This window comes from Cupriavidus sp. 86D6 (assembly GCF_057815095.1).
Genome location: NZ_JBYPSB010000010.1, coordinates 115,343 through 171,111, shown reverse-complemented (window position 1 = coordinate 171,111; position 55,769 = coordinate 115,343). Strand labels below are relative to the sequence as shown.

50 protein-coding genes and 1 pseudogene (1 of these 51 cut by a window edge) are annotated in these 55,769 nt (G+C 67.2%); 23 read left to right on the top strand and 28 right to left on the bottom strand.

Features of this window, described 5'->3' with window-relative positions:
- Positions 1–27: 27 nt before the first annotated feature.
- From AC3G88_RS21050 to AC3G88_RS21040, 3 genes are all read right to left on the bottom strand, one after another.
- On the bottom strand, positions 28–1,023 hold the full coding sequence (locus tag AC3G88_RS21050) for a Bug family tripartite tricarboxylate transporter substrate binding protein (RefSeq protein ID WP_488773754.1): 996 nt from the start codon (positions 1,021–1,023) through the stop codon (positions 28–30).
- A gap of 36 nt (positions 1,024–1,059) precedes the next feature.
- Entirely contained in the window at positions 1,060–3,201 is a 2,142-nt protein-coding gene (locus AC3G88_RS21045) for an acetate--CoA ligase family protein (protein WP_488773755.1), read from the bottom strand.
- Positions 3,202–3,277: 76 nt separating this feature from the next.
- The gene (locus AC3G88_RS21040; RefSeq protein WP_400393069.1) at positions 3,278–4,084 is read right to left on the bottom strand and encodes an IclR family transcriptional regulator; all 807 of its coding nucleotides are present in this window, start codon (positions 4,082–4,084) and stop codon (positions 3,278–3,280) included.
- A 170-nt stretch (positions 4,085–4,254) separates the two neighbouring features.
- Here AC3G88_RS21040 and AC3G88_RS21035 point away from each other — a divergent pair, with 170 nt between their 5' ends.
- From AC3G88_RS21035 to AC3G88_RS21025, 3 genes are all read left to right on the top strand, one after another.
- Positions 4,255–4,938, top strand: coding sequence for a TetR/AcrR family transcriptional regulator (locus tag AC3G88_RS21035; protein WP_488773756.1), 684 nt, complete (start codon positions 4,255–4,257; stop codon positions 4,936–4,938).
- A gap of 118 nt (positions 4,939–5,056) precedes the next feature.
- Positions 5,057–6,055 (top strand): Bug family tripartite tricarboxylate transporter substrate binding protein, encoded by a 999-nt coding sequence (locus tag AC3G88_RS21030; RefSeq protein WP_488773757.1) that lies wholly within the window; start codon positions 5,057–5,059, stop codon positions 6,053–6,055.
- 144 nt (positions 6,056–6,199) lie between these two features.
- Positions 6,200–6,874, top strand: coding sequence for a histidine phosphatase family protein (locus AC3G88_RS21025; RefSeq protein ID WP_488773758.1), 675 nt, complete (start codon positions 6,200–6,202; stop codon positions 6,872–6,874).
- Positions 6,875–6,885: 11 nt separating this feature from the next.
- On the opposite strand, the gene AC3G88_RS21020 is transcribed toward AC3G88_RS21025, so the two are convergent.
- Complete coding sequence (locus AC3G88_RS21020) at positions 6,886–7,512, bottom strand: LysE family translocator (protein WP_488893820.1); 627 nt, start codon at positions 7,510–7,512, stop codon at positions 6,886–6,888.
- 192 nt (positions 7,513–7,704) lie between these two features.
- Here AC3G88_RS21020 and AC3G88_RS21015 point away from each other — a divergent pair, with 192 nt between their 5' ends.
- Positions 7,705–9,873, top strand: a complete 2,169-nt coding sequence (locus AC3G88_RS21015; protein ID WP_488773760.1) for an alpha/beta hydrolase domain-containing protein — start codon at positions 7,705–7,707, stop codon at positions 9,871–9,873.
- Positions 9,874–9,899: 26 nt separating this feature from the next.
- On the opposite strand, the gene AC3G88_RS21010 is transcribed toward AC3G88_RS21015, so the two are convergent.
- Both AC3G88_RS21010 and AC3G88_RS21005 read right to left on the bottom strand, forming a co-directional pair.
- Positions 9,900–10,181, bottom strand: a complete 282-nt coding sequence (locus AC3G88_RS21010; RefSeq protein ID WP_092597303.1) for a DUF7696 family protein — start codon at positions 10,179–10,181, stop codon at positions 9,900–9,902.
- A 277-nt stretch (positions 10,182–10,458) separates the two neighbouring features.
- Complete coding sequence (locus AC3G88_RS21005) at positions 10,459–10,869, bottom strand: hypothetical protein (protein ID WP_400393055.1); 411 nt, start codon at positions 10,867–10,869, stop codon at positions 10,459–10,461.
- A 369-nt stretch (positions 10,870–11,238) separates the two neighbouring features.
- Here AC3G88_RS21005 and AC3G88_RS21000 point away from each other — a divergent pair, with 369 nt between their 5' ends.
- Both AC3G88_RS21000 and AC3G88_RS20995 read left to right on the top strand, forming a co-directional pair.
- A complete protein-coding gene (locus AC3G88_RS21000; RefSeq protein ID WP_488773761.1) occupies positions 11,239–13,479 on the top strand; it encodes a mechanosensitive ion channel family protein in 2,241 nt (746 codons plus the stop codon).
- Between the two features lie 386 nt (positions 13,480–13,865).
- On the top strand, positions 13,866–15,020 hold the full coding sequence (locus AC3G88_RS20995; protein WP_488773762.1) for a helix-turn-helix transcriptional regulator: 1,155 nt from the start codon (positions 13,866–13,868) through the stop codon (positions 15,018–15,020).
- Positions 15,021–15,069: 49 nt separating this feature from the next.
- Here AC3G88_RS20995 and AC3G88_RS20990 read toward each other — a convergent pair whose 3' ends face one another.
- The 4 genes from AC3G88_RS20990 to AC3G88_RS20975 all read right to left on the bottom strand — a co-directional run bounded on the left by AC3G88_RS20990 (position 15,070) and on the right by AC3G88_RS20975 (position 21,689).
- Positions 15,070–16,608 (bottom strand): SpoVR family protein, encoded by a 1,539-nt coding sequence (locus AC3G88_RS20990; RefSeq protein ID WP_488773763.1) that lies wholly within the window; start codon positions 16,606–16,608, stop codon positions 15,070–15,072.
- A 64-nt stretch (positions 16,609–16,672) separates the two neighbouring features.
- Positions 16,673–17,950 carry a YeaH/YhbH family protein gene (locus AC3G88_RS20985; RefSeq protein WP_400394709.1) on the bottom strand — a complete coding sequence of 426 codons (1,278 nt, stop codon included), beginning with the start codon at positions 17,948–17,950 and terminating at the stop codon, positions 16,673–16,675.
- A gap of 72 nt (positions 17,951–18,022) precedes the next feature.
- Positions 18,023–19,945: a PrkA family serine protein kinase gene (locus AC3G88_RS20980; protein ID WP_153947107.1), complete on the bottom strand. Its 1,923-nt coding sequence runs from the start codon at positions 19,943–19,945 to the stop codon at positions 18,023–18,025.
- An 829-nt stretch (positions 19,946–20,774) separates the two neighbouring features.
- The gene (locus AC3G88_RS20975; RefSeq protein WP_488773764.1) at positions 20,775–21,689 is read right to left on the bottom strand and encodes an SDR family NAD(P)-dependent oxidoreductase; all 915 of its coding nucleotides are present in this window, start codon (positions 21,687–21,689) and stop codon (positions 20,775–20,777) included.
- 135 nt (positions 21,690–21,824) lie between these two features.
- Here AC3G88_RS20975 and AC3G88_RS20970 point away from each other — a divergent pair, with 135 nt between their 5' ends.
- Positions 21,825–22,727, top strand: a complete 903-nt coding sequence (locus AC3G88_RS20970; protein ID WP_488893824.1) for a LysR family transcriptional regulator — start codon at positions 21,825–21,827, stop codon at positions 22,725–22,727.
- A 78-nt stretch (positions 22,728–22,805) separates the two neighbouring features.
- On the opposite strand, the gene AC3G88_RS20965 is transcribed toward AC3G88_RS20970, so the two are convergent.
- Positions 22,806–23,810, bottom strand: coding sequence for a tripartite tricarboxylate transporter substrate-binding protein (locus AC3G88_RS20965; protein WP_488773765.1), 1,005 nt, complete (start codon positions 23,808–23,810; stop codon positions 22,806–22,808).
- 265 nt (positions 23,811–24,075) lie between these two features.
- Between AC3G88_RS20965 and AC3G88_RS20960 the strand changes: the two genes are divergently transcribed.
- The 3 genes from AC3G88_RS20960 to AC3G88_RS20950 are packed head-to-tail and all read left to right on the top strand — an operon-like array spanning position 24,076 to position 27,531.
- On the top strand, positions 24,076–25,245 hold the full coding sequence (locus AC3G88_RS20960) for an acyl-CoA dehydrogenase family protein (protein WP_400394484.1): 1,170 nt from the start codon (positions 24,076–24,078) through the stop codon (positions 25,243–25,245).
- 22 nt (positions 25,246–25,267) lie between these two features.
- Positions 25,268–26,641 carry an MmgE/PrpD family protein gene (locus AC3G88_RS20955; protein ID WP_488773766.1) on the top strand — a complete coding sequence of 458 codons (1,374 nt, stop codon included), beginning with the start codon at positions 25,268–25,270 and terminating at the stop codon, positions 26,639–26,641.
- Between the two features lie 23 nt (positions 26,642–26,664).
- Positions 26,665–27,531 (top strand): HTD2 family dehydratase, encoded by an 867-nt coding sequence (locus AC3G88_RS20950; RefSeq protein WP_488773767.1) that lies wholly within the window; start codon positions 26,665–26,667, stop codon positions 27,529–27,531.
- Here AC3G88_RS20950 and AC3G88_RS20945 read toward each other — a convergent pair.
- The 7 genes from AC3G88_RS20945 to AC3G88_RS20915 form a co-directional block, all read right to left on the bottom strand.
- The gene (locus AC3G88_RS20945; RefSeq protein ID WP_488773768.1) at positions 27,528–28,934 is read right to left on the bottom strand and encodes a DUF1996 domain-containing protein; all 1,407 of its coding nucleotides are present in this window, start codon (positions 28,932–28,934) and stop codon (positions 27,528–27,530) included. The genes AC3G88_RS20950 and AC3G88_RS20945 overlap by 4 nt on opposite strands.
- Positions 28,935–29,066: 132 nt before the next feature.
- Positions 29,067–30,608, bottom strand: coding sequence for an acetolactate synthase large subunit (locus AC3G88_RS20940; RefSeq protein ID WP_488893823.1), 1,542 nt, complete (start codon positions 30,606–30,608; stop codon positions 29,067–29,069).
- A gap of 44 nt (positions 30,609–30,652) precedes the next feature.
- The gene (locus AC3G88_RS20935; protein WP_488773769.1) at positions 30,653–31,402 is read right to left on the bottom strand and encodes a GntR family transcriptional regulator; all 750 of its coding nucleotides are present in this window, start codon (positions 31,400–31,402) and stop codon (positions 30,653–30,655) included.
- A 156-nt stretch (positions 31,403–31,558) separates the two neighbouring features.
- Positions 31,559–32,515: a DUF535 family protein gene (locus AC3G88_RS20930; protein WP_488773770.1), complete on the bottom strand. Its 957-nt coding sequence runs from the start codon at positions 32,513–32,515 to the stop codon at positions 31,559–31,561.
- A gap of 400 nt (positions 32,516–32,915) precedes the next feature.
- Positions 32,916–33,119, bottom strand: coding sequence for a CsbD family protein (locus tag AC3G88_RS20925; protein WP_153947099.1), 204 nt, complete (start codon positions 33,117–33,119; stop codon positions 32,916–32,918).
- 98 nt (positions 33,120–33,217) lie between these two features.
- Positions 33,218–33,790, bottom strand: coding sequence for a hypothetical protein (locus tag AC3G88_RS20920; protein WP_249640910.1), 573 nt, complete (start codon positions 33,788–33,790; stop codon positions 33,218–33,220).
- Between the two features lie 300 nt (positions 33,791–34,090).
- On the bottom strand, positions 34,091–34,861 hold the full coding sequence (locus tag AC3G88_RS20915; RefSeq protein WP_488773864.1) for a substrate-binding domain-containing protein: 771 nt from the start codon (positions 34,859–34,861) through the stop codon (positions 34,091–34,093).
- Between the two features lie 238 nt (positions 34,862–35,099).
- On the opposite strand from AC3G88_RS20915, the gene AC3G88_RS20910 reads away from it, so the two are divergent.
- Together AC3G88_RS20910 and AC3G88_RS20905 are read left to right on the top strand one after the other, a co-directional pair.
- The gene (locus AC3G88_RS20910) at positions 35,100–35,705 is read left to right on the top strand and encodes a TetR/AcrR family transcriptional regulator (protein ID WP_488773771.1); all 606 of its coding nucleotides are present in this window, start codon (positions 35,100–35,102) and stop codon (positions 35,703–35,705) included.
- Positions 35,706–35,798: 93 nt separating this feature from the next.
- A complete protein-coding gene (locus tag AC3G88_RS20905; protein WP_488773772.1) occupies positions 35,799–37,061 on the top strand; it encodes a YbfB/YjiJ family MFS transporter in 1,263 nt (420 codons plus the stop codon).
- A 15-nt stretch (positions 37,062–37,076) separates the two neighbouring features.
- Here the strand turns inward: AC3G88_RS20905 and AC3G88_RS20900 are convergent, their stop codons facing one another.
- The 6 genes from AC3G88_RS20900 to AC3G88_RS20875 all read right to left on the bottom strand — a co-directional run bounded on the left by AC3G88_RS20900 (position 37,077) and on the right by AC3G88_RS20875 (position 41,902).
- Positions 37,077–37,517 (bottom strand): MarR family winged helix-turn-helix transcriptional regulator, encoded by a 441-nt coding sequence (locus tag AC3G88_RS20900; protein WP_249640907.1) that lies wholly within the window; start codon positions 37,515–37,517, stop codon positions 37,077–37,079.
- 114 nt (positions 37,518–37,631) lie between these two features.
- Positions 37,632–38,393: a DUF4410 domain-containing protein gene (locus AC3G88_RS20895; protein ID WP_488773773.1), complete on the bottom strand. Its 762-nt coding sequence runs from the start codon at positions 38,391–38,393 to the stop codon at positions 37,632–37,634.
- Positions 38,394–38,503: 110 nt separating this feature from the next.
- Complete coding sequence (locus tag AC3G88_RS20890) at positions 38,504–39,811, bottom strand: ATP-binding protein (RefSeq protein ID WP_488773865.1); 1,308 nt, start codon at positions 39,809–39,811, stop codon at positions 38,504–38,506.
- Positions 39,811–40,524 carry a response regulator gene (locus tag AC3G88_RS20885; RefSeq protein WP_488773774.1) on the bottom strand — a complete coding sequence of 238 codons (714 nt, stop codon included), beginning with the start codon at positions 40,522–40,524 and terminating at the stop codon, positions 39,811–39,813. Before AC3G88_RS20885 ends, AC3G88_RS20890 begins: the two co-directional genes overlap by 1 nt.
- A gap of 62 nt (positions 40,525–40,586) precedes the next feature.
- The gene (locus AC3G88_RS20880) at positions 40,587–40,886 is read right to left on the bottom strand and encodes an EF-hand domain-containing protein (protein WP_488773775.1); all 300 of its coding nucleotides are present in this window, start codon (positions 40,884–40,886) and stop codon (positions 40,587–40,589) included.
- Between the two features lie 83 nt (positions 40,887–40,969).
- Positions 40,970–41,902, bottom strand: coding sequence for a hypothetical protein (locus tag AC3G88_RS20875; RefSeq protein ID WP_488773776.1), 933 nt, complete (start codon positions 41,900–41,902; stop codon positions 40,970–40,972).
- Positions 41,903–42,138: 236 nt separating this feature from the next.
- Between AC3G88_RS20875 and AC3G88_RS20870 the strand changes: the two genes are divergently transcribed.
- A complete protein-coding gene (locus AC3G88_RS20870) occupies positions 42,139–43,065 on the top strand; it encodes a LysR family transcriptional regulator (protein ID WP_153947090.1) in 927 nt (308 codons plus the stop codon).
- Positions 43,066–43,078: 13 nt separating this feature from the next.
- Here AC3G88_RS20870 and madM read toward each other — a convergent pair whose 3' ends face one another.
- On the bottom strand, positions 43,079–43,861 hold the full coding sequence (gene madM / locus AC3G88_RS20865) for a malonate transporter subunit MadM (protein WP_175459870.1): 783 nt from the start codon (positions 43,859–43,861) through the stop codon (positions 43,079–43,081).
- 14 nt (positions 43,862–43,875) lie between these two features.
- Entirely contained in the window at positions 43,876–44,271 is a 396-nt protein-coding gene (gene madL, locus AC3G88_RS20860) for a malonate transporter subunit MadL (RefSeq protein WP_153947089.1), read from the bottom strand.
- A 261-nt stretch (positions 44,272–44,532) separates the two neighbouring features.
- Between madL and mdcA the strand changes: the two genes are divergently transcribed.
- From mdcA to mdcH, 7 genes are read left to right on the top strand one after another with little or no spacing between them, the layout of a single operon-like run.
- A complete protein-coding gene (gene mdcA / locus AC3G88_RS20855; protein WP_488773777.1) occupies positions 44,533–46,191 on the top strand; it encodes a malonate decarboxylase subunit alpha in 1,659 nt (552 codons plus the stop codon).
- The gene (locus AC3G88_RS20850; protein ID WP_488773778.1) at positions 46,191–47,105 is read left to right on the top strand and encodes a triphosphoribosyl-dephospho-CoA synthase; all 915 of its coding nucleotides are present in this window, start codon (positions 46,191–46,193) and stop codon (positions 47,103–47,105) included. Before mdcA ends, AC3G88_RS20850 begins: the two co-directional genes overlap by 1 nt.
- Entirely contained in the window at positions 47,105–47,413 is a 309-nt protein-coding gene (locus tag AC3G88_RS20845) for a malonate decarboxylase subunit delta (protein WP_488773779.1), read from the top strand. The genes AC3G88_RS20850 and AC3G88_RS20845 overlap by 1 nt, the downstream gene beginning before the upstream one ends.
- A complete protein-coding gene (locus AC3G88_RS20840; RefSeq protein WP_488773780.1) occupies positions 47,410–48,264 on the top strand; it encodes a biotin-independent malonate decarboxylase subunit beta in 855 nt (284 codons plus the stop codon). Before AC3G88_RS20845 ends, AC3G88_RS20840 begins: the two co-directional genes overlap by 4 nt.
- Complete coding sequence (gene mdcE, locus AC3G88_RS20835; protein WP_488773781.1) at positions 48,261–49,103, top strand: biotin-independent malonate decarboxylase subunit gamma; 843 nt, start codon at positions 48,261–48,263, stop codon at positions 49,101–49,103. The genes AC3G88_RS20840 and mdcE overlap by 4 nt, the downstream gene beginning before the upstream one ends.
- A gap of 1 nt (position 49,104) precedes the next feature.
- Positions 49,105–49,755 (top strand): malonate decarboxylase holo-ACP synthase, encoded by a 651-nt coding sequence (locus AC3G88_RS20830; RefSeq protein WP_488893819.1) that lies wholly within the window; start codon positions 49,105–49,107, stop codon positions 49,753–49,755.
- Entirely contained in the window at positions 49,740–50,663 is a 924-nt protein-coding gene (gene mdcH, locus AC3G88_RS20825; protein ID WP_488773783.1) for a malonate decarboxylase subunit epsilon, read from the top strand. The genes AC3G88_RS20830 and mdcH overlap by 16 nt, the downstream gene beginning before the upstream one ends.
- A gap of 202 nt (positions 50,664–50,865) precedes the next feature.
- Here mdcH and AC3G88_RS20820 read toward each other — a convergent pair whose 3' ends face one another.
- A complete protein-coding gene (locus AC3G88_RS20820) occupies positions 50,866–51,750 on the bottom strand; it encodes a LysR family transcriptional regulator (protein ID WP_488773784.1) in 885 nt (294 codons plus the stop codon).
- A gap of 140 nt (positions 51,751–51,890) precedes the next feature.
- On the opposite strand from AC3G88_RS20820, the gene AC3G88_RS20815 reads away from it, so the two are divergent.
- The 3 genes and pseudogenes from AC3G88_RS20815 to AC3G88_RS20805 form a co-directional block, all read left to right on the top strand.
- On the top strand, positions 51,891–53,024 hold the full coding sequence (locus AC3G88_RS20815) for a TauD/TfdA family dioxygenase (protein ID WP_488773785.1): 1,134 nt from the start codon (positions 51,891–51,893) through the stop codon (positions 53,022–53,024).
- A 107-nt stretch (positions 53,025–53,131) separates the two neighbouring features.
- Positions 53,132–54,085, top strand: coding sequence for a tripartite tricarboxylate transporter substrate binding protein (locus AC3G88_RS20810; RefSeq protein WP_488773786.1), 954 nt, complete (start codon positions 53,132–53,134; stop codon positions 54,083–54,085).
- Positions 54,086–54,202: 117 nt separating this feature from the next.
- Positions 54,203–55,015: pseudogene (locus AC3G88_RS20805) on the top strand (YoaK family protein); the annotation flags it as partial.
- 99 nt (positions 55,016–55,114) lie between these two features.
- Here the strand turns inward: AC3G88_RS20805 and AC3G88_RS20800 are convergent.
- Positions 55,115–55,769, bottom strand: the 3' portion of a protein-coding gene (locus AC3G88_RS20800) for an alpha/beta fold hydrolase (protein WP_488773787.1). The gene runs 260 nt beyond the window's last position; the window shows 655 of its 915 coding nt (coding positions 261–915); the start codon falls outside the window, past its right edge; it ends in the stop codon at positions 55,115–55,117.

Below are 55,769 nucleotides of genomic sequence, written 5' to 3'. Positions count from 1 at the left end.
TGGTCAGGGTGGATGGGGATGTCGGGTTCATTCCAGCGCGGCGCCGCTCGACTTGACCAGCGCGGCCCATGCCCGCGCGTCGTCGCGCATCTGGTTGGTGAACTGCGTGCGCGACACGGGCTGGTAGCGCATGCCCATGGCCGCGATCTGCGCCTGCAGCGCGCTGTCCTGCATGGCTACGTGCATCGCGCTTTCCAGCCGGTCGACGATGGCCGGCGGCGTCCTGGCCGGCGCGAACAGCGCGTACCAGCTGTCGACACGGAACGCGATGCCGGACTCGGCGAACGTCGGCACATCGGGCAGCGCGGCCGACCGCTCCGAGCCCGACACCGCCAGCGCACGTACCTTGCCGCTGCGGATCAGCGGCAAGGTGCCCGCCAGATCGGACATGGCGATGGGCACCGTGCCGCCCATCACGTCGTTCAGCATCGGCGCCACGCCCTTGTACGGCACGTGCCGCAGGTGGATGCCGGCGGACACGTTCAGGCTCTCGCCGGCCAGATGGCCGCCCGATCCCTGGCCCCAGGAGCCATAGGCGAGGTCCGCGCCCGGCTGCTTCGCCATGGCAATCAGCGCGCGCACGTCCTTGGCCGGAAAGGCCGGGTTGGCCACCAGCACATTGCCGCCGTAGGCAATGCGGCCGATGGGCACGAAGTCGCGCAGCGGGTCGTAAGTCAGCTTCGGAAAGATCGCCGGGGCAATCGCGTGCGTGGCCGAGATGCCCAGCAGGAGCGTATAGCCGTCGGGCGCGGCACGCGCCACCTGTGCCGCGCCGATGGTGCCGGTGGCGCCCGCCACGTTCTCGACGACCACCGTGCCCTTGAGCGCCGCCGACAGGCGCGCGGCCACCATGCGCCCCACCACATCGGTGCCGCCACCGGGCGGGAACGGCACCACCAGCCGGATCGGCTTGCTGGGGTACGCGTCGGCAGCCACTGCCGCGGGCAACATCATCCCGCCCGTCACACCGGCCGCCAGGCACAAGGCCAGGGCGTGCCGCATCCTGCGAATTGCTGATCGCATGGTCTGTCTCCGTATTGTCCAGGATGGGATGCTGCGTCAGCGCAGCGTGATCACGGCATCCGCCGCCACCAGCCCATCGGGGCCGACGATGAACGGATTGATTTCGAGCGTGTCGAGCCGGTCTCCAATCGCGGCTGCCGCGCGCGATACGTTGACCAGCACGTCGGCCACCGCATCGAGATCGATGGCGGGATGGCCACGGTGCCCGCTGCACAGCGCGGCGGCGCGGCTCTGCGTCAGCATGGCCCGAGCGCGCTGGCGCGACAGCGGCGCGAGCCCGAACGCCATCTGCCGGAAGATCTCCACGGCCGTGCCGCCGATGCCGGCCAGCGCCACCAGGCCGAACACCGGATCGCGCCGCACGCCCACCATGATCTCGCCCCAGCCGCGCGCCATCCCCGCGACGATGGCGCCTTCGAACGGCACCGCATTGCCGTCGGCATCGCGTGCCTGCGCTGCGGCCCGGCGCACCTGGGCGAACGCGGCGCGCACGGCGCCGGCATCGCGCAGGTTCAGCGCCACGCCGCCGATATCGCTCTTGTGCAGGATATGGCGCGAGCAGATCTTGACGGCCACTGGATAGCCGATCGATTCGGCAAGGTCCACCGCCGCTTCGGCATGCTGGGCCACGCCGTGCGGCACCACCGGCACGCCGGCAGCGGCCAGCCATGCCATGGCCTCGGCTTCCGACAGCGCGGTGGCGTCGGGCGGCAGGGCTGGGGGATGAAGAGGCGCGCTGTTGTCCGCGCCAACAGGCGCGTCTGCGGCCGCTTCCATGGCGGCCGCCTTCGCCAGCGCGGCCACGGCCTCCATGGTATGCGCGGGTTCGCGGAACACCAGGCAGCCACGCGCCTCGAGCCAGGCGCGCTTGTCGTCGTCCATCACGCCCGAGATCAGCAACGGTGCGGCGTGGCGGTCGGCTTCGAGTGCGGACACGGTGTCCTGGAGCACGGGCCAGAGGCGCGGCGCATTGACACCGCCGGCCAGAAATGCCGCCACCGCCCCGTACTGGCCGCAGCGCGCCACGTTGGCCAGCGCATCGACGAACACCTGCGGCTGCGCCACCACCTGGCCGGTGACGTCGATGGGATTGGCGGTACTGGCAAACGGGATGGCCGCGCGCAGCGCCTGCGCGGCGGTATCCGGCATTGGTGGCAACGGCAGGCCCAGCGTCTCGGCGCTGTCGGCCATCATGATGCCGACCCCGCCCGATACCGTGACGATGGCCACGGGCGCCACCGCATCGGCGGCCAGGCCCGTTGGCGATTGCCATTGCGCCGGCCGCCGGCCACGCGCCAGCGTATAGCCAAGCCGGAAGAATGCTTCGAGCGTGTGCGCGCGATGCACGCCGTATTCGTCGAACACCGCCTGGTACACGGCGTCCTCGCCAGCCAGGCTGGCGGTATGCGATTGTGCTGCGCTGGCGCCCGCCGCCGTGGTGCCCACCTTGGCGATCACCACGGGCTTGCCCGCAGCGCGGGCGGCGGCAAGCGCGCGGCGCAAGCGCATGCCATCGCGCGCGCCCTCGACATAGGCCAGGATCACCTGCGTCTGCGGATCGTTGGCCAGCCATTCGATCACGTCGGCCACCTGCAGCCCGGCTTCGTTGCCCGTGGTCACCCAATGGCTCAGGCCCAGCCCCGCCTCGCGCGCCAGCGCAAATGCGTACGCGCCAAATGCGCCGCTCTGGCTCACCAGCCCCACGTGGCCGACCGGCGGCACGCCACTGAGCGGAATCGGCGAGAACGTGGCGAACATGCGCTCGCGCAAGTTCATCGCCCCCAGGCAATTAGGGCCCAGCAACTGCACGCCGTGCGCATGGGCCTGCGTGGCCAGTGCGTGCTGCAGGGCATCGCCGCCGCTGACTTCGGCAAAGCCGGACGTGAACACCACGGCCGCCCGCGTGCCGGCCTGGCCCAGTTGCGCCATCACGTCGGGCGCGGCGGGTGCCGGCACGGCCACGATGGCCAGATCGACGGGCTCGCCGATGTCGGCCACGGTCGCATAGGCGCGCAGCCCCTGCACGGTATCGGCGCCCGGGTTGACCGGAAACACGCGGCCGCCGTAGCCGAGTTCGCCAAGCAGGCGAATCGGCACGCCACCCACCTTTTCGGGCTGCGTCGATGCGCCGATCACCGCGATCGATCGCGGGCACAACAAGGGCTGCAGGTCCAGCATGGTGTCTCCGTTGATGACACCGCGGTACGTGCCACGGCGTTCTGTCGTGCGGGCGATCCGGGCCCGCGTCCGGCGGCTAGCGTCCCACGCCGGCCATGTTCTCGATGGCGCGCACCATCTCGCGCAGCAGCGGCGCCACGCGCTTTTCCATCATGCCGCGCCTGACGCGCAGACCCGGCAGCGCGCAGTTGAACAGCAGCGGCCGGTTCAGGTACGTGATGCGCGAATACACGCCCACGCCATGGATGTCCTCGCCGGCATCGCCTTCATTGAGCGTGAAGCCGCGCTTGGGGTAGTGCGCCACGTTGTGGCAGACGGTCTCGTAGCAGACGCCGAATTCCTCCGGACGCTCGGTGCGCGCCAGCATCATCAGCTTCTCGAACTCGCCCTTCGACAGCGTGCAGAGGAAGGCCCGCCCCATTGCCGTGGTCAGCACCGAACGTACGGCGCCCACGGCCGGCCGCGCCGACGTGCCCTCCATGTGCGTGCACGACTCCAGGTACGTCACGTCCAGCCGGTGCGCCACGCCCATCGACACCGCGCCCTCCACCTGGTTGGCCAGTGCCTGCATCAGCGGGCGCGCCAGGTGGCGCACCTGCAGGCCGGCCAGGTAGGGATAGCCCAGCGCCAGCACCTGCGCCCCGACGAAATACTTGTCGAGCTTGGGGTCCCAGTCGAGATATCCCAGTTCGAACAGCGTGCGGCAGATGCGCGACACCGTGGCGCGGGGCAGTTGCAGCCGCTGCGACAGTTCGCCATTGCCCAGCGGGCGCGGATCGTCGATGAAGCAGCGCAGCAGCGCAAACCCCTTGGCCAGCAGCCCGCCGAACGAAGGGTCTTCGCGGCGGCGTTCGGCAATGAATTGTTCGACCGGGGTGTTCATGGGCATGTCGTCTCCTGGATTCCAGTGTGGGCGTCGATTCGGCATCGTGTCAAAAAGCGGAACGCATTTCCATATATTGGAAATCAGGAGCGTAAACCCCGACTTGACGGTGCACGCGGCCGAATCGTAAGGTGCAAAACCGAATCCGAATTCGCATACGGAAAATCGTCATGCAAGCCACCTCCCCAAGTAACGAAACCGCCACTTCCGTATCGGCCTTTCCCCGGGTCGATACGTCGTCGATCCTGCAACCGCCGCGCCAGCGCCGGGCGCGGGAGACCGAGCAGGCCCTGCTGACGGCCGGGCGCCAGTTGCTGGCCGAACGCGACTTCGCGGCCGTGTCGGTCGCGCAGATCGCAGCCGCCTGTCAGGTGTCGGTGGGTGCGTTCTACGGCCGGTTCCGCGACAAGATGGCGTTCTTCGATGCGCTGCGTGCGTCGGTGATGGAGGAATCCGATGCGTCGGTGGCGCGCTACATGGCCGAGCATCGCTGGCAGGAAGCCCCGGCGGCCCAGATCCTCGACAAGACCATGCGCTTCATGGTCAATGGCTGCCGCAATAACCGTGGCGTGATTCGCGCATCGCTCAAGCACGCCACCACGCATCCCGAGCAGTGGCTGCCGCACCAGAAGAACGGGCAGGCGCTGATCGAGCGGCTCGTGATCCTGCTGGTGCCGCGTCTGTCCGGGCCGGCCGACGAAGCCGAGCTGCGCGTGCGGTTTGCCATGCAGATGGTGTTCGGGATGCTCGTCAATGCGGTGCTGAACAATCCCGGGCCGCTGCAACTCGATGACGAGCGCCTGCCCGGCGAAATGGCGCGCATGGTGGGCCGCTACCTGGGCATCGAAGCCTGACGGGCCTGGCCACCCCCGCACCGCTTTCCCTCGCTTCATCCGTCCAACCGCCCGCATCAGCCGCAACCATAGCGGCATGTCTGGGAAGCAGACCGGGCACAAAAAGAGGAGACACACCATGAAGCAAACCACGCTGCCGCGCCGGCGGTGGGCGGCTCGCATCGCCTGCGCGGCGATGTCGTTGCTGCCGCTGGCCGCGCTTGCGCAGGGCGACTATCCGACCAAGCCGGTCCGCCTGGTGGTGCCCTACCCGGCCGGCGGCCTGACCGACACGCTGGCGCGCCAGGTGGCCGACGGGCTGTCCAAACGGCTTGGCCAGCCGGTGGTGGTGGAAAACAAGAGCGGCGCGGGCGGCATTATCGGCACCGATTTCGTCGCCAAGGCGGCGCCCGACGGCTACACGCTGCTGATGACCATTCCCGGGCCGATCACCGCCAACCTGGCGCTCTACAAGAAGCTGCCCTACGACCCGCGCACCGATCTGCGCCCGGTCTCGGACGTGGCGATGGCCCGCACGGTGCTGGCGGTCAACAGCGGCGTGCCGGTCAAGACCGTCAACGAACTGATTACCTACGCGAAGAAAGAGCCGGGCAAGCTGCGCATGGGATCGTGGGGGCCGGGCACGCAGCCACACACCATCCAGGCCTACATGGACAAGACCTACGGCGTTGACATCCTGCATGTGCCGTATCGCGGCGAAGGGCCGATGGTGACCGACCTGCTGGCCGGCCAGGTCAACGTGACGATCGGTTCGGTCACCACGCTGCGCCAGCACATCGCCACCGGCAAGCTGCGGCCGCTGGCCGTGGCCGGCACCACGCGCGCCCGGGCCTTGCCCGACGTGCCGACGTTCGCTGAGGCCGGCTATGGCGATGCGGCCTACAAGATCGTCGGCCCGACAACGCTGCTGGCGCCGGCGAAGACACCTGAGGCCATCGTCGAGCGGCTGGGCCGCGAAGTGGCGTCGCTGGTCAAGACGCCCGAGATGCAGGCAAAGATCGACGAAATGGGCGCCGAGCCGATCGGTAACACGCCGGGCGAGGCCGAACGCGCCTACAAGGCCTACCTGCCGGTGGTGCTGAAGCTGACCGCCGATACCGGCGTGACGCTCGACTGACTTCGCGCCTTTGCCTGCTGCATGCCGCCGTGTGTGCGGCATGCAGCGAAACCATGGCCATCATGAATTCCTGCGGGTCATGCTGGGCCCGCCGGCATCACGCGACTAGAATCGCGCCATATCCTCTCTGCAGATGCCCATATCATGGCCACGCTCTTCCTGGTCCGTCACGGCCAAGCCTCGTTTGGCGCCGCCAACTACGATTGCCTGTCGGACGTCGGCCGCCAGCAAGCCCGCTGGCTTGGCGAATATTTCAAGGGGCGGGATATCACGTTCAAGCGCGTAGTGGCTGGTTCTCTGGTGCGCCAGCAGGACACCGCCACCGAAATCCTGAACGGCATGGGCGCCGCCGGGACCGCCGTGGACACGCACACGGGCCTGAACGAATACGACGGCGAATCGCTCTACCGCAGCTTCACCAAGGGCGCCGATCACCGGGCCCACCAGAACGGTGACTACCAGGATTACTGGCGCACCTTCCGCGCGGCATTCGCGGCCTGGACGCAGGACCAGCTGGCCGGCATGCCCGAAAGCTGGGACGCGTTCGGGGCGCGCATGCAGGCCGCGCTGTCGACGGCCACGGAAGGCGCGGCGCGCGAGGATGCGCTACTGGTGGTCAGCTCCGGGGGCGCCATTGGCCGCGCCATCGCCGACCTGCTCGGCGCACCCACGCAGACCGCCATCGAGCTGAACCTGCAGTTCCGCAACACCGGCTTCTGCGAACTGATCGTCGGGCGCGGCACGCAGCGCCTGCTGAGCTTCAACAACGTGCCGCATCTGGAACACCCCGAGCGGCGCCGCGCCATCACGTTCGCCTGACCGGCAACGCGTCAGCGTTGGGATAGCGCCAGCTTGCCAGCCAACGCCAGGAATACCGTTCCCGCAAACCAGCTGACGGCGCGCTGCACCCGCGCCGAACGCATCAGCACGCGACCGAACAGGCCCGAGAACCACGCGATGGATCCAAACACCAGCAGCGTGGCCGCGATGAAGGCAAAGCCCAGCACCATGATCTGCAGGGCCACGTGCCCCTGTTTTGCGTTGACGAACTGCGGCAGGAACGCCAGAAAAAAGATCACCACCTTGGGATTGGTCAGGTTCATGACCACGCCGCGCAGATACATGTTCCTGACCGGGCGCGCCGCGGCGGCGTCCTTGCCGATGTCGCCCACCGGCGCACGAAACGCCTGCCACGCCAGATAGACCAGATAGAGCGCGCCAACGATTTTCAGCGCGGTGAACGCCACCATCGATGCCGCCAGCAGCGCGGCCAGGCCCACGGCCACCACGGCCGTATGCACCAGCAACCCCGTACACAGACCCAGCACCACGGTCAGCCCGGCGCGCGTGCCGTGCATCGCCGATTGCAACAGGACGAAGATATTGTCGGGGCCGGGCGCCAGGCTCAGCAGCACGGCGATCCCCAGGAAAGGCAGCAGCGTTTCTAACGGTGGCATGCGGGCGCTCCGCGAAATGTGAGACGCCATGGTAGCCCATGGCCGCACGGCGGGCGAGCCACCGCTTTTCGACTGGATCGATCAATCCATTCAAACAATCAATTTATCAGCACAATGCTGCCGGCCTATATTCGAGTCGCCCTCCCGCGCAGGACGGGACGGCCATTCGAAAACAAAGACGAGGAGACATCGATGGATGCACGTGCACATGGGCGGCACGCGGCGGCGCTCACCCTTGCGGCAACGGTAACGCTGCTGGCGGGCTGCGGCGGCAGCGACGACAGTGGCAATGGCGGCAACGGCGGCAGCTCTGCCGGCACCAGTACACCGGCCGCCCGCACGCCGGGCGTGACGCTGAAGATCACCGGCACGCAGGATTTCGCCGGCACCTACGGCAGCGTGGGGCAGTACGAGCAGGTCACCGGCACCGTGAGCGGCGAAGTCGATCCGAAGGACCCCAGGAACGCGGTCATCCAGGACCTGGCGCTGGCACCGGTCAACGCCAACGGCATGGTCGAATACTCGGCTGACTTCGTCATGCTCAAGCCGAAGGACATGAGCAAGGCCAGCGGCGTGCTGCGTTACGACGCGCCGAACCGCGGCAACATCCTGACGATGCCCAACCCGACCGCCTCGCCCAGCGACGCGGTGTACCTGGAACGCGGCTACGTGCTGCTCTATTCGGCCTGGCAGGGCGACGTGCCCAAGTCCACCGCGGCGCGCCTGACCGTGACGGTACCCGTGGCAAAGAATGCCGACGGCACGTCGATCACCGGCACCTATCGCTCGGAACTGGTCCCCACCGCTGCCACGCCGATGATGTCGCTGCCGGGCGGCGTGTTCAACGGCACGATGCTGCCCTACGCGCCCGCCAGCCTCGACAACACGCAGCCCGGCTATTCGCTGACCCGGCGCATCAACGAGACCGATCCACGCGTGGCCATCCCGGCCAGCGACTGGAAATTCGCCAAATGCGATGCGGGCAACCCGTTCCCGGGCACCGCCGACCCCGCCAACGTCTGCCTGCGCGGCGGCTTCGATCCGCAATACCTGTACGAACTGGTCTACGTGGCGAAGGACCCCAAGGTCATGGGCGTGGGCCTGGCCGCGCTGCGCGATACGGTCAGCTTCTTCCGCACCAGGACCGTGGATAGCGCCGGCACGCCGAATCCGCTGGCCGGACGCATCCGGTACGCCATCGGACAAGGCACGTCGCAGTCGGGCAATGCCATGAAGACGTTCCTGCACCTGGGCTTCAACCAGGCGCTGGACGGCTCGAAGGTGTTCGACGGCATCTACGCCCATGTGGCCGCGCGGCAGACCAACATCAACACGCGCTTTGCGGTGCCGGGCGGCGGCGGCGGCCTGCGCACCGACCACACGGCGTTCGGCCAGACCGCGCCGCGCGGGCTCGATGCCAACTACGTGGACGACGTCTCCGGCAAGACCGGCGGTGTGATGGCGCGATGCTCGGCCAGCAACACCTGCCCGAAGTTCTTCCTCGGCTTGTCGGGCACGGAGTTCTGGCAGCTGCAGGGCTCGCCGGTGCTGACCGATGCCAACGGTTTCCGTGACCTGAAGCAGCCCGACAACGTCCGCATCTATTACTACACGGGCACCCAGCACGGCGGCGCGGGCGGCGCCAGCAGCATCGCGTTCGCCCCCACGCGCAATGTCTATCCGGCCGGCACGGTGATCCACCACAACGACACGTTCCGCGCGCTGTTCATCGACCTGGAGGACTGGGTGGTCAAGGGCACGACGCCGCCAGCAAGCCAGGTGCCGGCACTGGCCGACGGCACGCTGGTGCGTCCCGCCAGCCTGACGCTGCCGGCGATGAAGGGCACAAGCTGGCCGGTGTCTGGCGTATCGACGACGATTCCAGACTTCCAGTACCTGGCGCGCTACAACGGCTATCCGCTGCTGGACTTCGGGCCCCAGTACCGGCGCGAGGATGAATCGGGCATCGCCACGATCCTGCCGCCCGCCTATCTGAACCGCGACTATGCGATCCTGGTGCCGCAGACCGACCCGTCCACCGGCATTCCGCGTGCAGGCATCCATAGCGTGGAAGCCCGCGCACCGATCGGTACCAGCCTGGAGTTCAACTACGTGGCCACGGCGGGCATTGTCGACCTGTCCAACCTGACCGGATCGTTCATTCCGTTCCACAAGACCGAAGCCGCACGCATCGCCGTCGGCGATGGGCGCCCGTCGCTGGAGTCGCTCTATACCAACCAGGCCGGCTATGTGGCCGCGGTGACCGCTGCGGCCAACGATCTGGTGGGGCAACGCCTCCTGCTGCAACGCGATGCCGACGCGATCATCGCCCGCGCGGTGGCGAACCCGGTGTTGCCGTAAGGCGGATCGGGCGGCGGTGGCGGTGCCTACATCAGGCGCGCGATTGCCTCCGCCCGGATCGACTCGGCCTTGGCCTTCAGGCGCAGCGCCACGTCGGCGCCGCGCTCGTTGGCCACGCGTTCGATAAAGGCGGAACGCAGCACGTCGTTCAGTGTGGCCACGTGCGAGGCTTCGCAGAACATCTTCCATGCCATCGGCTGACCGCTGTATTCGTCGCGGCGGCTCAGCATGGCGGCGTCGATGGCGGCGACGATGGCGGCATCGCGCACGATCACGGCATTGGGGTGGGCGGCAACGGTCTGGAACATGATGGTCTCCCGGTCGGCAAGTCTGGCGCTGCGTTTCAAATCGTGTTGTCCGATCAGGATCTGCAAACGACATGCCAATATTGCCGGGCCGGCGCGGTTTCCATACCCGCGTTTCAATCGGCGCCCCGCCAGGCCGCGCCGCACGGGCGTTCCTGGAATCGTTACCCCACTTCAGACGGGCGTTTGCGGCCCCTTGCAACGGCTTCCGCCCGACGTTCCACAAACAAAAAAGGCGTTACGGGTTACGTAACGCCTTGCTCGTTTCGGGTAACAGCCATCATGCACGCGCGCCGTCGAGGTACGGATCGAAGGTGCGGGCCGGGGCAGCGGAGACTCCCACGTTATCGAGGCCGGCGACGAAGCGCGCGCCGTCGGTGTACGGGTCGGCATTGCGGGCGCCGTCCAGGTACGGGTCGGCGGTGCGTCCGGGGGCTGCCGAAACGCCTGCCTTGTCCAGACCGGCTACCGTGCGGGCGCCGTCGGTGAACGTATCGGGCTTGCCGACGCGGGCGCCGTCGGTGAAGACGTCGTGCGTGCGGAATTCATAACCATACTTGTCGGCCGAAACCGTCGTGCGGAACGTGTAGCCATACTTGTCTGCCGATACCGTTTCTGCCTGAGCGGCGCCGAGGGCGGCCAGCGACAGAACCAGGGTCGATGCGATCTTGAGGGCGGTGGTCTTGGTCATGATTTCTTCTCCGTAAAAGATTTTGCAGATTTATTCAGTTTGTATGAATGGTCCCGGTGTGCTGTGCCGTCGCTGCTTCTGTCTGCGTTGCGTTGCGCGCCGTCCATGAACAGAACTATAGGCTTGCCGCTTCCGCCAAAAGTGATGCATTCGCGGACAAGTTATTCAGTTTTTTTGAATTCAGGAAACCTGCCATGAAGCGCCGCCGGGCCGACGCCTGGCCGGCGGCCTGCTGCAATGCGCTACAGTGACGCGCATGCTGGCCATCTGACGGCGACCCTTTCCGCCCGCGTCCCTTACATGCACAGCTCGCGCCCCCTTTTTACTGCCCTGACCCGGGCCATGGCCTGGTGCCGTGCCCTTCTGCTGATGCTGCTTCTGAGCGGCCCAGCCTTTGGCGCCGGTTCGCCACTGCTCAATGCCATCAAGGCCCCGGCCGACAAGCCGGCGTCGGCGCCGGCCGCCAGCGCGGCGCTGGCCAGGTCGCTCGACGAGGTCATCGACACGCTACAGAACGATGCCGAACGGCGCGCGCTGGTCACGCAGCTCCAGACTCTGCGCCAGGGCCTGGATGCCTCTGCCCCGGCCGCAGCGGCCAGCGCCCCGGCTCCCGGACTGATTGGCGCGGTGGCGCAAGCGTTGCAGGACATCGACAGCACCCCGCACCGCGATCGTGGCCCCTGGCAATACTGGCGCTGGCGTATCCGCTTTGCCGGCGAGGAAATGCGCGAGGCGATCACGATCGGCCATACGCGGGCTGCCCTGGAATCGTGGCGCGAGTTCGGCATCGTGCTGGCTGGCTGGGCGCTGACGGGCTGGCTGCTGTTCGAGCTGTCGCGCCGGCTGCACCGCAACAGGCTGCGTCCGGCACGCCCCACCCAGTTACCGGTCGTGCCATCGTGGGTCGATGTCGGCATCTATTTCCTGCGCCGGATCGGGCCATGGATCGTCGCCTTCGCGCTGACGGTGCTGCTGGCCTACAAGGTCTTCGGCCGGACGCCCGCCAGCATGGGCGCGGTGCTGGTGGCCTATGCCATCGTGGCCGGCGCGCTGATGTCGGCGGTCTGCCAGGTCATCTTCGCGCTGTTCCAGTCGGGCCACCGCTCCCATGCAGTGCGCGACCTGCTCAGGCATTCGCCGATCCTGCTGTTCGTCACGGGCGCCCTGGCCGCGCTGGGCGAAGCCAATACCGACGCCCGGGTCATTGCCGCGCTGGGCGTGAACCTGTCCGCGCTGGTCAGTACCTTCGCCAATATCCTGGCTGCCGTGCTGATCGGGGTCTTCACGGTGCGGTTCCGCCGGGCCATCGGGCAACTGATCGCCTTCCGCCCATTTGCATTCCGCCAGGAGCATCCGGCCCTGATGGAGTTGTTGCGCATGGCCGGCCAGGCCTGGTACCTGCCCATGCTGGCGGTGGTGGCGGCGTCGGTCATCGGCACCATCATGGCCACCGGGCGTGCCGACGAATTCCTGCGCCGCGCCGTCATTACCGTGGCGCTGTTCGTGGGCGCCATGCTGCTCACGCTGGTGGCGGGCCGGTCACCCAAGGCGTCGGTAAGGGCGCCGCGGCTGCGCGACCGCCGGCGCTCGGCCTACCTGCGGCGCTTTGGCCGCTTCGGGGTGGCGCTGGTACGCGTGATCATCTGGCTGGCATTCCTGGAGCTCAATGCGCGCATCTGGGGGACATCGCTGATGATGCTGGCCGACTCGACCGTGCTGGGGCGCCATATCACGCGATCCGTGCTCAGCGTGATCGGCGTGGTGCTGCTGGCCTGGCTGGTCTGGCTGCTGATCGATACGGCCATCACCCAGTCGCTGTCTCCCACCAACAACCGCGCCGCCCAGCCCAGCCTGCGCGCCAAGACCATCCTGCCGCTCGTGCGTAACGCGTCTTTCGTGGCCCTGCTGGTGGTCGCGATGATTGCGGTGCTGGCCAACCTGGGCGTCAACGTCACGCCGCTGCTGGCCGGTGCCGGCGTGGTGGGCCTCGCCATCGGCTTCGGCGCCCAAAGTCTGGTGCAGGATCTGATCACCGGGCTCTTTATCGTGATCGAGGATTCGATCGCCATTGGCGATTCCATCGAACTGCCCGACCACGCCGGGGTTGTGGAAGGCATGACGATCCGCACGCTGCGGCTGCGTGATGGCAAGGGTGCGCTACACACGCTGCCCTATAGCCAGATCAAGGCGGTCAAGAACCTGTCGCGCGACTACGCGTTCGCGGTATTCAGCGTTTCCATCGCCTACCAGAGCGACTTCGACCGCGCGCTGGAGATCATTCGCGAGACCGGCGCCGAGGTGGCCCGCGACCACCGCTACTCCCGCAACCTGTTGTCCGGACTCGATATCCTGGGCCTGGACCGCTTCGATCCGAACGGCCAGGTGGTGCTTGCGCAATTCAAGACGCGCCCGCTGACCCAGGCCGAGATCTCGCGCGCCTTCAACGTGCGACTCAAGCGCAACTTCGACGCCGAAGGCATCCGTATGGCCGCGCCCTACGTGACCGTGCAGGTAGACGGCGGCGGCAACGGCGCCACGGGCGAAGCCGCCTTGACGGCTGCCGCCGGCGCAGGCGCTGAATTAGTCACCTCGGCAAAAGGCAAAGCCTGAGTTGCGCGACCCAAATGTGAAGACCCGGGCGCCTTGACGGGACGTTGTCGCATTTGCGCCATGGCGGCGCGCGAACTTGGCCGTGAATCGTTTGAAATACGCGTGTCACGGCATTACTATCTCGCGAACTTCAGCAATCCGACGCGGCCACTGCCGCGTGCCCGGATGCCGGAAACGCAGGCGTGGCGCCGGAAAACGGCAAGCACACCCCTCCCTTGGCGGGATATTCCGGCACCGTGTTTTTGCAGGATCATCGCCGTACACATTGCCGAGTTCACGCGCTCCCAGTCAATCCGGCCCGGCACTGTGATGACATACAAAAGAATGACCGCGCCTCGACGCAGCGGTCTTGAGGAAAAAGGCGTTTGCCACCGGGGAAAAAAGAAATGGGCGAACACTTGTCTGCCGACGACGTCTTCTATCGTCTGGTCGATTGCATCTATGAATCTGCCATGGACGTGGCGGCCATGCCCGCGGCGCTCGACCTGTTTTCCGACTACACCTGTTCCGCCAGCCCGAGCTACCTGATATGGGACAAGCTTGCCGGCAAGGCACGTCTGGGGGTCACACCACACGGCTGCTTTACCAGCACCAGCACCATGCCCGAAAGCATGCGGGCGCTGCCGTCGCATGCCGCGCTGGCGGCCGCCACCGCCGACGCCGGCATGCTGCCGGGCCCGGATGCGGAAGGCCCGACGCCGTTCGACTGCAACGGCCTGGCCAATGGCATCCGTCTCTTCGACACGCACGATGTCTGCGTCTGGATGAGCGCAACCCCCGGCTGCGACAGCTGCCGTGCGGTCGATTGCAACCAGCGCGTGGCACAGGTAATGCCGCACTGGGCACGGGCGGCCCGCATGCAGCACCGCAATTTCGAGCTGAGCGGGCTGGCGTCAATGGGGCTCGCGGGGCTGGACACGCTGGATTTCGGCGTGATGGTGCTGCAGGCCGACATGCGGGTGCGCTACGCCAACAGCTGGGCCGAAGCCCTGGTGCAGGCGGATTCCAACCTGGCGCTCGACAACGGCGTGCTGAGCGCGCATCCCGAATCGCTGCAATCGGTACTGACCAGGCTGCTTGACGGCGCCGTGCACGGCGGCCGCCATGGCGATGCCGCGGCGGGCTCGTGGATGCATATCACCTCGGGCGGCCAGCCCGTGCCGATCATCGTCATGCCGCTGGTATCGCGCCAGCCGGTCGAAGGCCCGTGGCAGCTGCCGATGGCCATGATGCTGCTTGGCAACTCCGAATCGCGCTCGGTGCTGGATGCCGGCGTGCTGACGTCGCTGTTCGGCCTCTCGCGCAAGGAGAGCATCATCGCCATCCGCCTGGCGGCCGGCGAAACGCTCAACGAGATCGCCGAACGCGAATTCCTGTCACCGCATACGGTACGCGTGCACATCCGCGATACGCTGCGCAAGACCGGCACGCACCGCCAGTCGGAACTGGTGCGCCTGCTGCACTTGTTGCCGGGCGTGGACCTGGAGCGCGCGGGCGCCTGCTCGCCGGCCCGGCCGCGTGGCCAGGCACGGTCCCGATAATCTTTCCCGGGAAGTCCCCGCCCTTCCGGCGGGGACCCAGCCATGAACGCTAGGCAGCCTTGCGATGCTGCTGGTGGCGGCGCTCCGGCTTGCACTCGTACTTGAGCTCGCGCCGGCCGTCCTCGTAGACCACTTCCAGCCGCACCGTAAAGCCCCATAGCCGTGTGACGTGGCGGATCACCTCGTCGAAGTTCTGCGCCAGCGGACGGCGATCCTGCTGCAGATGGCGCAGCGTCAGCGAGCGGTCGCCCCCGATATCGACATTGGTCACCTGGATATTCGGCTCCATGTTCGACAGATCGTACTGGGTCGCCAGCAGCCGGCGGATCTCGCGATAGCCTTCGTCGTCGTGGATGGCCGTCACGCGCAGCTTGCCCTCGCGATCGTCGTCCAGCACCGAAAACAGCTTCAGCTCGCGAATCACGCGCGGCGACAGGAACTGCAGCAAGAAGCTTTCGTCCTTGAAATTGCGCATCGCAAAGTCGAGCGTCTGGCGCCAGTCGCTGCCGGCAATCTCGGGCGCCCAGCGCCGGTCTTCCTCCGTCGGGTTCTCGCACATGCGGCGCAGGTCCTGGAACATCAGGAACCCCACCGTGTACGGATTCAGGCCGCTGTAGTACGGGCTGTGGTACGGCGGCTGGTAGATGACGTTGGTATGCGCCTGCAGCAGTTCGAGCATGAACGCATCGTTGACCAGCTTTTCCTCGTACAGCTGGTTGATGATGGTGTAGTGCCAGAACGTGGCCCAGCCTTCGTTCATGACCTTGGTCTGCCGCTGCGGATAGAAATACTGGGCGACCTTGCGCACGATGCGCACGATCTCGCGCTGCCACGGCTGCAGCTTCGGCGCGTTCTTCTCGATGAAGTAGAGCAGGTTCTCCTGCGGCTCCGGCGGGAAGGTTACCTCGTACTCGGCAGCCTCCTCTTCCTCCCGCAGGGCGTGGGGCCGGTGCTTGGGCAGCGTGCGCCACAGGTCGTTGACCTGCATCTGCAGATAGTTTTCGCGTTCCGCCTGCCGCGCCTGCTCTTCGGTGATCGACAGCTTCTTGGGCCGCTTGTAGCGGTCCACACCGTAGTTCTGCAGCGCGTGGCAGGAGTCGAGCAGCATTTCGACTTCCTGCTCGCCGTATCGCTGCTCGCACTCGGCCACGTAGTTCTTGGCAAACAGCAGGTAGTCGATGATCGCGTCGGCGTTGGTCCAGGTGCGGAACAGGTAGTTGCCCTTGAAGAACGAGTTATGGCCGTAGCAGGCGTGCGCGATGGTCAGCGCCTGCATCGGCATCGTGTTCTCCTCCATCAGGTACGCGATGCAAGGATTGGAGTTGATCACGATCTCGTAGGCCAGCCCCATGTAGCCGCGCTGGTAGCCGCGTTCGGACGCCAGGAAGTGCTTGCCGTACGACCAGTGGCTGTAGCCGACCGGCAGCCCCGCCGACGCATAGGCGTCAAGCATCTGCTCGGCCGTGATGATCTCGATCTGGTTCGGATAGGTGTCCAGCCCGAACTCGCCGGCGATGCGGGCGATTTCACGGTCATACCGCTGGATCAGCTCGAAGGTCCACTCCGAGCCCGTAGAAAGATAGGCCATAGACTTCCCCAGTGACATGCCGGCCCGCGCCGCGCGCAGCGCCGGTTTGCTGCCGAATGCCCTGCTATCTGGCGGCCGGCCAGGCCGCGCGTTTCTGGAACAGGTCGTGCAACACGGGGTAGATCTCGTCCGCACCGATGATGCGCTGCATCGCAAAGTGCTCGAACTGGTTCTTTACCGTGAGGTACTCTTCCCAGAGGTTCTGCGGCTCTTCCGAAGCCACCTCCACATATGCGTAGTACTGCACCAGTGGCAGGATCGACTCGCGCAGCAGGCGGCCGCACAATTCCGAATCCCCTGCCCAGTTATCGCCATCCGACGCCTGGGCGCAATAGATGTTCCACTGGCTGGGCGGATAGCGGTCATGAATCACATCGACCATCAGCTTCAGCGCGCTTGAAACCACGGTACCACCGGATTCCCGGGAATGGAAGAAATCCTCCTCCTCCACCTCCTTGGCCACCGTGTGATGGCGGATGAACACCACGTCGATGCGCTCGTAGTTCCGCTTCAGGAACAGGTACAGCAGCATGAAAAAGCGTTTGGCCAGGTCCTTGCGGCTTTCGTCCATCGAGCCCGACACGTCCATCAGGCAGAACATCACCGCCTGCGCCTGCGGCCGCTTCTTGAGCACGCGGTTGTTGTAGCGCAGGTCGAGCTTTTCGATGAACGGCACGCGGTCCACCTGGGCACGCAGGTGACGCATCTTCTCCATCAGCGCCTCGGCCTGTTCGGAGTATGGCCCTTCCTTCTCGAGCACCTCGTTGTACTCGATCTCCAGTTCGTGCAACCGCTTCATGTAAGGGCTGGACAGCGCAATGCGCCGCCCGAGCGAACTGCGCATGGTGCGCAGGATCGACAGGTTCGATGGCGTGCCGTCGATCGAGAAGCCGGCGCGCACCTTACGCACCTCGGCAATCTTAGCAAGGTGGCGCTTGGCCAGGTCCGGCAGCGCCATGTCCTCGAAGAAGAAATTGAGAAAGTCCTCGCGCGACAGCGTGAAGACGAAATCGTCCTCGCCTTCGCCGCTGTCGCTGGCACGTGACCCGGTGCCGCCACTGCCCTGCTGCTGGCGGTCGAAGCTGTCACCCCGGACGAATTTCTTGTTGCCGGGATGAATCCACTCCCGCTTGCCGCCCTGGCCGTGGTGGAAGATCGGCTCGGAGATGTCCTTGACCGGAATGGACACCTGCCCGCTCTGCTCGATGTCCATGATCTTCCGGCCGGACACCGCCTTCGCCACCGCCTGCCGGATCTGCTCGCGGTAACGCTTGATGAAGCGTTGCTTGTTGACGGCGCTCTTGTTGCCGCCGTTCTCGCGCCGATCGATGACCGTACCCATATGCCGTCTGTCCGCCGTGGTAAGAGACGCCAGGAAAAGCGCGCCGTGGATAAAGACCGCGTCCGGAACCGGTTACGATGATTTCCTGACGCGCAGATACCACTCCACCAAAAGCCGAACCTGCTTGGGTGTATAGCCTTTCTCAACCATGCGGTTGATGAAGTTTTCGTGCTTCTCCTGATCCTCGCGCGACGACTTGGCATTGAACGAGATGACCGGCAGCAGGTCTTCCGTGGTGGAGAACATGCGCTTTTCGATCACCATCCGCAGCTTCTCGTAGCTGGTCCAGACCGGGTTCTTGCCCCCGTTGTTGGCACGGGCCCGCAGCACGAAGTTGACGATCTCGTTGCGGAAGTCCTTCGGGTTCGAGATACCGGCCGGCTTTTCCACCTTCTCCAGTTCGTCGTTCAGCGCATTGCGGTCCAGGATCTCGCCGGTATTCGGATCGCGATACTCCTGGTCCTGGATCCACAGGTCCGCAAACACCACGTAGCGGTCGAAGATGTTCTGGCCGTATTCGGAATACGACTCCAGGTACGCGGTCTGGATCTCCTTGCCGATGAACTCCACGTACGGGGTAGTCAGGTACTCCTTGATGTACGACATCAACTTGGCTTCCTGCTCCGGCGGGAACTGCTCGCGCTCGATCTGCTGTTCGAGCACGTACAGCAGATGCACCGGATTGGCCGCCACCTCGGTATTGTCGAAGTTGAATACCTTCGACAGCACCTTGAACGCGAAGCGGGTGGACAAGCCGTTCATGCCTTCGTCGATGCCGGCGTAGTCGCGATACTCCTGATACGACTTTGCCTTCGGATCCACGTCCTTGAGGCTCTCGCCGTCATAGACGCGCATCTTCGAGAAGACGTTCGAGTTCTCCGGCTCCTTGATCCGGGTGAGCACGGCGAACTGCGCCATCATCTTCAGCGTGTTGGGCGCGTTCGGCGCCGCCGACAGCGAACTGCTGCGCAGCAGCTTGTCGTAGATCTTCACCTCGTCGGACACGCGCAGGCAGTAGGGCACCTTGACGATATAGATCCGGTCAAGGAAAGCCTCGTTGTTCTTGTCGGCCTTGAACGTCTGCCACTCGGCCTCGTTCGAGTGCGCGAGGATGACGCCATCGAACGGAATCGCGCCAAAGCCCTCCGTGCCCTTGTAGTTGCCTTCCTGCGTGGCGGTCAGCAGCGGGTGCAGCACCTTGATCGGCGCCTTGAACATTTCCACGAACTCGAGCAGGCCGCGATTGGCCAGGCACAGGCCGCCGGAATACGAATAGGCATCCGGATCGTCCTGCGGGAAGTCTTCGAGCTTGCGGATGTCGACCTTGCCCACCAGCGACGAAATGTCCTGGTTGTTCTCGTCACCCGGCTCCGTCTTCGAAATGGCAATCTGCGCCAGCACCGACGGCCGCAGCTTCACCACACGGAACTTGGTGATGTCCCCGTTGAACTCGTGCAGCCGCTTGACGGCCCATGGCGACGGAATGGTATTCAGGTAGCGCACCGGAATGCCATAGTCTTCCTCCATGATCTTGCCGTCCTCTTCGGGCGAGAAGAGGCCGAGCGGCGATTCATGGATGGGCGAACCCTTGAGCGCGTAGATCGGAATCTCTTCCATCAGCGCCTTGAGCTTCTCGGCCAGCGACGACTTGCCGCCTCCGGGGGGCCCAAGCAGGTACAGGATCTGTTTGCGCTCTTCCAGGCCCTGCGCCGCGTGCTTGAAGAAGGAGACGATCTGTTCGATCGTGTCTTCCATCCCGTAGAAGTCGCGGAACGCCGGGTAGACCCGGATAACCTTGTTGAAAAACAGTCGGGACAGGCGCGGATCGTGGTGGGTATCCACCAGTTCAGGCTGTCCGATAGCGGCGAGCATGCGTTCGGCGGCAGTCGCGTAGGCAGAAGGATCCTTCTTGCAGATCTCCAGGTATTCCTGGATGCTGTATTCCTCTTCCTTGCGAGCTTCGAAGCGCGTGGCGTAGTGGCCAAAAATGTCCATACCTCACTCCCGTCAGAGTCCCACGTCCGAGGCGAAGGTAGTTCTACTCCCTTAAGACTTCGCGGCAACTTTGCTTTCCGCCACCCCGGCTTGGTGGAGTTGCCAAGTTGCGAAGTCTTTACTTCATCATAGTCAAATAACGGTGAACGTGAATCCCGAGTTGACTTCAGTTGCCTGTCGGTTCAGTCGCTCCGATGCACCCTCAAGCCATGCACGCATTGCGACTGCACACTCGTTTCATCACCCCGCCGCGACGGGCCATCGACCATGCTTGTGACACACATTACACCTTTCGAGTGCGTCCTGCACAGCGTGTTGTGTAACGATCAATCAAATCCAGAAACATCTGACAGGCGCTGTCGGCAATGCTCCTACACCCATGTCGCCGCTGGGGATGGATGACCTTTCCGCCCTGCTCGTCCAAATGCACGATATGCACCGCTTTCCGCATATCGACCTGCGCAATACCCGCTTCATGGTGCCGTGCATTGGCCCACGCCGCCAACTGCTGACGGGTGTCTTCCTCAAGCTGCCTGTGCGATATGCCCCTGCGCGCATCATGGCTGCCCAGCGCGTCATCCGCTGCGACCACGCGTCGCACCCATCAGCACTGTCCGACCTAGAGTGCCAGTGGGCAGACGCACGCATGCACCGATTTAGCGTTGGAGCCCGGCCCACATCGCACAGTCAGAGTGCGTGAGGCCCCCGTGAACGGGGGATGAGCAGAATGCGTGCCACGCGCGGGCGAATTGCTGCACCGCAGCGCGTGGCGAAGAGGGTGGCGACGTCGAGAAACGTCCTTAGGAAGGCCGACAGCAGGGGGTCCGGATCAGATCGGGTCCCAGTTGATGACGTCGGGCGACCGATCCAGCTTGAAGAAACTCGAACGCATGGCCGGCATGGCGATCTCGGCGACGGTTTCAGGGGTCCAGCCCTCGCTGGTATGCACCGAGCGCACCGGACGCGGCTGGCTCATCAGCATGATCTCGTTGGCGCGTACGGCAAAGATCTGGCCATTGACCTCGCTGGCCGCATCGCTGGCCAGGAACACCGCCACCGGTGCGATCTTGCCGGCCTCCATCTTCTGCAGGCGCTGCACGCGGGCCTTTTCCTCGGGGGTCTCGGCCGGGATCGAGCTGGTCATGCGGCTCCAGGCAAAGGGGGCGATGCAGTTCGAACGCACGTTGAAGCGCGCCATATCCAGCGCAATGGATTTGGACAGCGCGGCAATGCCGAGCTTGGCCGCCGAGTAGTTGGCCTGGCCCAGGTTGCCGATCAGGCCCGACGTCGACGTCATGTGGACGAAGGCGCCGCTTTCCTGATCCTTGAAATAGTTGGCCGCGGCGCGGCTCACGAAGAACGTGCCGTGCAGATGCACGTCGATCACCGAGCGCCATTCCTCCTCGTTCATCTTGAAGAACATGCGGTCGCGCAGGTTGCCGGCGTTGTTGACCACGGCGTCGATGCGGCCGAAATTGTCGAGCGCGCACTGGACGATGGCATTCGCGCCCCCCCACGAGGACACGCTGTCGGTATTGGCCACGGCCTCGCCGCCGGCCGCGCGGATTTCCTCCACCACGCGCTGCGCCGGCCCGGCATCGCCGCCTTCCCCGCTCATCGACACACCCAGGTCGTTCGCCACCACGCGCGCACCGGCCGCGGCCATGCCCAGCGCGATGCCCCGGCCGATGCCGCCACCTGCGCCCGTCACCACCACGACCTTGCCTGCCATCATTCCACTCATCTTCGACTCCTTGCGTGCGAGATTGCCGGGTTCCGGAACGTCACCCGTTCTATTGCCAACGCGGATACGATAAATTGTCGGCGGAGTTTCTGGAATTCACGAATGACAAAAGTGGGCTTCACGCTCGCTGAACCCATGCACTACGACCTGACCGACCTGCGCCTCTTCCTCAACGTCGGCGAAACCGAGAACCTGACCCGCGCTGCAGAACGCAGCTTCCTGTCGCTGCCGGCCGCCAGCTCGCGCATCAAGCAGCTGGAAGAGGCCTTCCAGACCCAGCTGCTGATCCGCCAGGTCAAGGGCGTGCGCCTGACGCCGGCCGGCGACGAACTGCTGCGCCACGCCCGCGAGGTGTTCCGCCAGCTGGAATGCCTGCATGCGGACCTGCGGCCCTACGCCAAGGGCGTCAAGGGCCGCGTACGGCTGCTGGCCAACACCACGGCCACCAATTCTTTCCTGGCCAACGGCCTGTCGCGCTTCCTGTCCGAGAACCCCGATGTCGACGTCGAACTGGAGGAACACCTGTCCGCCGATATCGTCTCGGCGGTCGGCAACGGCGCCGCGGACCTGGGCATCGTGGCCGGCGAGGTGGCCACGGCCGACCTGGACACCATGCAGCTCTGCAGCGACGAACTGATCGTGATCGCCCCGGTCAACCATCCGCTGCCGGCCTTCAAGGCGCTGCATTTCGCCGATCTGCTCGACACGTGCCGCTTTGTGGGACTCAACCAGTCGTCGGCCATCCAGTCGTTCCTGGACCGTATTGCCAGCGGCATGGGCAAGCGCATCAGCCTGCGCATCCAGGTGGGCAGTTTCGATGCCGTGTGCCGCATGGTCGAGGCCGGCGCGGGTATCGCCATCGTGCCCAACAGCTGCGCACGGCGCTACGCCAGTCGCAAGGTGCTGCGCTTTATCCGGCTGGAAGACGACTGGGCCCGGCGCGAGCTGCGCCTGGTGCGCCGTCCGGGCCGCGAGCTGCCGCAGTTCGCGGAAACCCTGATCCGCTATCTGGCCGACGCGGCGCGAGAGCCGGTGTAGCTGGTTTTTTGGGGGGCTCCCCTCTCCCACGATGCGGGTCAGTACACGCGGGAGAGGCGAGACAACCCTCCGGACCGCTCAATCCGCGCGGACTCCCGCTGCCTTGATGATCGGCGACCATTTGTCGATTTCCGACGCCAGCCAGCTGTGCAGGCCTTCGGGCGTCTGCTTGTCCGCCGGCACGATCACCGCGCCCAGATCCTTCATGCGGGCCACCACGGCCGGGTCCTTGAGCGCCGTGCGCAGCGCGCCATTGAGCTTGTCGATCACGGCCGGCGGGGTGTTCTTCGGCGCATAGACCCCATGCCAGACCTTGACCTCGAAGCCCTTCAGCCCGCCCTCGCGCAGCGTGGGCGTATCGGGCAGCGCCGGAATGCGCTCGGCCGTGGTCACGCCGTACAGCTTGACCTTGCCCGACTTGATATGGGGCAGCGTCTGCGTGGTCTGGTCGCAGAGGATGTCCACCTGGCCACCCAGCAGCGCCGTCAGCGCCGGTGCCGTGCCTTGGTACGGAATCGTCTGCAGGTCCACGCCAATCGCCTTCTGGAACAGCATGCCGCACAGCTGCGACACGGCGCCCAGGCCCGCATTGGCCAGATTCACCTTGCTCTGGTTCTGCTTGATGTAGCTGACCAGCTCCGGCAGCGTATTGGCCGGCAGGTCGTGCCGGCCCAGCAGCGTCATCGGCACATCGGCCACCTGCCCCACGAACGAGAAATCGGTCAGCGGCTTGTATGGCAGCTTCGAGTACAGCGCCGGGGCCGTGGCCATGCCGTTGTGGTGGATCAGGATCGTATAGCCATCCGGTGCGGACTTGGCCACGTAGGCGGCCGATACCGTACCACCGGCGCCAAGCCGGTTTTCCACCACCACGCTCTGGCCGAGCGATTTCGACATGGCCGCCGCCACCGAGCGCGCCACCACATCGGTCGGTCCGCCCGCCGCGAACGGCACGACCATCGTGATCGGCCGCGACGGATAGGCGTCCGCCGCCCGTGCGATGCCTGGCGCCGCAACGGCCACGGCGGCTACCGCCAGTGCGGCCCAGGTCACGGATGCTGAAAGTTGCCGGTAGAACGTCATTCACTGTCTCCTGTCTGGTCTGCGCGTATGGCACGCGTCTGGTTGTTCTGGAATCGTGAGCCGCAGGGTGCAAGCAATGGGCGCGGCACACAATTCCGATTTGCCGAAGGGAGGACACGGCCCCGGAAAAGCCACGGGATTACCCTGAGCCGGTCCCGGCCCCCATCCCTAAGCCGGACAGAAGCCGCGCTTCAGCAAATGCGAATGTTGCTGCCACGGCAGCTCGGGAATAATGGCCTCACCCCCGACATAGACGGACATTGCCATGCACGCTGCACAGGACCAAGACCAGATTTACCCCGAAATCCGCGAGGCCGTACGCGACCTCTGCCAGCAGTTCGACTCCGCGTACTGGCAGCGCATCGAGGAACACAACGGCTTTCCGGAGGAATTTGTCCAGGCGCTGACCCAGGCGGGCTGGCTGTCCGCGTTGATCCCCGAGGCCTATGGTGGCTCGGGCCTGCCGCTGACCGCCGCGTCGGTCATCATGGAAGAGATCAACCGCAACGGCGGCAATTCCGGCGCCTGCCACGGCCAGATGTATGTGATGGGCTGCCTGCTCCGCCACGGCTCCGACGCGCAGAAACAACGCTGGCTGCCCGGCATCGCCTCGGGCGAACTGCGCATGCAGTCGATGGCCGTGACCGAGCCCACCACCGGCACCGACACCACCAAGCTCAAGACCACCGCCGTGCGCCGCGGCGACAAGTACGTGATCAACGGCCAGAAGGTGTGGATTTCGCGCGTGCAGCACTCCGACCTGATGCTGCTGCTGGCCCGCACCACGCCGCTGGACCAGGTGAAAAAGAAGTCCGAAGGCCTGTCGGTCTTCGTGGTGGACCTGCGCGAGGCCATCGGCAACGGCCTGACCGTCCAGCCGATCCGCAACATGGTCAACCACGAGACCAACGAGCTGTTCTTCGACAACCTGGAGATCCCCGCCGGGAACCTGATCGGCGAGGAAGGCCGCGGCCTCAAGTACATCCTCGACGGCCTGAATGCCGAGCGCATCCTGATCGCCGCCGAATGCATCGGCGACGGCTACTGGTTCGTCGAACGCGCCAGCGGCTATGCACGCGAGCGCATCGTGTTCGACCGTCCCATCGGCCAGAACCAGGGCGTGCAGTTCCCGATCGCGCGTGCCTACGTCAACGTGGAAGCGGCCAGCCTGATGCGCTACAAGGCGGCGCAGCTGTTCGACGCCGGCAAGCCGTGCGGCAAGGAAGCCAACATGGCCAAGCTGCTGGCGGCCGACGCGTCGTGGGAAGCCGCCAACGTGTGCCTGCAGACGCACGGCGGCTTCGGCTTCGCCGCCGAATACGACATCGAGCGCAAGTTCCGCGAAACGCGCCTGTACCAGGTGGCGCCGATCTCCACGAACCTGATCCTGTCCTACGTGGCCGAGCACGTGCTCGAACTGCCGCGTTCGTTCTGACCGCCTGACTCCAACGCCGAACATGCCCAACGACACCTATCCGACGCGCCAGCTCTGCGAGTTCCTGGCGCAACTGAAGCTCACCGACGTGCCCGCTCCGGTGGTCGAACGGACCAAGGACCTGTTTCTCGACTGGATCGCCTCCGCCATCGCCGGCAAGGACGCGCCGGCCATCCGCCGCATCCAGGAATTCGCCGCGGCCATGGGGCCGCAGTCGGGCGATGCGGAGGTCTTTGTCGACCGCCGCCGCACGTCGCCCTACTTCGCCGCGCTGATCAACGGCGCGTCGTCGCACGTGGTGGAGCAGGATGACGTCCACAACGGCTCGGTGCTGCACCCGGCCGCCGTGGTCTTCCCGGCCGTGGTGGCCGCCGCGCAGGCCGAGGGCAAGACCGGCGCCGAGGTGCTGCTGGCATCGATCGCCGGCTACGAGGCGGGCATCCGCATCGGCGAATTCATGGGCCGCTCGCACTACCGCGTGTTCCACACCACCGGCACGGTTGGCACGCTGGCCGCCGCCGCTGGCGTTGCCAAGCTGTACGGGCTGGACGCCGAAGGCATCAACCAGGCGCTGGGCTCCGCTGGCACGCAGGCCGCCGGGCTGTGGGAATTCCTGCGCGATGCGGCGGACTCCAAGCAACTGCATACCGCCAAGGCCGCCGCCGATGGCCTGCAGTCGGCGTGGCTGGCCCGCGCGGGCTTTACCGGCGCGAAGCAGATTCTGGAAGGCGCGCAGGGCATGGCGGCCGGCATGTCGAGCGACGCCAACCCCGCCGCGCTGACCGACGGGCTCGGCACGCGCTGGGCCACTGCCGAGACGTCGTTCAAGTTCTTTGCCTCGTGCCGCCACACGCACCCGGCGGCCGATGCGCTGAAGGCCCTGATGCAGCGCGAAGGCCTGCAGGCCGAACAGATCGACGCCGTGACCGCGCACGTGCACCAGGGCGCCATCGACGTGCTCGGCCCGGTGGTCAATCCCGTGACGATCCATCAGGCCAAGTTCTCGATGGGCACCGTGCTGGGCCTGGTGGCCGTGCACACGCATGCCGGCCTGGGCGAGTTCGAGCAGCACGCGCTGCAGGACCCGCGCATCGCGGCATTCTGCAACAAGGTGACGATGGCGCTGGACGACGAGATCAACGCGGCCTACCCGCGCCAGTGGATCGGCCGGGTGACGGTGCGCACCACCGACGGCCGCGCGCTGGAGGCCAGGGTCGATGTGCCCAAGGGCGATCCGGACAACACGCTGTCGCGCCCCGAACTCGAAGCCAAGGCCGTCCAGCTGGGCGCGTTCCGCCACGGGGCCAGCGAGGCCGAAATGCGCACCATCATCGACCGTGTCTGGCGCCTGGACCAGCAGGCCAACGTCAACGACTGGCTGCCCGCCAGCCGCTAACCGTCCACCGACTACCCATTGCCATGACCACCCTTACGCTCGAACAACTGCGCGAATGGATCGGCCGTTCGGAGTCGCGCACCGAGACCCTGGCGGCCGAGCCGGTCCATGCGCTCGCGGCCACCTTCGATCTCGATGGCGCAGCCATCGCCAGCCAGCCGCTGCCGCCGCTGTGGCACTGGCTGTACTTCCTGCCCCGCGCGCCGCAGCACACGCTCGGCCAGGACGGTCATCCCACGCTGGGCGGATTCCTGCCACCCGTGCCGTTGCCGCGCCGCATGTGGGCCGGCAGCGAGCTGTCCTTCCACCGTGGCCTGCGGGTCGGTGAGACGGTCACCCGTACCTCGACCATCACCGACGTGCAGCACAAGGCGGGCCGCACCGGCGAACTGTATTTCGTGTCCGTCGATCACGTGTTCACGGTTGGCGGCGAAACCGCGCTGACCGAGCGGCACGACATCGTCTACCGTGCCATGCCGCCGAAGGGGCAGCCCCAGCCGCCGCGCCCGGCACTTGAGCAGACCGCACAGTTCGGCCGCACGCTGCAGGCCGACCCCACGCTGCTGTTCCGCTTCTCGGCGCTGACGTTCAACGCCCACCGCATACACTACGACCTGGACTACGTGCGCGACGTGGAAGGCTATCCCGGCCTGATCGTGCATGGCCCGCTGCAGGCCATGCTGATGCTGGAACTGCTGCGCCACGAGCGTCCCGACGCGCGCGTGACGCGCTTCGGCTTCCGCGGACTGGCGCCGTTGTTCCACCAGGACACCGTGGCCGTGGGCGGTGCCGACGATGCCGGCACGCCGGGCCGCGTGCTGCTGTGGACCGGCGACAATGCCGGCGGGCAGGCCATGGCGGGCTGGGCCGAGACCGAAAGCCGCGCCTAGTGGTGGATCGGATTGAGGGTCATCATCAGCTGCATCGGCGGGTTGGCGGTGTCCCGGCTGCCGAACGTGTAGATGCGATCGCCGTTGCCGCGCAGGCAGAAGGCGATGGTGTCCTTGCCTTCCGCAATGGCTTCGTTGATGGCCTTGCCGACCTTGAACGTGCGGTACTGGATCACGTTGTCCAGGTACATGTCCGTCATGGTGCCCTCGCAGGGCGGCGCATTGTTGGCCGTGATGGTGTCCTCCGTCCAGTCCGTCGACACGCGGTACAGGCGGATGATGGCGGCCGTCGTGTCGGTGGTGTTGCCGCCGTAGATCCGCAGCTGATAGTCGGGCGTGAAGCTTGACGGCACGCTGGCCGCACCCTGCGGGATGCGGAACTTCATGTAGATCATCGACTCCGGCGTGGTGCCGCTGGCCCGCTGCGCGTACAGCGACAGGTCGTTGCCATAGTTCTTGTCCGCCGTGTCGCCGCCGCGTACCGTGGCATCGCCAAGCGACTCGCTGTACGCGTAGGGCACCTGCTTGTTGCAGAGCCGGCCCGCGTTCAGGCAATAGTCGGCCATGTAGCGCAGCGATTCGTCGCGCCATCCGTTGAAGAAGTCGGCGTGCGCGGTGTAGAGCGTGCCCCAGTTCTGCGCCACCACCCTGCCAAACGCGTCCAGCGTGGGGTCCATCGACAGCCGGGCCTCGGTCAGGTCGGTCACCTGGCCGATCATGTAGGCCAGGTTCAGGTTCACTTCCGGGATGTGGATGGGATGCGTCGCCGGGCAGACGCCCTGCTTGTCCGGATACACCACGTTTTCGATCACGCCCTTGAGCGGAGCCAGATTCCGGCCGTCCCAGCACGTCGGGAAATTCACGCCGATATTGAACTGGGTGCCTTTCTCGGGATCGGGCACGCAGTCGGTGGGAATCGTGTTGGTATAGCCGCGTCCGTTACACAGGAACGATATCCTTGGATTGGGCAGCGCGCCGTTGTGGTCGCCGGCCAGCATCCGTAGTCCTGCCGGCAGCGGCTCCACGCGCACGCGGCGCCCCGACGGCACCGCCACGTTCGTGTAGTAGGTCTTCTGGTACGTGGGCGGCACGATCCTGCCATCGGGCGTCTTCAGTGCAGGCGCCCAGTACGCCGTGGCGTCGGCCGCGTTCTCGCAGGTCGTGCCATGTTCGGCGCGCAGCGTCTCCGGCGTCGACAAGGCGTTGGCCGTCGTGTTGCCGAGGAAGTCGTGGATCATGGCGATACCGGGCTTGCCCGGGTAGACGATCGGGTCGTCCGCCAGCGTGTGCGAATAATCGCAGATGATGGTGGCATTGCCGTCGGCCACCGATTGCGCGGAGACGCCGCCCGCCATCGCCAGGCCACAGCACAGCGCGGCCCACTGCATTCTCGATTTCTTCATGATGTGCCCCCTTGGACGAAGTACGCAGGGTCATGCTGCTGCGCGGCCATCCACGGGGCAATGGAACATCATGGAACATCATGGGTCAGCGCCGGCCCATGTCCGGGGCCGCGCTGCGGGTGACCAGCCCGCTCAGATCACCAGTTCGATCAGGAACGGTCCCTTGCGCTGGTTGGCCTGCTGGAACAGGTCGTTGAACGCGTCCATGCTGTCCGCGCGTGCCGCTTCGACGCCCATGCCGTTGGCCATCTTGACCCAGTCGAGGTCCGGATTGCCGATGTCCAGCATGTCCATCGCCGTCTTGCCGGGGTTGGCGCCCACGCCAGCCAGTTCGCCCAGCAGGATGGCGTACTTGCGGTTGGCCAGCAGCACGACGGTCACATCGAGCTTTTCACGCGCCATGGTCCACAGCGATTGCAGCGTGTACATGCCCGAGCCATCGGCCTGCAGCGCCACCACGCGGCGGTCCGGCGCGGCGATGGCGGCGCCCGTGGCCAGCGGCAGGCCGGCACCGATCGCGCCACCAGTCAGCTGCAGCCAGTCATGCGGCGCGGCGTGGACGGTGCCCGGATAGAACGCACGGCCGAAGCTCACGCTTTCTTCCACCACCACGGCCTGCTCGGGCAGCAGCGCGGTCAGCGACTGGGCCACCGCCTCGGACGTGATCGCGCCCTTTGCGGCCGCCACTGGCATCGCGGCCGACGCAGGCAGCTTTGCCTGGCGCGCACCCAGTTCGTCGGCCAGGCGCGCCAGGGCTTCGCCGAGGTCTTCCTCGGCGCGGGCCAGCACATGGATCGTGGCGTCTTCCGGATACGGGCGCGGCGACTTGCCCGGATAAGCGAAGAACGTGACCGGAGGCGGCGCACCCACCAGGATCACGTTGCGGATGCCGGCCAGCTTCTGGCGCGCGGCATCGCCCGAGTACGGAATCCGGTCGATCGCCAGCCGGCCGCGACCGCGCGTCACGCGCGCGTTCGACATCGGCGTGATCAGGCGGGCATCGGTGGCAGCGGCGATGCGGTGGGCGTCGCCCAGCGCACCTTCGCGCAGCGCGCTGCCGGCCAGCACGATCAGCGTCGGCTGCCCGCTGCGCAGGATGCGCGCGGCATTTTGCACGGCGTCCGGGGACACCTTCGGCACAGCCAGCGGGGGCAGCGGCGCGGCCACCTGGCCCCCCTCGTCCCAGCACACGTCGGACGGCAGGATCAGGCTGGCCACGCCGCCGGGCGCGCTGCGCGCGGCCTGCACGGCTGCCGCGGCATCGGCACCCACCGACGCGGCATGCGTGGCGGTGCGCGTCCACACCGATACGGGCCGAGCCCAGCCTTCGGTATCGGCGGTCAGTGGCGCATCCAGCGGGCGATGGTAGGTGGCCTGGTCACCAATGATGTTGACGATCGGCGTCTGTGCGCGGCGGGCGTTGTGCAGGTTCGCCAGGCCGTTGGCCAGGCCGGGGCCGCAATGCAGCAGCGTGGCGGCGGGCTTGTCGGCCATCCGCGCGTAGCCGTCGGCGGCGCCCGTCACCACGCCCTCGAACAGGCCCAGCACGCAGCGCATGCCGGGGATGCGGTCCAGGGCGGCCACGAAATGCATCTCGCTCGTGCCGGGGTTGGCAAAGCAGGTATCCACGCCGCAGGCCAGCAGCGCCTTCACCAGGCTCTCTGCGCCGTTCATCTTGTCTTGTGTCTCCATCTTGGGTTCCATGCGGTTGGCGGTGGTCAGCAACGATTGGCGAGCAGGTCGAAATCCAGGCAGACGTACTCGGTGGGAAATTCGATACGCGCGTAATAGACGATCACATCGTCGACGCAGGCAAAGCGGCGCAGTTCGGCCACGGGCGCGCCGACGGCCAGCTCCAGCGCGCCGGCGCATTCCGCGCCAGCCGGCACGATGGACAGGCGCTGGCGGGCGGCATTGACCTTGAGGCCGGGAAAGCGGTCCAGCACGGGCACCGACGCGCCCTGGCGGAACGCCTCGGGCTCGCGCGCAAACACATCGGCGGCGATATAGACCTCACCCACGGCGAACGGCCGGCCTTCCAGGCGATGCGCGCGGCGCAGGAAATGGTAGGCGTCGGCGCGCCGGGCGGCGCAAGGCATGCCCAGATCGTCGGGCAGGTGCACATCGGCAGTGGATTCCACCATGGCTTCGGTGGATAGCTGGTCACCCACCGCCACGGCCTGGTCCCAGCTGATCGGCAGCGCCAGCGGGCGGCGCGCACGGCCGGCGGTCTTGACGAAGGTGCCGCGGCCGCGCGAGCGCGCCACGAGCCCTTCGGCATCGAGCTGGGAAATGGCGTGATGCATGGTCATGCGCGCCACGCCGTACTGGCGGCACAGGGCATCGAGCGATGGCAACTGCTCGCCCTGACGCCAGGCGCCGCTCTCGATCTGGCGGCGGAATATCGTGGCGAGCTGCAGGTAGACGGGCTCGCGGCTGCGGGAAAGAAGGTCGGTGGCGTCCGGCATCGGGGGTACATGGCGCGGCCGGCCGGCGCATGACTGCACCGGCGCTTCCGGCCGATACCGGACTCTATTAAAAGTCTAGCTGGCTAGACTACTAGGGTTTACACCCCGGCCGTTCTGCCATGCGAGCCGCAGCACACCCAGATTGGCGACCGGCGCTCAGGCCGCGGGGATGACCGCCAGCGCAAACCCATCGTTGCTGGCCGCATCAGCCTGCGGACACAGGCCGAGCGCGACCGCGTGGCGGATCGACGCCGCCAGCGCCTGCTTGCGCCGCCACGCCGAACGCTTCTTCGACGCCACTTCCGCAATGTCGCGCTCGGGTTGCTGCACGGGCAGTTCGAAGTTGCCGCTGGATAGCGCCGTGCCGTGGTATTCGGCCCAGAAGCTTTCGTAGTCCGCCTGGATTTCGCGGGGACGGTGGCGCTGGCGGCCCACGTGATTGGCGCGCGACACCGCCACGATCCGGCGCGCGCCAATCTGACCAGCCAGGGCCAGCAGCGCCTGCATGAGCGCATCCTTCGGCCGTAGGCCTTCACACGCCTTGGTGGCGGCGCGGATCCAGTCCCGGCTGGCGTCGTTCATCGGGCCCTGCAGCCCGCCTATATAGAGTTCCACGCCATCGGCGGCACGTCGCAGGTAAAAGCTCAGTTGCGCCAGGCTGGCCCCCGTTTCGTTGTCGATCCAGTAGAGCCCGAGTTCGCCTTCCCGGGGATTCGGCCCCGAGTCGGTCAGCCGCAGCGTGTAGCGGCCATCGCCGAAGGCCCAGTCCAGTCCGCCGCCCAGATAGATACGGTCGCAGACGCCAGCCGGTAGCGCATCGTGCATGAGCGAAAAATGCTCCAGCACCAGCCGCGCGCGCTCGCCAAAGCACAGGCCGTAGGCCCCAAGCGGCCGAAACGGCTTTTCCAGCACCACCGGCCGTGCGGCAATCACCCGCTCCAGCAACGCGCACGAAGACGCCTCGCGCAGCCAGAACTGTGCCGTACTGCGACGGATGGCCGACAGCGCGACAAGCTTGATGCGCCGGGACAGCCATTTGCGGCTGCCCGTCGGATAGCAAAACGTTGAAACCGACGCGACTGTGCCGAGATAGCGCACATAATCGGCCGGCAAAAGATGAAGAAATCCCCCTGCGTGGCTCTGAAGGCTCTGCAGACATGAAACTGGTCCATGCACGACTAACTGCTCCCCTGGTTGGCATGCCGATCTTCTTCGAGACCTGATCACGCAGTGACGACCCTCGCATTCGCGGCCGGTATCCGCCGCAACGCGGCCGACCGCCTTTGTTGGATTTGTTCGTGGGGAAGGCGGCCCAGCTCGTAATATTCCGTAACGCGTTGAAATATTGTAGGTTGACATTGTTACATGCTGGCGATAATCCTGTAACAAACCCACGGCAGGAAACGATTGCCCATCAATGAAAAAAGGCGGAGCCCGAAGGCCCCGCCCGTTGATCGTCACACGTGTCCGCGCATGACGCGTGGTCCGGCCTTGTGGGCCGGGACGTGCTGGCTTACCAGCGAACGTCCCGCTCCCAGGCCTTCATTTCCTCTTCCGCCCGTTCCTTCGTATAGCCGTAGCGTTCCTGGATCCGGCCGGCCAGCTGGTCACGCTTGCCGTTGATGACGGTGATGTCGTCGTCGGTCAGCTTGCCCCACTTTTCCTTGATCTTGCCCTTGGCCTGATCCCATTTGCCTTCGATCTGGTCCCAGTTCATATCTGGCTCCTTCGTGTGTCAGTGGACTGTGGATCATTGCGTTGCGGCGTCATACGTGCCGGTTCGCGCGTCTGCCCGCAGCGGGCTGGCTTGCGTCGTTACTTGGCGTACTTGGCCTTCACATTGGCCTGGCACTTATCCTTGGCATCGCCGGACATCGCGTCGCACTTTTCCTTGTCGGCCTTGTAGGCGGCGTTGGTCGTGTCCTTGCGGGCATCGGCGCGGGCCTCGGCCACGTCGGTGCTGGTACCCGTGGCGGCGGCCTTGTCGACCTTGGCTTCACCCAGGGCGCGCTCGTGCGATGCCTTGGCTTCCTTCACGCACACGTCCTTGTCGTTGCCCTTCTTGTCGTCGCACATTTCCTTGGCCACGTCATAGTCGCGGTCGGCCTTGGTCTTCAACGCCTTGGCGTGCGCCTTCTCGGTGCCGTCGCGCTTGGCTTCGGCGTTGGCCTTGGCCACGTCGTGGTCGCGCTTGGCTTCGGCCTTGCAGACGTCCTTGGCATTGCCGGACATCCCGTCACATTTGCTCTTGGCCGTCTTGTAGTCGGCATCGGCCTGCTTCACGGCAGCGTCATAGTCCGCCTTCGAACCCGCCTGCGCATAGGCCATGCCCATCGGCGCGGCCACCATCAACGAACATACTGCTGCACTCAGCCACTTCTTTGCGATCATGTCGTGCTCCTTTCTCGAGGTGGATACTTATCGGGCCCGGCAATCTCCGCGTTGCAAGCTGCTGGATTGCGTTGTGGCCCCGCTGTAGTTGCAGGTTATGTTTTGCCACCCCGTCGAAGCAGAAGGCCGCTGCTGAAACATTCGTAAGACAATTCCCACAGCATCACATTTGCTTAATGCAAGTGTCAAAGCGGGACGGCCGGCAAGCCATGCGGCATAACGTGGCGGCCCATGAAAAAGGGCCGGCATGAGCCGGCCCCGGGCAATGACTGCAGCCCTTAAAAAACGGCGTCGCGTTCAGTGGGGCACCGAGTCGAGACCTGTTTCCTTCACTACGGCCTGCGCGGCAGGCGCCGCCAGGAATTCCAGCAAGGCCTTCGCCTCGGCGGGGTGCTCTGCCTTGACCGGCACGCCGCCCGCGAAACGCGTGACGGACTGCACTTCCTCGGGAATGCGGCCCACAAACGTCACACCGGGTACGGGCAGCAGTTCGGCCACCTGCTGGAAGCCGATCTCGTACTGGCCATTGGCCACCGTCGACGCGACCGGAATCTTTTCCACTTTCTTCGCCTTGGCAGCCAGCGCCGGAACGCCAAGCTTCGTGAACAGCTCGCGCTCCACGTAGACCCCGCTCGCGCTATCCGAATACGCGATCGACTTCGCCTGCGTCAGTGTCTGGCGCAAGGCGTCCACGGTGCGGATATCGGGCACGGTCGCACCCTGGCGCACCACCATGCCGATGCGCGAGTCCGCCAGTTCCACGCGCGACTGCGGATCGACCACGCCCTTCTTGATCAGGTCGTCCAGCGCATAGCCCACCATGATGACCACGTCGGCATGCTCGCCGCGCGCCAGCCGGTTCGGAATGGCCTCGGGCGATTTGCCCATCGACGGCCCGTGCTCGGTGTTTAGCCGGGCACCGTACTGCGCGGTGAAGCCGGGCGCCAGCTTCTGGTAGGCGGCCGTGAAGCCGCCAGAAATCATCACATGCAGATCGGGCGCCTGCGTCGGGGCCTGCCCGGTTGGCTGGGCGGTGGACTGCGCATGGACGCCCGGCGCCAGCAGCATTGCTGCCGCAGCGCCCACCGCCATCCAGTTGGTCTTGCTCATGTACTTTTCTCTCCTTATCGGTCAGGCGGTACCCGCAGACTATAAGGGATGGCGGGGCGGCGCCGCAAAGTCACATTTCAAGAAGACCCCTTCACGAATACCGAAGGGGTCGGCCCGGAACGAACTTGCGTTTTGTATCGATCGCTCTATAATCAGCCCTACGTTTCATACAGATCGATACAAAACGAGATCCGCCATGGCACGACCCCGACAATTCAATGCGAATGCGGCGCTGTCCGCAGCCCAGGCCACGTTCTGGGCCAAGGGCTACCACGCCACGTCCACGCGTGAGCTGACCCAGGCCATGGGGCTGACCCAGCCAAGCCTGTACAACGCATTCGGCGACAAGCGGCAGCTGTTCATGCAGGCACTGGACGACTACCTGAACCGCACGCTGCGCGAACGTATCGACCGCATCGAGGCCAGCTATCCGCCGGCGCAGGCGCTGGTGCAGTTCTTTGCCGAAAGCGTCGAACGCGGCGCCACCGAGCTGCCGCACCGTGGCTGCATGCTGATCAACACGGCGCTGGAGGCCTCGAACGAAGACCCCGAACTGAAGGCCGCCGTGGCGCTGGAACTGTCGCTGCTGCGCGCGTTCTTCGGGCGGGTGATCCGCGCGGCCCAGGCCGAAGGCACCATCGCCGCCGTCCATGACCCCGACGACGCCGCAGCCATGCTGCTGTCGCTGCAGGTTGGCATGCGCGTGCTGTCGCGCGTCATGCCGGAGCGCGCGCTGCTGGAGGCCTCAGTGCGCCCCGCACTGGCGTCGCTGGGCCTGCAGGCCGACGGCCCGCCGGCCTAGAACCGCCCCACTCCCCCGATTTTCGACACGCTCCCACGCGGCCCGGCGCCGCGTGGCGGAGACGTTCGCCCCGACATTCGTGAAGGAAAAACCATGTCTCAAGATGCCCCCGCCGCCGTTCCCGTTCCGGGCGCCCCATCCGACAGCCGATCGCTCGACACGCGCGCCCTCCATGCCGCGTTTGCCGGCCTGTCCGCCAGCCTCGTGGCCATCGGCCTGGCCCGCTTTGCCTACACGCCGCTGATTCCGGCGCTGATCCAGGCCCACTGGTTCAGCGCGGCCGATACGGTCACGCTGGGCGCCGCCAACTTTGCCGGCTATCTGGCCGGCGCGCTGCTGGGGCGGCCGCTGGCCGCGCGGATGTCCAACCGTCATGCACTGCGCTGGCTGATGGTGGCCGTCACGGCGGCATTCTTTGCGTGCGCGTTTCCGCTGTCGGTTGGCTGGTTCTTTGTCTGGCGCTTCCTGTCGGGCCTGTCGGGCGGTGCCATCATGGTGCTGGTGGCCACGGCCATCCTGCCGCATATCGCGCCGGCCCGGCGCGCCTTTGTCAGCGGCATGATCTTCCTCGGGCTCGGTATCGGCATCGCCGCATCGGGCACGCTGGTGCCGGAACTGCTCAAGTTCGGCCTGCGTACCACGTGGTTCGGCCTTGGCGCCGTGTCGCTGCTGCTGACCGCGCTGAGCTGGACGGGCTGGCCTGCCACCGACACGCCGCCGGGCATGCCGGCGGCCACCCCGGCCGGCCACCATGCGGCCGACAGCGCGCTGGCGTCGCATCGTCGCGCGTTGCGCGTGATCTATATCCAGTACGCGGCCAATGCCCTGGGACTTGTGCCGGCGATGGTGCTGCTGGTGGATTACGTGGCGCGCGGCCTGGGCCAGGGCGCGTCGGTGGGCGCGGGATACTGGGTGCTGTACGGCATCGCCGCGATCGCGGGTCCGGTGGTCAGCAGCTGGCTGGGCGGCCGGATGGGCTTCGGCAACGGCTACCGCATCGCCATGGTGCTGCAGGGGCTGGCGGTGAGCCTGCTGGCGCTGTCGCACCAAACGGCGGCGCTGTGGGCGGCCACCATCGTACTCGGCGCATTCACCCCCGGCATCGTGCCGATGGTGCTCGGCCGCGTGCAGGAACTGCTGCCGCATGACCCCACGGCCCAGCGCGCCGCGTGGAGCCGCGCCACGGCATCGTTCGCGCTGTTCCAGGCGCTGGGCGGCTACGGCTATGCGTGGCTGTTCTCGCATACGCACGAGAACTACACGATGATCTTCGCGTGCGGCGCGGTGGCCATGGCCTTCGCGTTCGCGGCAGACTTCACCGTGCGGCGGACGGCCCCGGAGCGGGCCCAGGCATGAATCCGGACGGCGGCCTCAGCTGCCGTCCGCGAACTTTTGCAGCAGGCGCATGAACTCGCCAAATTCGGCCTCGGAGAAATTGCGCAGGCGATGATTGAGCACTTCGGGCGCGATATGGGGCAGTTGCGCCGCCACGTCCCTGCCCTTGTCGGTCAGGATCAGGTGGATGACGCGACGGTCCTCGTCGCTGCGCTGGCGCTGCAGCAGGCCCTTGTTTTCGAGCTTGTCCAGCATGCGCGTCATCAGGCCGGTGTCGATGCCCAGCAGCCGGCTGACCTCCAGCGGCGTGCTGGCCATCCCCCGCATCAGCGACAGCAGGATGCCCATCTGCTGGGCGGTAATGTCCAGCGGGCGCAGCGCGGCATCCATCTCCATGAGCAGGCTGTTGCGTGCCCGGTTCAGGTGAAAGCCGACACTTTGCGTTAGCTGGAAGTTTTCGCGTGTGTAGTGTTTCACGGCATTTCAGGCAAATCAGGAAATGCCAATGTATCTGAGGCGTCAGAAAAAGAAAAGGACGCCGAGCGGCGCCACAGGGGCGCCCTTCGTTTCGATCCGTTTCAGACGGACGATTCAGATACGTGGGGCCCCGCCCGGCTGGCCCAGCATGGCCATCACCTGCTTGACCACGGCATCGCCCACGCGCTGCGCTTCGCCGGCAAGGCTGTCGCGCCGGGCTTCGGTCGCCCCGTGCAAGCCGGCGCTGGCCGCCACCGACGTGGCCACGTGGCTGGCCGCCGCCCCCACGCCAGCCATCTCGGCCACGCCGGGCATATGGCCGCTGTCGGCGCTGGTATCGAACAGCGCCAGCGGAATCGGCTGGGCATGTGCCGGCTGGTACAGCACCTGGACCGATGCCGACACATCGCTCTTGCCCGCGCCCAGACCGATCATCGTGCGACGGCGCTGATTGCCTTCGTCGATCCTGTCGAAGCGGCCTTCCACGATCAGGGCGTTGGCATCGGCGGGCACCGGGCCGTCGAGACGCACGGCATGCAGCCCCTTGGCCTGAAGCTGGCGGACGATCTCGTCGGCCGTGGCATTGCGCGCGGCCAGTGCGGCCTGGTCCTGGGCACCGCCGCCAGCGTCGCCAGCAGCCATTGCCTTGATCCGGTGCATCATCGTGTTGTCGACCTTGACCTGGCTGGCGCTCACGTCGAAGCCACGCACATAGACCACGTCAGCCTGCACGTGCGACAGCGACGCCGGCACCGACGCTTCGGAGATCATCGTCGTGGCCGACGCGCCGCCAGCCATCATCATCGATGCCGCAGCCACGGCGGCGATGGTCAGTTGCCTGGCGGTGCGCGAGAGCGTCTGGAAAGTGTTCGTCATGATAGGGGGTCCTTGCTGGTGGTTGCGGTTGGCGCCGGACATCGGCGCCGGCAGACCCAGTATTGGACGAAGCCGCGCAACAGGCCAGGCGATAACTATTTCATCCCATGTCACGCGGGCAGCGACACCACCACCTCGAGCCCACCGCCTTCGCGCTCGCGGAACGACAGCGCGCCGCCGTGCAGCCGCGCGATGCGATCGACGATGGCCAGCCCCAGGCCCGTGCCGCCCTCGCCATGCGTATTGCAGCCCCGGCTGAACGGTGCGCGCAACGGCTCCAGATCCGCCGCGCCCAGGCCCGTGCCGCGATCGCAGATCGCCACATGGGCCTGCCGGCCGTCGTGCCAGGTGCGCACGAACAGGCCCGTCTTGCCGTACTTGATCGCGTTCTGCATCAGGTTCATCAGCATGCGCAGCATGCTGGTGGGCCGATACACCACCGGGGGCAGCGGCCCAAGGTCGAGCTCGAATTCGTGCCCCAGCCCTGCGAAATCGGCCGCCAGCTGGCGCACCAGCGCATTGAGGTCACCCGGCTGCGGCGTCTCCTTCTCGCCGCTGCCGGCGTAGTCCATGAACTGCTGCAGGATCATGTCGATGTGATCGAGATACCCTTCCACCGACGCCACGAATGCGTCGTCGGTGCCGCGCGGCAGCGTCATCGCCATGGCCAGGCGCAGCTTGGTCAGCGGCGTGCGGATGTCGTGCGAGACGCCCGCCAGCATCAGCGCGCGCGTTTTGTCGGCCTGGCGCAATGCCTCGGTCATATCGTTGAAGGCACGGCTGACCTCCGCGATTTCGGTGGGGCCATTGGTCGGCAAGGCCTCGGGCATCTCGCCCGCATGGATGCGGTTGGCCGCCTGCGCCAGGTCCTGCAGCGGCCGGTTGAGATGGCGCTGCAGCAGGTAGCCGGTCAACGCCGCCAGCAGCGCAAGCGCCGCCGACAGCGCAATGGCGGCCGTGATGCCGCTGGCCTGTGCGTCGGCCGTCATCGGCAGCGCAATCCACGTGGGCGATCCGGCGGCATGCACCTGGATCCACAGCTTTTCGTCGTCGTCGCCGCCCCGCCAGCGCACATCGGTGTCTTGCGCCAGGTCGCGCCGCAACGCGCGCATGAACACGTCGCGCTGCCAGGTGCGGAAAGGGTGGGCCGTGTCGGCGCCGGGCGGATCGTCGGGCGGCGGATCGGCCTGGCCGCCCATGCGCGCCACGGCCGCGCGGGCTTCGCCGGCGGGCATGGTGCCGAGCGCGCGGTCCATCAGCATGACGTAATGAGAAAACACGGCGGCGGCCCGCTCCACGCGCGGACGCTGCACGTAGTGCAGCAACACGAATAGCGAACAGGCCTGCGTCAGGAAGACCAGGATCACCAGCAGGACGATGTTGCGCGCCAGCAGCGATCGCGGCAGCATGCGACGCATCATGCATCCACGCCCGCCACCAGCATGTAGCCGACGCCCCAGACGGTCTTGATGAAGCGGGGCCGGGACGGATCTTCCTCCACGATCTGGCGCAGCCGCAGGATCTGCACGTCGATGCTGCGGTCCAGCGCGTCGTGGTCGCGGCCCCGGGCGCGCGCCAGCAGGTTTTCGCGGCTGACCGCGCGGTTGGGCGACGATCCCAGCGCGTGCAGCAACAGCATCTGGGCCGAGTGAACTTCCACGGGCGCCCCGCCGCGCGTCAGCGTCTGCTTGCCGACATCGAAGCGGAATTCCCCGAAGCTCAGGGTCTGGCTGGTCACCGTCGGGTCGCCCGCGGCGATCTTCTGGCGCCGCAGCAGCGCGCGGATACGCGCCACCAGTTCATCGGGCAGGAACGGCTTGGCCAGGTAGTCGTCGGCGCCGGTATCCAGGCCGACCACGCGGTCGGCCGGGTCGCCCTTGGCCGTCAGCATCAGGATGGGCAGCGTCTGGCCTTCGGCCCGTAGCCGGCGGCAGATCGAGAGCCCGTCCTCGGGTTCCATCATCAGGTCCAGCACCAGCAGGTCGTAGGGCTCGCGCTGCAGGTAGCGGTTGAGTTGCTTGGCATCGGCCACGGCCCGCACCTGAAAGCCATGGCCGGTCAGAAAACGCTGCAGCATGTTGCGCAGCTCGGCCTCGTCGTCGAGCACGATGATGCGGTGTCCCTGGTCCATGCCGTCCCTCCGGTTCTTGTGCTTCTGATCCTGGACTGACCTGCCGGCCCCGGCAATGCCCCTCAACGCGACCGCATGCGCTGGGCCATGAACGCCTCGATCTGCGGCAGCGTCAGATAGCCCGCGTGGTGCGCGTCCATCTCGTCGAAGTGCCGCGCCACCATCGGCATTCCCGCCTGCGCCTGTGCGCGCGTCAGCTTGCCGTCCCGCGTGGTGTTGGCGTTGGCAAAGCGGGTCTGGAGTTCGGACAGCACCTGCTCGGTACGTGCCATGCGGTTTTCACCGCCGCCGCCCGCCAGGCCTTGCGCACCGGCCCCTGCAGAAACAATACACAAGATCATTACCGTGATCATCTTCTTCATGATGCAACTCCGTTGGTTTGCCGGCATCTGGCGGGCTTGCCCCCGGCCGGCGAGGTTGAAATCGTTGCGGCGAACGCCGCCGCTCAGGCGTAGTGCGCCGGCACCCAGACGCGGCCCACCCAGTGGCCCGGCACCAGCACGGCCACCCGGGCCGGCGCCACATAGACCGGCGGCGGGGCCACCACGACGGGCGCCACGCGCACCGGCGGGGGCGGTGTGACGACCACGGGCGCAGGCACCACCACGGGCGGCGGAGGCGGCGGCAGGACGGGAGCGGCCGGTGCCACGACTGCCACGGGTGCGGGCGGCGGCACTATCACCGGCACCGGCACCGGCGCCACGACCACCGGCGCAGGTGCGGGTACATAGATCGGGGCCGCCCCCACCACGACCGTGCTGCCGGTGCTGACCGTTGCCCCGTGGTAGACGGTGCTGCCGCCGCTGGTCGTCACCACGCCCGGCGCCACGCGGGTGGCGCTGCCGGAATGGGTGACGCTGCCGTCATCGCTGTTGCTGACGGTGCCGGACCGATCGCAGGTGTTGCCAGCGCAGTTCGTCCCGGCCGAATGGTTCCAGCTGTTGCCATTGCCGCCCGTCACGGTGCCCGACGAGCGGTACAGCCCGGGGCCGTCGCGCGTGACGCTGCCGCTGGTGCTGGCCGTGCGGCCGTTGGAACCGGTCATGTCGCCCGTATGGTCACAGGTGCCGCCCGCGCAGCTGGTGCTGCCGTCGTGCTGCACCGAACGGCCGTTCGGCCCGACCGCCGTGCCGGCATTCGAGAACTGGCCCGGTGCGTTGCGCGTCACGGTGCCGGTGTTGGTGGCTGTCCGGCCCCAGGGGCCCACGGCGCCGCCGGCATGCGTGCAGCTGCCGCCGCCGCAGGACATCGCATGGCCGCCGCTGAATTCGCCGCGCGGCGTATAGGCATGGAAGTGACCACCGCTCCAGGCGAAGGCCGAAGCATTGGCGAGCAGCATCAGCGATCCGGCTGCGGCGATCAGGCGGCGGTTGGCCATGGTGTGTCCTCTCGGTTCGATTGACGCGTGGTGTTGCGTCGACGGGCTGAACTCTAGGAGGCGGATCGCTGGCTGTCGCCCTGGCATTCATGTCGGGATATGTCACGCCGGTCCGGTGTAACCGGACGACATGATTGGCCGCGGGAAGCTGTCCCGCCGCGTGCGCCATGCACATCGCCGGCCCGGTGTGCGATCATCTGGACCTGTCCCGACTTCCGTCCCGCCGCCCCCAGACCATGCCCGAACGCATCAGCGAAGACATCACGTTCCGCAAGCTCGAAGCGTTGCTCGCGTTCATGGACACGGGCAACCTGGCCAAGGCCGCCGAGGTGCTGGAGGTCAGCACCGTCAGCGTGCACCGGGCCTTGCATTCGCTGGAGGAAGGGTTGCGCTGCGCACTGTTCCGCCACGAGGGCCGCAACCTGCTGCCCACCGAAGCGGCCCACGTGCTGGCCGATGTGGCGCGCGACGTGCTCAAGACCATGGCCGATGGCGTACGCGTGACGCGCGAGGCCGCCGGCTATTCGGCCGACCAGCTCAAGATCGGCTCGCTCTATTCGCTGACGATCCGGACGGTGCCGCAGGTGGTGATCGGCATCAAGATGCGCCGCCCCGAACTGCAGACCGAGCTGGTGCTGGGCTCCAACGCCGACCTGCTCGACAAGCTGCGCCAGGGCACCATCGACGCCACCTTGATGGGGCTGCCCGAGCCGAGTGCCGAGATCGAGTCGATCCCGATGTTCGAGGACGACATCTTCTTTGCCACGCCGGCCGACTCGCACTACGCGAAGCTGCCCGCCGTGGACCTGCGCCTGTGCCGCGACGAGCCGTTCGTGTCGCTCGGTGACGGGTTCGTGACGTCGAGTGGCTTTGCCGAGGCCTTCCGCATTGCCGACTTCACGCCCAACGTGGTGATGAAGGTGGGCGACATTTTCTCGCTGATGAACCTCGTGGGCGGCGGCATCGGCTACTCGCTGCTGCCGGGCCGCGTGCGCGACGTGTTCGCGCGCAACGTGGCCTTCGTGCCGCTGACGGCCGACTACGGCATGAAGCAGACCATCGGGCTCAGCTTCCTGCGCCGCCGCGAGCGCGACCCGAACCTGCTGGCGCTGGCCGCCGTCTGTCGCATGCTGACGCAGTCCGGCGGCCGCCCGCCCTGCTGATCCACCCCCGGGATCAGCCTCCCACGATCGCCTTGGTGGCCAGGTACAGTACCGACGGCCCCAGCAGGCAGCCCAGCCCGGTGTGGAACGTGGCCACCAGCGCGCCGTAGGGCACCAGCCGGCGGTCCGTGGCGGCGAGTCCGGCCGAGACCCCGCTGACCGTGCCGGCCAGCCCGCCGAACACCATGGCGGCGCGCGGGTTGTTCAGGCCAAGGAAGCCCGCGGCGAATGGCGTGCCGACCATCACGATGATGGCCTTGATCAGTCCGGTGGCGATCGACAGGGCAATCACGTCCGAACTGGCGCCAAGCGCCGCGCCGGTCACGGGGCCCACGATATAGGTCACCGCGCCCGCGCCGATGGTCGTCATGCTGACGGCGTCGCTGTAGCCGAACGCCCGCGCCACCAGCGCGCCGACGATGAACGGCACCACGGTCCCCAGCAGCAGCGACACGGCGCCCACCATCCCCGCCTTGCGCGCCTCGCGCACCTGCACCTCGAAGGCCGTGGCAACGATGGCGAAGTCGCGCAGCATGGCGCCGCCCATCAGGCCGATGCCCGAGAACAGCGCAAAATCGGCCAGGCCTTTTTCCTTGCCGGTGACCACGCCACCGTAATAGGCCAGCCCCAGGCCGATCATGATGGCGATGGCCGACGCATGCAGCCGCCCTTTCGTCAGCCGCCTTGAAATCTGCGAAGACACCCACATCACGATGCCGACCGTGGCAAAGGCGGTTACCAGGCCGTTGTGGAGCAGGACGTTGTCGAACATCATGGCCGGCGCAGCGATAGTCATGGCGATCTCCCGGCTTATTGCGAAACGGCTTCGGCCGGCAGCGGCGGCAGCGGCTCGTGATCGCCGGTGCGGCTGAGCAGCGCGATCAGGCAGGCGCAGGCCGCCACGGCCAGGATGGCCGCCAGCACGGCCACCGGTCCGCCGCGCAGCGCGGCCACCACATTCTGCTGGGCCGCCATGGCCACCACCACGGGGATGTACATCGCCCCCCAGAAGCCCACGCCGGCCTCGGTCTCCCTGGGCATCAGCCCCCGGTCGTGCAGGTAGAGCCGGATGAATATCAGCAGCAGCATGGCAATGCCCACCCCGCCCACATTCGACTTGACGCCGATGGCCGCGCCGAGCAAATCGCCCAGGTACAGGCCCACCAGGTGGCAGATGGCCAGTAAAGCGGTTCCGTAGATGATCATGGTTGTCTCCAGTTGGTATGGTTGGTATGGCGGGCGCCGCGTCCCCGGTGGGGCGGACATTTGCAGACAACTCTAGGAACGGCGGCGCGCCGCATCAATCAACCAGCGGCGCACGATCGTTACGGTCCGGTTAATCGTCCCGTTACCGTGGGTGAAGGGTTTAGTTACGCCCGCCGTAACGGTCCGTCGCCGACGTTGATTGTTCGCCCGCCGCCGCGTGGCCTATCGTTGCCGTAACGACCGCAGCACACCGGAGACGTCATGCTGAATCCGATACCGGAACGACAATGGGACACGCGCCGCAACGAAAAGCGGCGCCGCCAGGACCTGGGCGCGAAAATCGCCACGGGCAAGGTGGTGCCCACCGGCGACATCGTGCGCTTTCTCGAAACCATCACGGCCCCCGGCGACCGCGTGGTGCTGGAGGGCAACAACCAGAAGCAGGCCGATTTCCTGTCGCGTGCGCTGGCCGAGGCCGATCCGTCGCGCGTGCATGACCTGCACATGATCATCCCGAGCGTGAGCCGGGTGGAACACCTGGACCTGTTCGAGCGCGGCATCGCCCGCAAGCTCGACTTCGCCTACGCGGGCGCCCAGAGCGTGCGGATCTCGCAGTTCCTGGAAGACGGCCTGCTCGAAGTGGGCGCCATCCACACCTATATCGAGCTGTATTCGCGGCTCTATGTCGACCTGACGCCGCAGATCGTGCTCACGGCCGGCTACAAGGCCGACCGCGAGGGCAACCTGTACACCGGCCCCAGCACCGAGGATTCGCCGGCCCTGGTGGAAGCCGCGGCGTTCCGCGACGGCATCGTGATCGCCCAGGTCAACGAGATCGTCGATGACCCGGCCGGCCTGCCGCGCGTGGACATCCCGGGCTCCTGGATCGACTACGTGGTGCAGTCCGACAAGCCGTTCTTCTGCGAGCCGCTGTTCACGCGCGATCCGCGGCTGATCAAGCCGGTGCACATCCTGATGGCGATGATGGCGATTCGCGGCATCTACGAGCGCCACAACGTCCAGTCGCTGAACCACGGCATCGGTTTCAACACCGCCGCCATCGAACTGATCCTGCCCACCTACGGCGAGCAGCTGGGCCTGAAGGGCAAGATCTGCAAGTACTGGACGCTGAACCCGCACCCGACGCTGATCCCGGCCATCGAATCGGGCTGGGTGGAAAGCGTGCACAGCTTCGGCAGCGAACTGGGCATGGAGGACTACGTGGCCGCGCGCCCCGACGTGTTCTTCACCGGCCGCGACGGCAGCATGCGCTCGAACCGCGCGCTGTGCCAGCTGGCGGGCCAGTACGCGGTGGACCTGTTCATCGGCTCCACGCTGCAGATCGACGGCGACGGCCATTCCTCGACGGTCACGCGCGGCCGGCTGTCCGGCTTCGGCGGCGCGCCGAACATGGGCCACAACCCGGGCGGCCGCCGCCATGCCACGCCCGCCTGGCTGGACCTGATCGAAACCGACGACCCGCTGGCCCGGGGCCGCAAGCTCGTGGTGCAGATGGTGGAAACGTTCCAGGCCGGCGGCAAGCCGACCTTCGTGGAATCGATGGATGCCGTGCAGGTGGCCAAGGACAGCGGCATGCCGCTGGCGCCGGTCATGATCTACGGCGACGACGTCACGCACGTGCTGACCGAGGAGGGCATCGCCTACCTGTACAAGGCGCGTTCGCTGGAAGAGCGGCGCCGCATGATCGCCGCCGTGGCCGGCGTCACGCCGATCGGCATGCGGCACGATCCGGCCACCACGCGCCTGATGCGCAGCGACGGCCTGATCGCGCTGCCCGAAGACCTGGGCGTGCATCGCGCGCAGGCCACGCGATCGCTGCTGGCCGCGCGCAGCATGGCCGACCTGGTGGAATGGTCGGGCGGCCTCTACAACCCGCCGGCCCGCTTCAGGAGCTGGTGATGACTGCCGCGCTTGCCCCTCTCCCACCGGCCGCCCATGGCGATGTCGCGCCGTCCCGCCTGGCCGGCGCCATTGGCGGCCTGGCCGTCGCCGTGCTGGTCGACGAAGCCCGGCTGGCGCCCAAGCCCGGCCTGGTGGACGCGCGCGGCAACGGCACCCATGCGGACATGTCGCTGACACTGATGATCGCTTCGGCGCACAGTCTGGCCGACAGCTTCGCGGCCATGGCCCTGGCCGGGCAGCACGCGCGCCGCATCGACGTGGCGCTGCGCGAGCGGCTGGGCGCACTGGGTCGCGAGGCCGAAACGGCCATGCTGCGCGCCACAGGCGGCGTGAACACGCATCGCGGTGCGATCTGGGCGCTGGGCCTGCTGGCCGGTGCGGCCGGCTGGCTTGGCAAGACGCGCGGCGCCGTGCCGCGCGCGAAGGCCATCGCCCAGATGGCCGCGGTCATCGCCCGCATGCCCGATCGCCATCGTCCGGCCCACACTGGCAACAAAGGCGAGCTGGCACGTGCCGCCTACGGCGTGGGCGGCGCGCGCGAACAGGCCGAGGCCGGCTTTCCGCACGTGATGGGCATCGGCCTGCCAACGTTGCGCGAGGCCCGCGCGCGCGGCGACGCCGAGCCCACGGCGCAGGTCAACGCGCTGCTGGCCATCATGGCGCGGCTCGACGACACCTGCGTGCTGGCGCGTGCCGGCCGTGCCGGGCTGGCCGATGTACAGGCCGGCGCCGAGGCCGTGCTCGACGCCGGCGGCATCGGCACGCTGGCCGGACGCCGGCGCCTGCACGACCTCGAAGCCACGATGCACGCGCGCCGTGCCTCGCCGGGCGGCAGCGCCGACCTGCTGGCCGCCACCCTCTTTCTTGATCGGCTTGGCGGGCTTTGGGCCGCGCCATCTGGAGAACACTGATGGAACAGCTCCGTTTCGAATATGCGGCAGGCGCCCCGGCCGCGCACCGCGTGCTGGTGGGCGTGGTCGGCTCTGGCGACCTGGAAGTCATCATCGAGCCCGGTGAAGCCGGCAAGACCCGGATCGATGTGACCACGTCGATCAACGGATACGGCCGCGTCTGGGATGCCCAGCTCAACCGCGTGTTCGGCGCCGGGCCGCGCCCCGCGATGAAGATCCGCATCCACGACTTCGGCGCCACGCCCGGCGTGGTGGGCATGCGCCTGGCCGAGGCGTTCGAAGCCCTCGACGACAAGGAGCCGACATGACCCGCGCCGCCCTGCTCTCCCGCGAAAGCTTTGTCGAACTCGGCGCACGCGAGCGCGCCCGCGCCCTGCTGGACCCCGGCACCTTCCGCGAACTGGCCGGGCCGTTCGATGGCCTGACCTCGCCGTGGCTGGAACGCCAGGGCGTCGTGCCGCAGGGCGACGACGGCGTGATCGTCGCCAAGGGCCGGATCGACGGGCAGCCCGCCGTGGTGCTGGCCATCGAAGGTTCGTTCCAGGGCGGCAGCCTGGGCGAAGTGGGTGGCGCCAAGATTGCCGGCGCGCTGGAACTGGCCGCCGACGACAACCGCCACGGCGTGCCCACGCGTGCCGTCATCCTGTTCGAAACCGGCGGCGTGCGCCTGCAGGAGGCCAACCTGGGGCTGGCCGCGATTGCCGAAATCCATGCCGGCATCGTGGACCTGCGCCGCTACCAGCCCGTGATCGGCGTGATCGCCGGCCAGGTGGGCTGCTTCGGGGGCATGTCGATTGCCGCCGGCCTGTGCAGCGCGCTGGTGGTCACGCGCGAGGCGCGCCTGGGCCTGAACGGTCCGGCCGTGATCGAACAGGAGGCCGGCGTGGGCGAATACGATTCGCGCGACCGCCCGTTCATCTGGGGCCTGACCGGCGGCGAGCAACGCCATGCCACGGGCCTGGCCGACCGCTATGTCGACGACGACGCCGCCGCGATCCGCGACGTGGTGGCCGAACTGGCATCCGCGCCCGTGCAGGACACCCCGCGCAGCGAACGCTACGCCGACTATCTGCAACGCATCGCCGCCTACATCGCTGGCGACGCCGTCCATCAACCGGACCCGGCCACCGTGCGCCGCCTCTATGGAGACCGTCAATGAGCGCCACGCCCACACAATCGGCACCCCGCGCCCCGAGCCGGGGCGACACCTGGCTGGCCGCCCTGAGCGGCAACGCCGCGCGACTGCCCGGCTATCCGGCATCGGTCCAGGTGGCCGACGTGGAGACCGCCGGCCGCGCCGCCCGCCTGATCGCCGTGGTGCCCGATGCCGCCAGCCCGTTCCCGCGTGCGCGCCAGGGCGAGGTAGGACTGCTCGAAGGCTGGTCGCTGGCGCGCGCCGTCCATGACGCCGTGGCCGCCGACCGCGATCTCCCGGTCAAGCGTGCCATCGTCGCCATTGTCGATACACCCAGCCAGGCCTATGGCCGCCGCGAGGAAGCGTTTGGCATCCATCAGGCCCTGGCCAGCGCGGCCGCTGCCTATGCCACGGCGCGGCTGCAAGGGCATCCCGTGATTGCGCTGCTGGTCGGCAAGGCGATGTCGGGGGCGTTCCTGGCGCACGGCTACCAGGCCAACCGCATCCTGGCGCTGCGCGACCCGGGTGTACAGGTCCACGCGATGGGCAAGGAAGCCGCCGCGCGCATCACGCTGCGCAGTGTCGAAGACCTGGAGGCGTTTGCCGCCACCGTGCCGCCGATGGCCTACGACCTCGACAACTACGCCACGCTAGGCCTGCTGTGGCGCACCGTCGCCGTGCAGGACGCCGCCGCCCCCACCGCGCAGGACATGGCCGCCGTGCAAGGCCAGCTTGCCGAGGCACTGGCCGACATCGACGCCGATCCGCAGCGCAACCTGCGCAGCCGCCTTCACGGCGAAAACCGCAGCGCCACGCGTCAGGCCCGCGCATTGCTGGCCAGCCAGTGGCAGGACCGGGACTGACATGCACGTCCGGCCGCACGACCTGATCTGGCTGCGCGATCCCGCGGCGTTCATCGCCGAGGGATCGCTGCCGGACTGGGCCGATGCGGACTGGCTGGCGCAGGCGCCGCTGGTGGTGCGGCGCGACCGCGACACGGCCGGGCGCCTCCCGCCGCGTATCCCGATAGGGGTCCGGGGCAGCACCCGCGCGCAGCGGCACGCCGGCTGGATCGACACCGACCAGTGCGCGACGGTGGTCTCGCCATTCGACATCGCGCGTGAAGGCTTCTGGCGCCTGCATCCGCGCCGTGACGAGATTCCGGCGCTGCACGCGCTGGATGCGCTCGCCCGGCAGCTGGGCGCATTGCCCCAACCGTGGGGCGTGACGGGCGCCGTCGGCTTCACGCTGGCTTCCGGCATCGACGTGCTGCACACCGGAAGCGATATCGACTTGCTGCTGGACGCCGCCGAGCCGCTATCGCGCGCCACGCTGGCAACACTGAAATCGCTGATCGATACCGATGCCGTGCGGCTCGACATCCAGGTGGCCACCCCCTACGGCGCCTTTGCGCTGCGCGAACGGCTGCGTACCGGGGGCCGCGTGCTGCTGAAGACCGACACCGGCCCCGTGCTCTGCGAAGACCCCTGGCGCGCGCCATGCCCACCCTGCTGACCTTTCCCGGCCAGGGCGCCCAGCGCCCCGGCATGCTCCATGCGCTGCCCGATCATCCTGCCGCGGCGCATACGCTGGCCGAAGCCAGCGACGTGCTGGGCGCGGACATCCTGCTGCACGACGATGCCGCGCATCTGGCTTCCACGGTATCGGTACAGCTCTGCCTGCTGGCGGCGGGCGTAGCCAGCGCCCGCGCGCTGCTCGACGATGGCGCCGAGGCCCACGCCGTGGCCGGGCTGTCGATCGGCGCCTATGCGGCAGCGGTCACGGCCGGCGTGCTGCCGTTTGCCGATGCCGTACGGCTGGTTGCACAGCGCGGCAGGCTGATGGAGGCCGCCTATCCGTCAGGCTTTGGCATGACCGCGATCCTGGGGCTGGAACAAGGGCCGCTGGAGGCCGTGGTCGCCGATGTGCATCGGCCCGGCATGCCGGTCTTTATCGCCAACTACAACGCCGACACCCAGATGGTCGTCGCCGGATCGGACGCGGCCATGGCGCGCGTGGCGGCGCTGGCATTGGCGGCAGGCGCGCGCACGGCGCAGCGGGTGGCGATTGCGGTGCCGTCGCATTGCGCGTTGCTGGACGATGCCGCCGCGACGCTGCAGCGGGCCTTTGCGGACATCGCGTGCCGCCGCCCGACGCTGCGCTACTTCAGCGCCAGCGCGGCGCGCGAACTGCGCGACCCGGCGCGCATTGCCGAAGACCTGGCGCGCAACATGGCGCTGCCGGTGCGCTGGCATGAAACGATGCTGCTGGCACGCGCCTGCGACATGCGGCTGGCGGTGGAAATGCCGCCCGGCAACGTGCTGACCCGCCTGTGCCAGCCGCTGTTTCCACAAACACTGGCACTGGCGGAAACCCGCGCGGACAGCGTGCGGCTGCTGATGGCACGCGAGGCAGCGAGCTGATCGCGGCTTTCCTCTACCACCGGCGGCCGATCGATGACGGCCCCCCTCTCCCACCTGCGGCCGATCCATGACGGCTCCCCTCTCCCACTCGTGGGAGAGGGGCTGGGGGAGAGGGCAACGAGGCCCTGCTTGCCGACATATCGCACGTCGACCCGCAACGCCCCATCCCCCGCCCCACCAAAAGGCCAAAAAACCACAGCATCTAGTCGCGCGGCGTTTTCAACGTGGCCTCGACTGCCTCGCGCAGCGCCTGCAACAGCCGGCTGTCCTCGTCCACCTTGCGCAGCACCAGCGACATCTGCAGCACCGGCGCGTCCGGCCCCAGGCGGATGCGGCGCACCGGGTAGCGGTCCACGACGGTGGGGTCCATCAGTTGCACCACCGACACCCCAAGGCCCGCGCTGACCATCGCCACGATGGCCGTCACGCTGTCGAATTCCATCGCGCTGCGCTTGTCCGGCAGCAGTCCGTGGACGTGGCGCGCCGCCATCGCGCCCGACACGGTAGCCCGGTCATAACGGATCCAGTCGTAGCGGGCCAGCAGATCGGCCGGCGATTCGTTGCGGCTGCCGGCATCGGGCGGCGCAATCAGCATCAGTTCGCGGGTCGCCACCGGATACCAGCGCAGGCTGGCCACGCGGCCCGATTCGGGGCGCGCCACCACCGCCGCGTCAAGCTGGCCGGCCTTGACCATCTCCATCAGGCCCGTGCTGCGGCCCCGCAGCGGCTTGACCGTCAGGCGCGGATAGCGTTCGCGCAGGTAGCGCAACGTACCGGGCAGCAGCACCGGCTGCATCGATTCGATCACGCCGAGTCGCACCGCGCCTTCCACCGCCACGCTGGCCCGCCGGCGCAGCGTGTTCAGGTGCCGCAGCCCACCTTCCATCGACGCCGACACCTCGCGCGCCAACGCATTGGGCCGCACCTGCAGCCCGGAGCGATCGAACAACGGCTGTCCCAGGTATTGCTCCAGCTGCTTCATCTGCATGCTGACCGCGCTTGGCGTCAGGTGCATGGTGGCCGCCGCCGCCGCGAACGACCCTTCCTCGATAACGGCCGCCAGCGTGGCGAAGGTCTCCAGCTTCATCAAGATTCCTTATCAAGGACGTCAAACAACATCACTTTTTCTTGGTGCCAGCCAAGCATAGACTGGCTGCACGACGTGGCGCAAGGCTGTCACGGCCCCACTCAAACCCCCGGCCTGAACCGATAAAGAAGACGATACCGATGCCTGCACAACGCCCCCAAGCCTGGCGCGCCGCCGATGCCCAGCGCGACACCTCCTGGATCCTGCGCCTGACGGCCGCCCACGTGGCCAGCTTCGATCACGCCCTGGCCCACGCCAAGGCCGTCGGCAAGGCGCCGCTGGACATGACGCGTGACGACTTCCCGCTCGACGACGGCGCCCGCCAGGCGCTGGCGCGCGCGGTGGACATGACGCAGGGCCGCTGGGGCATGTGCCTGGTCAAGGGCTTTCCGGTGGATCGATGGAGCGAGGACGACACCCGCCTGGCCTACTGGGGCATCGGCCTGCATATGGGCGTGGCCCGCACGCAGAACCGGGCCAGCGATTTCATGAACGATGTGCGCGACGTGGGTGCGGCCTACAAGACCACCAACGGCCGCGGCTACAACACCAACGCCGGGCTCGACTTCCATACCGATTCGGGCGATATCGTGGGCCTGATCTGCCGCCGCGCCGCCAAATCGGGCGGCGAGAGCAAGGTGGTCAGCTCGATCGCCCTGCGTGACGCGGTGGCCCAGCGCCGCCCCGACCTGATCCCGGTACTGCAGCAGCCGTTCTACTACAGCTACCAGGGCGCGCAGGACCCGTCCCAGCCGCCCTACTACCCGTTGCCGATCCTGGGCAGCCACCCGACGGCCTTCGCGTTCCGCATCAACCGCAAGAACGTGGTGGCCGCGCAGCGCGACTTCGACGACGTGCCGCGCCTGACCCCGGCGCAGATCGAGGCACTGGACCTGCTCGACACGTTGCTGACCGATCCCGAGCTCTGCTTTGCCATGCAGCTCGAACAGGGTGACATGCAGCTGCTGAACAACTACGTGACCGTGCATTCGCGCACCAATTTCGAGGACTACGAGGAATTCGACCGCAAACGCCACCTGCTGCGCCTGTGGCTGGCCGTGCCCGGTTCGCAGCCGCTGCCTGACGACTGGGCCGTCTACTTCACCGACGTGCGCGCCGGCGCCGTGCGTGGCGGCCTGCGTGGCAGCGCCCGCAGCGCGGCATTCGATGCCTTCGAGCAACGCCAGGCCGCCACGATGGGCATGCCGTTGATGCCCTGGCCGGCAAGCCCTGCGGACCGCGCCGCCGCCAGCCCGGCGGCGACCACCGCCTGATACCGCAGAGAAGGCGGCCGGCGGCCGGCGGCCTGCTGCCGTGACGTACCCCTCACGGCGCCCGCCTGACGAGGCGCCGGCTTCATAAAGAGAAACGGAGACAACCCATGCAACGACGCGACTTTCTGGCGCTGCTCTCGGCGGCGCTGGTGTTGCCCCCCGACCTTCACGCCGCCCAGTCCGTGACCAGGCTGCTGGTCGGGGCCACGCCGGGCGGCGGCACCGACATCGTCGCCCGCTCGCTGGCGGCCGACCTGGAACAGCGCCTCAGGCATCCGTTTATCGTCGAGAACCGTGGCGGCGCGGCCGGCAATATCGCCGCCGTGGCGGTGGCCAAGGCCGAGCCCGATGGCGGCACGCTGCTGCTCAGCTATACCAGCCATGCCATCAACCCGGCCCTGTTCGAGAAAAAACCGTTCGATCCGATCAAGGACTTCACGCCGATTTCGCTGATTGCCAGTTCCCCGCTGATCCTGGTGGCCCGCTCCGGCCTGGAGGCAAACAACGTGCGCGAGCTGATCGCGCTGGCCAAGGCCAAGCCTGGCAAGATCAGCCTGGCCGTGGCCGGCGTGGGCAGCGCCAACCACCTGGCCGGCGAGATGCTCAAGCACGAGGCCGGCGTCGATATCGTCAGCGTCCCGTACAAGGGTGCCGGCCCGGCCGTGGCCGACGTCGTGGGCAGCCAGGCCGACCTGCTGCTGGGCAATGTGGCTACCGTGCAGCCGCTGCTGCAGGCGGGCAAGATCAAGGGGTTGGGGGTCAGCTGCCCGCAGCGGCTGCCGGCATTTCCGAACCTGGCGCCGATTGCCGATGTGATTCCGAATTTCGATTACCGGTCGTGGTACGGCCTGCTCGGGCCGGCCGGCATGGCGCCCGAAACGGTCAGGGAACTGGAAGCCGCCGCCGCAGCGGCCGTGGCATCGCCGGCCATGCGCAAACGGCTGACCGGCGAGGGGCTCGACCCGGTTGGCAATAGCGCCGCACAGTTCACGCAGTTCCTGCAGGGCGAGATCACGCGATGGGCCAAGGTGGTGGCGGTGACACATACGCGCCTGACCTGAAGCCTCCGCTGGCCGCCGGCCTGTATGCGGCGCGCAACTGCCCGTGCTTGAGCGGGATGCACGCGCTGCCCGCGCGGTCGTATGATGGGGGCTTCCGTCGCCCCCGCCCTTGCCGCCATGCCACTCGGGTATCTGCGCAGTCTGACCGCCCACCGCCGCAACCCGGTGTCGAACCGCCGGCTGGCAAGGGTGCTGTGTTTCGTGGCCGGCGCCGCCAACGCGGGCGGCTTCCTGGCGGTCCATCAATACACCTCGCACATGTCAGGGGTGGTGTCCTCCATTGCCGACGAGCTGGTGCTCCATCGCTATGGCATGGTGCTCAACGGCATCGGGGCGCTGGCGTCGTTCATCGGCGGCGCGGCCTGCTCCGCCATGCTGATCCACTGGGCGCGCCGCGCGCGCCTGCGCAGCGAGTACGCCATTCCGCTGCTGTTCGAAGCCTTGCTGCTGGTGGGCTTCGGCCTGCTCGGCACGCACCTGGACGACATGGAATGGCTGTTCGTGCCCGCCACGGTGATGCTGCTGTGCTTCATGATGGGGCTGCAGAATGCGCTGATCACCAAGCTGTCGAATGCGGAAATCCGCACCACCCACGTGACCGGCATGGTCACCGATATCGGCATCGAACTCGGCAAGCTGTGCTACTGGAATGGCCTGGCGCGATCCGGCGCGCCAGGCGGATCGCGCTCGGGACCGCCGCCGGTGATGGCCGACCGGCAGAAGCTGCGGCTGCTGGCGGTGCTGGTGGGACTGTTCTTCCTGGGCGGACTGGTCGGCGCGCAGGCCTTCAGCGCCATCGGCTATTCGGCCACCTTGCCGCTGGCGGCCTTGCTGCTGGTCGTCGCCATCATGCCGGTGGCCGACGACGTGCTGACGCGTGCGCTGCTGCGCGCCCACCGACACCACCTGGTCAGGCGCGCGCGCCGCTGGGGCGCGCGACGCCAGTTCATCGGACCACCGTCACCACCTCGAGACTGATCAGGTTCGGCCCCCCGCGCCCGGCGCCGCGCATCGGTGGCGTCCACGGATTCAGGCCGCCTGGCGTGCCAGCCAGTCCAGCAGCAAGGCGTTGATCGCGTCGTGGGCCTCGTACTGGACCCAGTGCCCGGCGCCATCGATCACCACGCCCTGCCGGTGTGGCCGGCCATCGACCAATGCCGCCAGCACGGCGGACGGGTCGGCGGTCACATCGTGTTCGCCGTAGGCGATCAGTACGGCGCCACCGGCCCGGGCCTGGGACTGGAAGCGGTCCAGCGCGGCGGCCAGGCCGCCCGCGCGCGAAATCTGCTTGCTGCGAAAACGCGTGTGCCGGCAAGACTCGGTATAGGCCAGCAGCGCCAGCGCATCGATCTTGTCAGGGTCCGCGATCATGAACGCCGCCACGTTGTGACGCATCGCCCCGGTCAGCGCGGCGGCATCGCCGGCACGCCGCCAGTCCACCAGGTCGATGGTCTGGCGCCGCACGCCGCCGTGGCCGCCGGGCCCCATCAGCGCCAGGCCACGCACGTTGGGCAGTGCGCTGGCCAGGTAGGACGCGGTCAACCCGCCAAACGAAAAGCCCACCAGATCGACCGGCCCTTCCACCGGCAGTTGCGCGAAGCCGGCCGCTACGGTGGCCACCAGCGTCGCCATCTCGCCATCGGCCGGATCGCCCGAGGCGCCAAAGCCGGGCAGGTCTGGCACC

What these genes read in the sequence shown, in the direction of transcription:
- AC3G88_RS21015 (WP_488773760.1), top strand. Translation starts at nt 7,705, where the DNA reads ATGGATGCACGTGCACATGGGCGGCACGCGGCGGCGCTCACCCTTGCG.
- mdcH (WP_488773783.1), top strand. Translation starts at nt 49,740, where the DNA reads ATGCCCACCCTGCTGACCTTTCCCGGCCAGGGCGCCCAGCGCCCCGGC.
- mdcA (WP_488773777.1), top strand. Translation starts at nt 44,533, where the DNA reads ATGCTGAATCCGATACCGGAACGACAATGGGACACGCGCCGCAACGAA.
- AC3G88_RS20890 (WP_488773865.1), bottom strand. Translation starts at nt 39,811, where the DNA reads ATGCGTCGCATGCTGCCGCGATCGCTGCTGGCGCGCAACATCGTCCTG.
- AC3G88_RS21030 (WP_488773757.1), top strand. Translation starts at nt 5,057, where the DNA reads ATGAAGCAAACCACGCTGCCGCGCCGGCGGTGGGCGGCTCGCATCGCC.
- AC3G88_RS20975 (WP_488773764.1), bottom strand. Translation starts at nt 21,689, where the DNA reads ATGAGTGGAATGATGGCAGGCAAGGTCGTGGTGGTGACGGGCGCAGGT.
- mdcE (WP_488773781.1), top strand. Translation starts at nt 48,261, where the DNA reads ATGAGCGCCACGCCCACACAATCGGCACCCCGCGCCCCGAGCCGGGGC.
- AC3G88_RS21000 (WP_488773761.1), top strand. Translation starts at nt 11,239, where the DNA reads ATGCTGCTTCTGAGCGGCCCAGCCTTTGGCGCCGGTTCGCCACTGCTC.
- AC3G88_RS20950 (WP_488773767.1), top strand. Translation starts at nt 26,665, where the DNA reads ATGACCACCCTTACGCTCGAACAACTGCGCGAATGGATCGGCCGTTCG.
- AC3G88_RS20845 (WP_488773779.1), top strand. Translation starts at nt 47,105, where the DNA reads ATGGAACAGCTCCGTTTCGAATATGCGGCAGGCGCCCCGGCCGCGCAC.
- AC3G88_RS21010 (WP_092597303.1), bottom strand. Translation starts at nt 10,181, where the DNA reads ATGTTCCAGACCGTTGCCGCCCACCCCAATGCCGTGATCGTGCGCGAT.
- AC3G88_RS20850 (WP_488773778.1), top strand. Translation starts at nt 46,191, where the DNA reads ATGACTGCCGCGCTTGCCCCTCTCCCACCGGCCGCCCATGGCGATGTC.
- AC3G88_RS20980 (WP_153947107.1), bottom strand. Translation starts at nt 19,945, where the DNA reads ATGGACATTTTTGGCCACTACGCCACGCGCTTCGAAGCTCGCAAGGAA.
- AC3G88_RS20955 (WP_488773766.1), top strand. Translation starts at nt 25,268, where the DNA reads ATGCCCAACGACACCTATCCGACGCGCCAGCTCTGCGAGTTCCTGGCG.
- AC3G88_RS20985 (WP_400394709.1), bottom strand. Translation starts at nt 17,950, where the DNA reads ATGGGTACGGTCATCGATCGGCGCGAGAACGGCGGCAACAAGAGCGCC.
- AC3G88_RS21005 (WP_400393055.1), bottom strand. Translation starts at nt 10,869, where the DNA reads ATGACCAAGACCACCGCCCTCAAGATCGCATCGACCCTGGTTCTGTCG.
- AC3G88_RS20910 (WP_488773771.1), top strand. Translation starts at nt 35,100, where the DNA reads ATGGCACGACCCCGACAATTCAATGCGAATGCGGCGCTGTCCGCAGCC.
- AC3G88_RS21035 (WP_488773756.1), top strand. Translation starts at nt 4,255, where the DNA reads ATGCAAGCCACCTCCCCAAGTAACGAAACCGCCACTTCCGTATCGGCC.
- AC3G88_RS20970 (WP_488893824.1), top strand. Translation starts at nt 21,825, where the DNA reads ATGCACTACGACCTGACCGACCTGCGCCTCTTCCTCAACGTCGGCGAA.
- AC3G88_RS20895 (WP_488773773.1), bottom strand. Translation starts at nt 38,393, where the DNA reads ATGACGAACACTTTCCAGACGCTCTCGCGCACCGCCAGGCAACTGACC.
- AC3G88_RS20960 (WP_400394484.1), top strand. Translation starts at nt 24,076, where the DNA reads ATGCACGCTGCACAGGACCAAGACCAGATTTACCCCGAAATCCGCGAG.
- AC3G88_RS21050 (WP_488773754.1), bottom strand. Translation starts at nt 1,023, where the DNA reads ATGCGATCAGCAATTCGCAGGATGCGGCACGCCCTGGCCTTGTGCCTG.
- madM (WP_175459870.1), bottom strand. Translation starts at nt 43,861, where the DNA reads ATGACTATCGCTGCGCCGGCCATGATGTTCGACAACGTCCTGCTCCAC.
- AC3G88_RS20830 (WP_488893819.1), top strand. Translation starts at nt 49,105, where the DNA reads ATGCACGTCCGGCCGCACGACCTGATCTGGCTGCGCGATCCCGCGGCG.
- AC3G88_RS20935 (WP_488773769.1), bottom strand. Translation starts at nt 31,402, where the DNA reads ATGCCGGACGCCACCGACCTTCTTTCCCGCAGCCGCGAGCCCGTCTAC.
- AC3G88_RS20965 (WP_488773765.1), bottom strand. Translation starts at nt 23,810, where the DNA reads ATGACGTTCTACCGGCAACTTTCAGCATCCGTGACCTGGGCCGCACTG.
- AC3G88_RS20870 (WP_153947090.1), top strand. Translation starts at nt 42,139, where the DNA reads ATGCCCGAACGCATCAGCGAAGACATCACGTTCCGCAAGCTCGAAGCG.
- AC3G88_RS20885 (WP_488773774.1), bottom strand. Translation starts at nt 40,524, where the DNA reads ATGGACCAGGGACACCGCATCATCGTGCTCGACGACGAGGCCGAGCTG.
- AC3G88_RS20925 (WP_153947099.1), bottom strand. Translation starts at nt 33,119, where the DNA reads ATGAACTGGGACCAGATCGAAGGCAAATGGGATCAGGCCAAGGGCAAG.
- AC3G88_RS20990 (WP_488773763.1), bottom strand. Translation starts at nt 16,608, where the DNA reads ATGGCCTATCTTTCTACGGGCTCGGAGTGGACCTTCGAGCTGATCCAG.
- AC3G88_RS21020 (WP_488893820.1), bottom strand. Translation starts at nt 7,512, where the DNA reads ATGCCACCGTTAGAAACGCTGCTGCCTTTCCTGGGGATCGCCGTGCTG.
- AC3G88_RS20815 (WP_488773785.1), top strand. Translation starts at nt 51,891, where the DNA reads ATGCCTGCACAACGCCCCCAAGCCTGGCGCGCCGCCGATGCCCAGCGC.
- AC3G88_RS21025 (WP_488773758.1), top strand. Translation starts at nt 6,200, where the DNA reads ATGGCCACGCTCTTCCTGGTCCGTCACGGCCAAGCCTCGTTTGGCGCC.
- AC3G88_RS20820 (WP_488773784.1), bottom strand. Translation starts at nt 51,750, where the DNA reads ATGAAGCTGGAGACCTTCGCCACGCTGGCGGCCGTTATCGAGGAAGGG.
- madL (WP_153947089.1), bottom strand. Translation starts at nt 44,271, where the DNA reads ATGATCATCTACGGAACCGCTTTACTGGCCATCTGCCACCTGGTGGGC.
- AC3G88_RS21040 (WP_400393069.1), bottom strand. Translation starts at nt 4,084, where the DNA reads ATGAACACCCCGGTCGAACAATTCATTGCCGAACGCCGCCGCGAAGAC.
- AC3G88_RS20875 (WP_488773776.1), bottom strand. Translation starts at nt 41,902, where the DNA reads ATGGCCAACCGCCGCCTGATCGCCGCAGCCGGATCGCTGATGCTGCTC.
- AC3G88_RS20905 (WP_488773772.1), top strand. Translation starts at nt 35,799, where the DNA reads ATGTCTCAAGATGCCCCCGCCGCCGTTCCCGTTCCGGGCGCCCCATCC.
- AC3G88_RS20940 (WP_488893823.1), bottom strand. Translation starts at nt 30,608, where the DNA reads ATGAACGGCGCAGAGAGCCTGGTGAAGGCGCTGCTGGCCTGCGGCGTG.
- AC3G88_RS20995 (WP_488773762.1), top strand. Translation starts at nt 13,866, where the DNA reads ATGGGCGAACACTTGTCTGCCGACGACGTCTTCTATCGTCTGGTCGAT.
- AC3G88_RS20915 (WP_488773864.1), bottom strand. Translation starts at nt 34,861, where the DNA reads ATGCTGCTGGCGCCGGGCGTCCATGCGCAGTCCACCGCCCAGCCAACC.
- AC3G88_RS20810 (WP_488773786.1), top strand. Translation starts at nt 53,132, where the DNA reads ATGCAACGACGCGACTTTCTGGCGCTGCTCTCGGCGGCGCTGGTGTTG.
- AC3G88_RS20840 (WP_488773780.1), top strand. Translation starts at nt 47,410, where the DNA reads ATGACCCGCGCCGCCCTGCTCTCCCGCGAAAGCTTTGTCGAACTCGGC.
- AC3G88_RS20945 (WP_488773768.1), bottom strand. Translation starts at nt 28,934, where the DNA reads ATGAAGAAATCGAGAATGCAGTGGGCCGCGCTGTGCTGTGGCCTGGCG.
- AC3G88_RS20880 (WP_488773775.1), bottom strand. Translation starts at nt 40,886, where the DNA reads ATGAAGAAGATGATCACGGTAATGATCTTGTGTATTGTTTCTGCAGGG.
- AC3G88_RS21045 (WP_488773755.1), bottom strand. Translation starts at nt 3,201, where the DNA reads ATGCTGGACCTGCAGCCCTTGTTGTGCCCGCGATCGATCGCGGTGATC.